Source organism: Pseudomonas sp. JDS08PS003 (assembly GCF_045013505.1).
Taxonomy (GTDB): domain Bacteria; phylum Pseudomonadota; class Gammaproteobacteria; order Pseudomonadales; family Pseudomonadaceae; genus Aquipseudomonas; species Aquipseudomonas protegens_B.
In genome coordinates, this window is record NZ_CP120724.1 from 5,090,001 (window position 1) to 5,147,671 (window position 57,671).

Below are 57,671 nucleotides of genomic sequence, written 5' to 3' on the forward strand. Positions count from 1 at the left end.
CAAACGGCAGATCCAGTCTTGCGCCTCCTGCCGTACTTCGACACTGCCCCGAGCAATCTCCGCGCCCAACGCTGGCAACGCACATCCCGCCCCCGGCTGCTGCAGATGCGCCACACTCAGGTACTGCTTCAAGCAACGCCGCAGCTTTGCCTGATTCTGCTGCCCCTCCCCACCCAGACGCTCCAGGCTCTGGCTCAACTCGCGCTCGACGATGGAGCCGAACAGCTCGTCCTTGGACGTGAAGTGAGTATAAAAAGCCCCGCCACTGAGGCCGATGGCCTTCATTAACGCATCCACACCGACGGTAGAAAAACCATCGTTCTTGGCCTGGGTTGCACTGCTCTGCAACAGGCGTTCTCGGGTTTCCTGCTTATGACCGACTGAATAACGCATTCCTGATGGACTCCCCTACTTGCTTGACGACAGAAAAATCATAGCATAACGTTCGTTTAGTTAACGATCGTTTACTAAACAGCGAGCCTCCCATGACTACAGCCTTGAACAAGAACAAAGTCGTACTGGTGGTCGGTGCCGGTGATGCCACCGGTGGCGCCATTGCCAAGCGTTTCGCCGCAGAAGGCTTTACTGCCTGCGTGACCCGACGCAGCGCAGACAAACTGCAGCCGCTGGTAGACGCCATCCAGCAAACCGGTGGCCAAGCCCATGGCTTTGCCTGCGATGCCCGGAAAGAGGAGGACGTGGTGGCACTGATCGAACAGATCGAAACCCAGATTGGCCCGATCGAAGCCTTCGTCTTCAACATCGGTGCCAACGTCCCTTGCAGCATCCTTGAGGAAACCGCACGTAAATACTTCAAGATCTGGGAGATGGCCTGTTTTTCAGGCTTCCTCAATGCCCGCGAGGTGGCCAAGCGCATGGTCACCCGCAAGCGCGGCACCATCCTGTTCACCGGCGCCACCGCCGGGGTCCGCGGCGCCGCGGGCTTTGCCGCCTTTGCCGGCGCCAAGCACGGCATCCGCGCACTGGCCCAGAGCATGGCCCGGGAACTGGGGCCCTTGAACATCCACGTCGGCCATATCATCGTCGACGGTGCCATCGACACCGACTTCATCCGCACCAGCTTTCCCGAGAAATATGCCCTCAAGGATCAGGATGGCATCCTCAACCCCGAGCATATCGCCGAGAACTACTGGTACCTGCACAGCCAGCCCCGGGATGCCTGGACCTTCGAACTGGACCTGCGCCCCTGGAGCGAACGCTGGTAACCCCCTCTCCATAACAACAATCAGGGAATCTGGATCATGAATAAAAAGGTGGAGTTCTACTTCGACCTGGGCAGCCCTACTTCATACCTGGCTTACACCCAACTGCCGAAGATCTGTGCCCAGACCGGCAGTCAACTGGTCTACCAACCCATGCTGCTGGGCGGCGTCTTCAAGACCACCGGCAACGCGTCCCCCATCAGCGTCCCTGCCAAAGGCCGCTACATGTTGCAGGACCTGGCGCGCTTCGCCCAACGCTATCAGGTGCAGCTCAATTTCAACCCGCACTTTCCCATCAATACCCTGCTGCTGATGCGCGCCACTACCGGAGTGCAGATGCATTTGCCGGAACGCTTCATCGATTTCGTCGACTGCCTGTTCCGTGCACTCTGGGTCGACAAACGCAACCTCAACGACGCCGCCAGCGTCGCCCAGGTCCTGGAACAAGGCGGTTTCGACCCACAACAGATCCTCGACCTGAGCAATGCCGAGGACGTCAAGACCGCTCTCAAGAACAAGACCGAACAGGCGTTGCAACGGGGAGTATTCGGTGCTCCCAGCATGTTCGTGGGTGAGGAACTGTTTTTCGGTCAGGATCGGCTCGACTTCGTCCGAGAAGCCTTGAGCAAGTAACCACTGGCATCTGCGGCGACGCTTGAGTCGCCGCAGCCACCTCACCCGCGTTGCGCGGGTGAGGCCTTACTTCAGATCGCCGCAGTCCGAGCCTGCAACCACTCCAGCGCCGCCCCTTCCAACAGTGGACTGAGACGCCGACGAACATCACCGTGATAAGCGTTGAACCACTCACGCTCCTCCTGAGTCAGCAACGACGGCTCCAGGCAACGGCTGTCGATCGGGCACAGCGTCAGGGTTTCAAACCTCAGGAACTCACCAAACTCAGTAGTACCTGCCTCGCGGTTCAACACCAGATTCTCGATCCGCACTCCCCAACGCCCGGGACGATAAGTCCCCGGCTCGATGGAGGTGATCATCCCCGGCTGCATCGCGGTTTGCGGCGCTGGTGCGGCCTGATAGGCAATCACCTGCGGACCTTCATGAACGTTCAGGAAGTAACCGACACCATGCCCGGTGCCATGTCCGTAATCCACGCCTTCGGCCCAGATCGGCGCACGAGCGATGGCATCCAGCAACGGCGAAAGAATGCCCCGTGGGAACTGCGCCCGGGACAACGCGATAACCCCCTTGAGCACTCGGGTGCAATCGCGCTTCTGCTCGGCACTCGGAGTACCGATAGGCACCATGCGGGTGATATCGGTGGTGCCGCCCAGGTACTGGCCACCGGAGTCGATCAGCAACAGACCATCGCCCTCGATCACCGCGTGCTCTTCAGGCGTGGCGTGGTAATGAGGCATCGCCCCATTGGCATTGAATGCGGCAATGGTATTGAAACTCAGGGATACGTACCCCGGACGCCGCTCACGAGCCGCCGTCAGGTGTTCATCAATGGTCAGCTCGGTGACTCGTTCACGACCCAGGGCGCTCTCCAACCAGGCGAAGAATTCACAGAGGGCCGCGCCATCCTGCTCCATGGCCTGGCGAATGTGCTCGGCGTCCGCCAGGCTCTTGCGCGACTTGGCCAAGGTCGTGGGGTTGAGCCCTTCCAGCAGTTTCACCCCGGGAAGCAGATTGTCCAGCAGGCCACTGGTGACCCGTGCCGGATCAATCTGCAAGGTCGCATCTTCAGGCACTGCGCGCAGCGCCGCCGCCACTTCCGAATAGTCCCGCAGGCTCACGCCATCCGCCTCCAGCACCCCACGCAGGTGGTCATCGACCTTGCTCAAGGCCACGAACAAAGTGGCCTGCTGCTGGCTGATCAGGGCGAAGGACACAAACACCGGGTTGAATGAAACATCCGCCCCCCGCAGGTTGAACAGCCAGGCGATATCGTCGAGGGTGGCAATGAAATGCCAGTCCGCGCCCCGCTCCTTCAGGGTTTCCCGCAGCTTGCCGAGCTTCTCCACCCGGCTCTGCGTCGCCTGTGGCGGCAAGTGTTGATAGACCGGCTGATCCGGCAACGCGGGACGATCACTCCACACCTCCTGAAGCAGATCGATATCGGTCCGTAGATGGGCTCCGCGTTCCTGCAACTTGGCGCCCAAAGTGCGGGCCGAAGCCACAGCCATCACCGCGCCATCCACCGCCACCACCGCACCTTGCGGAGTCTGCTCCGCCAGCCAGTCCAGGGGGCCGGGCTGGCCCGGCTGCAACTTCACCAGTTCGATACCGCTGCCCTTGAGCTCCTTGCTGGCCTGTTCCCAATAACGACTGTCGGCCCAGACCCCGGCGAAATCCGCGGTCACGATCAGCGTGCCCACCGAGCCATGAAAGCCCGACAGCCACTGGCGCCCCTGCCAGTAACCCGGCAGGTATTCCGACAGATGCGGGTCGGCCGACGGCACCAGCAAGGCATGAATGCCCTCGCGGCTCATCAACTGACGGACGTGCGCCAAGCGCTGGGTGACCACTCCCTGGGTCGAAGGCTGGGTACTCATTGTGTCTCCTTAACCGGCTTATTCATTGTTATGGAAGGTCGAGATCACTCGCCCCTCAAGACTGGGCTCCGGCCCAGAACGCCGGAGCGGTGGCGCATGACGCCTTGATCAACTGTGCGGCGCGATCCACATCCTCCTCGGTGGTGAAACGCCCAAGGCTCAAGCGGATGGTGCGAGCGGCCTGTGATGCATCGTGCCCCAGGGCCAGCAGCACATGGGAAGGCGCATGGCTCGCCGAGTTGCAGGCCGAGGTCGCGGAAAACGCCAGGGACGCACTCAGTGCCGCCGAATCGAAGCCCCCCTCGCTGAAAGTCAGGCTCAAGGTATGGGGAATGCGCTGGCCGACACTGCCATTCAAGCGCAGGCCGGCAATGCCCGCCAGTTGCTCCAGCAATCGCTGGCGCAGACGGACGATGGTCGCGGTTTCTTCCTCGAACAGCTCACCCGCCAGGGCAAAGGCCGCGCCCATGGCGGCGATCTGGTGGGTGGCCAGGGTCCCGGAACGCAATCCGCCTTCGTGACCGCCACCATGAATCTGCGCCAGCAGCCGCTGCTGAGCCCGCGGCCCGACATACAGCGCGCCGATGCCCTTGGGGCCATACAACTTGTGCGCGGAGAACGACATCAGGTCCACCGGCCAGTGCTCAAGATCGATAGCCACCTTGCCGGCACCCTGGGCCGCGTCCACATGCAGCAACGCACCTCGCGCACGCACCACCTGGCCAATCGCCGGGATGTCGTTGAGGGTGCCCAGTTCGTTGTTGACCAGCATCAACGACACCAGAAAAGTGTCGTCGCGCAAGGCTTCACTGACCGCCTGGGCCGTGATCAACCCGCCGGCATCCGGCACCAGATAGGTCACCGCCACACCGGCTTCCTGCAACTGGCGGGCGGTGTCGAGCACCGCCTTATGCTCGATCTGGCTGGTGATGATGTGCCCACCGCTCAGGCCCCGGGCCTGCATCACGCCCTTGAGCGCCAGGTTGTTGGATTCGGTGGCACCGGAGGTCCAGACAATCTGCTCCGGCTGCGCGCCCACCAACTGTGCGACCTGCTGCCGGGCGCGCTCGACACTGCGCCGCGCCTCCTGGCCAAAAGCATGGGAACTGGACGCCGGGTTGCCGAAATTGGCGTTGAAACCCAGACACTCCAGCATCACCTGGATGACCCGCTCATCCACCGGCGTGGTGGCGGCGTAGTCGAAATAAAGAGGACGTTTGTTCATGACTGAAGACCCGCAGAGCTTGTTCCAGGATCGGCATTGGCTCAGAGAAGATGACGCACAAACGCGCCGTACAAGAACGGCGCGTCAAAGCAGGCACTCAGCAATACGCGATCGGATGCAGTTAAAGAAGAACAACTTCGTTTAAAAGTGCGTAGGAACGCTCCTGGGACGCAGCTTAACAGGCTCGGGGCAACGCGTTGAAGCGCCGCTTAACTGATGTTTTCCAGCAGCAGCGGCGCCAGGGAAATCACCAACAATCCGGCCATTCCCAGATTGAACAGGCGCAGCCAGCGAGGATTGCGCAGCACGTTGCGCAGCAGGCTGCCGCACGCGGCCCAAAGGCTGACCGTAGGCGCATTGATCAAGGCGAACACCGCCGCGATCACCAGCACATTGGTGAAGTAGCCCTGCAACGGGGTGTAAGTGCTGATAGCCCCCACCGCCATCACCCAAGCCTTGGGATTGACCCACTGAAACGCCGCAGCCCCCCAATACCCCAACGGTTGCCCCTGGCCCTGTTGCTCCTCGGACATGGGCCCGGAACGGGCGATCTTCCACGCCAGGTACAGCAGGTACGCCGCTCCGACATATCGCAGCACGCTGTACAGCAACGGATAGGCCTCGAACACCGCCCCCAGGCCCAGGCCAACCGCCAGCACCAGAACGAAAAAACCGCAACTGATGCCGAGGATATGAGGAATGGAACGGTTGAAGCCGAAGTTCACCCCCGAGGCCAGCAACATGGTGTTGTTAGGGCCGGGCGTGATGGAAGTGACCAAGGCAAACAGGGCGAACGCCAACAGCAGGTCAAGGGAAAGGGTCATGAATGCAAGGTCCTGGGCAAGGTCGATCAGGCCTCGACCCTAACTCAGGGCCTGCCTGAAACCCACGGACAGTTGCGCAAAACTTCGACCAGTACAGTTTTAATCAACTGGCCGGATGGTGCCGACTGATATTGCGTTGGGCGCTCATCTCGCCCTGCCCATCGAACGCCCCAGGACGGCCAAGCAGCTCGGCCTTTTTCTGCTGGTACTCATCGAACGACAGGCCGCGACGATTCAAGGCTTCCAACGCCAGTTCGCGAGTTTCCCGGGCCGTGTAGGGACGCAGCTCAGGAGTGCCCGGGCTGGCACAGCCGGCCAGCACACTAAAAACCAACATCAACAGAACAATGGAGGAAGCCTTCATGGCGAGCACCTGGAGCGGGTTGCGAACAATGCACAAAGGCTACTCCCGCACCGGCAACGGCAAAAATCATCCAGCTCGATAGTCGCTATCGACTGTTCCAAGGTCTTGGCAGTCGCGCCTCATATTCCATAACGACCTATAAATATGGAAACAAGCTCTTTTGAGGAATAACAACAAGCCTTTATAACAGCTGCATTGCGTTGCCCAACTGTTGCCCTGGCAACTGTTTGCCCAGCAACAGTCGATCAACAAAACAGTGCCTGCGCAACAGCAGCCAATCCGCTCCGGATCGCCCACAACCCCTGCAATACAAGGCTTTTACGGGTTGGTACAGCTCTTGCTCCCGATCCAGGACACCTGCCATTGCTCGCAGAGCCACTGTTTAAAAAGGAACCGATCATGTCCCGTCCCTTGAACGTTGTTGCCCTCTCCGGTGGAACCTGGCGCCCGTCCCGCACCCTGGTGCTGACCCAGGCCCTGCTGGACGAACTGTCCGGGCACCTGCCGATCAACAGCCACCTCATCGAATTGGGCGATATTGCCCGTCCGGTAGGCGCAGCCCTGTCGCGCCAGGAACTGCCGGCCGAAGTCGAGGCCGAGCTCCAGGCCATCGAAAACGCCGACCTGTTGATCGTCGCCGCCCCGGTCTATCGCGGCTCCTACCCCGGCCTGCTCAAGCATCTGTTCGACCTCATCGACCTGAACGCCCTGATCGATACCCCGGTGCTGCTGGCCGCAACCGGAGGCAGCGAACGCCACGCCCTGGTGCTGGATCACCAGTTGCGTCCGCTGTTCAGTTTCTTCCAGGCCCTGACCCTGCCGATTGGCGTCTACGCCACCGAAGCCGACTTCAGCAATTACCAGATCACCAGCGAACTGTTGAAAGCCCGCATCCAGCTGGCCGCCGAACGGGCTGCGCCGCTGTTTGGCGCTCACCCGAAAAATCTGCTGAAAATCGCTTAAGGACCTGTCATGGATGTGTTCTGGTTTCTTCCGACCCACGGCGACGGCCACTTCCTGGGCACTGCCCAGGGCGCCCGCCCGGTCACCCTCAACTACCTCAAGCAAGTGGCCCAGGCTGCGGACAGCCTGGGCTACCACGGCGTGCTGATTCCCACCGGACGCTCCTGCGAAGACTCCTGGGTCATCGCCTCGGCCCTGGTGCCGCTGACCGAACGCCTGCGCTATCTGGTGGCAATTCGCCCGGGAATCATCTCCCCCACCGTTTCCGCGCGCATGGCCGCAACCCTGGACCGGCTGTCCAACGGTCGCCTGCTGATCAACGTAGTCACCGGTGGCGATCCGGACGAAAACCGTGGCGATGGTAGCTTCCTCAGCCACAGCGAACGCTACGAAGTGACTGACGAATTCCTGCAGATCTGGCGCCGGGTGCTGGAAGGCGAAGCCGTGGACTTCGAGGGCAAGCACCTGCATGTACAGAACGCCAAAGCCCTGTATCCACCGGTGCAGAAGCCCTATCCACCGCTGTACTTCGGCGGTTCCTCCGAGGCCGCTCACGAATTGGCCGCCGATCAGGTGGATGTCTACCTGACCTGGGGCGAGCCTCCTGCAGCGGTCGCCCAAAAGCTGGCCGACGTGCGCGAACGCGCTGCGCGCAAGGGCCGCACCGTGAAGTTCGGCATCCGCCTGCACGTGATCGTCCGCGAAACCGAGGACGAAGCCTGGAAAGCCGCGGACAGGTTGATCGAACACATCAGCGACGAAACCATCGCCGCCGCCCAGCAATCCTTCTCGCGCTTCGACTCCGAAGGTCAGCGGCGCATGGCCGCCCTGCACGGCGGTCGCCGTGATCAGTTGCAGATCGCTCCCAACCTCTGGGCCGGAGTCGGCCTGGTGCGTGGCGGTGCCGGCACCGCCCTGGTGGGCAACCCGCAGCAAGTGGCCGAACGCATCAAGGAGTACGCCGACCTGGGCATCGAGAGCTTTATCTTCTCCGGCTACCCGCATCTGGAAGAGGCCTATCGCTTCGCCGAACTGGTGTTCCCACTGCTGCCGGAACCCTATGCCAGCCTGGCCGGCCGTGGCGTCACCAACCTGACCGGGCCGTTCGGCGAAATGATCGCCAACGACGTGTTGCCCAACAGCCGCTGAAATCCCCAAAGCTGTTGTAGGAGCCGGCTTGCCGGCGAAGGCGATCTTTCGGCCCTCTTCGCTGGCAAGTCAGCTCCTACAGCTCGCAGCACCTTTTCCCGGCCGCCACAACGGCCACGAACGAGGAACACCGCGTGACTGCCAAACCGCAAAGCGCCCTGTTGTCCCCCTTGCAGACCGCTCGCCAACTGGCCGCCGAGTTTGCCCTCACCGCCGTCGAACGCGATGAACGTGGCGGCACCCCCAAGGCCGAGCGCGATGCCCTGCGCCACAGCGGCCTGCTGGCCCTGAGCATCCCCACCCAGTTCGGCGGGCTCGGCGCGCCCTGGAGCGAAACCCTGAACATCGTCCGCGAGTTCGCCAGGGTCGACAGCTCCATCGCCCACGTCTTTGGCTTCCATCACTTGATGCTGGCCACCGTGCGCTTGTTCGCCAAGCCAGAGCAATGGCAACCCTGGTTCGAACAGACCGCGCGCAAGAACTGGTTCTGGGGCAACGCCCTCAATCCGTTGGACACCCGCACCCTGGTCCGGAACCTCGGCGGTTGGCGCGAGTTCTCCGGCAAAAAGAGCTTCTGCTCCGGGGCCAGCGATTCGGAAATGCTCATCGCCTCGGCGGTGGATGAAAGCAACGGCGGCAAATTGCTGATCGCCGCCATCCCCAGCGGCCGCAGCGGCATCACCCTGCACAACGACTGGAACAACATGGGTCAGCGCCAGACCGACAGCGGCAGCGCCACCTTTGAACGGGTCAGGGTGGAAGAGTCGGAACTGCTGCTGGACCCGGGCCCGCTGAGCACGCCGTTCGCCTGCCTGCGCCCGCTGATCGCCCAACTGACCTTCACCCACATGTTCCTCGGCATCGCCGAAGGCGCCTTCGAGGAAGCCCGGCAATACACCCTCACCGAGACCCGGGTCTGGCATAGATCCAGCGCCCAGGATGTGCGCCAGGACCCTTATGTACTGCGCCACTACGGCGAATTCTGGGTGGCCCTGGAAGGCATCCGCCTGCTGGTGGAGCGGGCCGCCGGGCTGCTGGACCAGGCGTGGGCCAAAGGTCCCGGCCTCAGCGCCGAGGAGCGCGGGCACCTGGCCACCGCCATCGCCACCGCCAAAGTCGCCGCCAGCCGCCAGGGCCTGGACCTGTGCAGTCGCCTGTTCGAAGTCACCGGCGCACGCTCGACCCACGCTTCCCTGCGCCTGGACCGCCATTGGCGCAACCTGCGCACCCAGACCCTGCACGACCCGCTGGATTACAAGCTCCACGAACTGGGCGACTGGGCACTGAACCAGTCCCTGCCGACCCCGACCTTCTACTCCTAGCCTTATTGTTCACGGAGAGTGCCGATGCAGCTTCTGACCCTACCGCCCTCGCCCGCCCTGGCGACCTCGATCCGCGCCACCGCCCAGGTGTTCGAGGACCCGAAATCCCAGGCCCTGCTGGCGCACCTGCAACAGGTGGCACCCAGTGAAGCCAGCGTGCTGATCATCGGTGAAACCGGGACCGGCAAGGAACTGGTGGCACGCCACATCCATAACCTCAGCGCCCGGCGCAACCGGCCGTTCGTGGCGGTGAACTGCGGCGCCTTCTCCGAATCCCTGGTAGAGGCCGAACTGTTCGGCCATGAAAAAGGCGCCTTCACCGGCGCCCTCAGCGCCAAGGCCGGCTGGTTCGAAGAGGCCGACGGCGGCACCCTGTTCCTCGACGAGATCGGCGATTTGCCCATGGCCATCCAGGTCAAACTGCTGCGGGTGCTGCAGGAGCGTGAAGTGGTGCGCCTGGGCTCGCGCAAAAGCATTCCCATCGACGTGCGGGTCCTGGCCGCCACCAACGTGCAACTGGAGAAGGCCATCAATGCCGGGCACTTTCGCGAGGACCTGTACTACCGCCTGGACGTGGTCAGCCTGGAACTGAGCCCGCTGCGCGAACGCCCCGGCGACATCCTGCCCCTGACCCGGCACTTCATCGAGGCCTACAGCCAGCGTCTGGGTTACGGCAGCATCAGCATCAGCAAGGAGGCCGAACACAAACTCAAGAGCTACAGCTGGCCGGGCAACATCCGCGAACTGGAAAACGTCATCCACCACACCCTGTTGATCTGCCGCAATGGCGTGATCGAGCGCGATGACCTGCGCCTGTCGAACATGCGCATCGAGCGCGCCGACGACAGCCATCCCAGCCACGACGACTCCGCCGAAGCGCTGCTGGACCGCGCCTTCCAGAAACTATTCGCCGAGCAGGCCGGCGCCTTGCATGAAAAGGTCGAGGACGCCCTGCTGCGCGCGGCCTATCGCTTCAGCCACTACAACCAGGTGCACACCGCCAACCTGCTGGGCTTGAGCCGCAACGTCACCCGCACCCGGCTGATCAAGATCGGCGAACTGGCGGTCAACAAGCGCCGCCCGGTGGACGCCCACAGCGAACGCACCCTGCAGCTGTCGATCTAGAGCAGGTTGCAGTGCAGGGCATTGTCCTGGCTGCGGGCAATGCTGCTCAGCACCTGGAACGAACCGAAGGTCACGGTCTTGGCCTGATGGGTCAGGATCAACTGCCAGAAATCCTGTTCGCCGCTCTCGAAACGCTCGAAGGCCGCCTCGCCGGCTTCCCGGGATTGCCATTGCAGGTAATTGAGCACCCGCCGACCATCGTCGCTGGCCTGCACGCTGGCACTGAGAAAGCCGCCATAGCCCTGGGCCAGACGCTCGGTCTGCGCGGACAAGGCCGACACCAGGGCCTCCTGCTGATGAGGTTCGATCTCGAACTCGATCAATTGGGTAAAGCTGCGATTTCTCTCAAATGCGGCCATGAACTGCTCCCTACGGCGGTCGGACAGTATCTTGCGATTGAATGCGCTGCAGGGTAAAACCTCTAGTTAAGTCAAGGTCAAGCCTGTTTTTCATCCTGGTGCCCTTTAATGATCGAACCCGACGCCCTCCACAAAGAACTGACGGTTGGCCAACTGTCGGCCCGCAGCGGCGTGGCCGTGACCGCCTTGCATTTCTACGAAACCAAGGGGCTGATCAAGAGCAATCGCAACGCGGGCAACCAACGGCGCTACCCGCGTTCAGTGCTGCGTCGCGTGTCCCTGATCAAGGTGGCCCAGCGCCTGGGCATTCCCCTGGCGGAGATTGGCCAGGCCCTGGCGACTCTGCCCGCCGACCGCGCGCCCAGTGCCGCGGACTGGCAGCGCCTGTCGGAACAATGGAGCCGCGAACTGGACGAACGCATCCGCCAACTGAGCCTGCTGCGCGAGCGGCTGAACCAGTGCATCGGCTGTGGCTGCCTGTCCATGGAAGGGTGTCCGCTGCGCAATTATGGAGATGCCCTGGGAGACGCCGGCCCGGGCGCCCGCCTGCTGGAGCCCGACGCCGCCACCGACACTCCATAGCCGGCTTCCCTCGTAAGAACCGGCTTGCCGGCCAAGGCTGACTCTCGGGCCTCTTCGCTGGCAAGCCAGCTCCTACAGCGACGGCGCCCTCTTACCCGGAGGAGCCGGCTTGCCGGCGAAGGCGATCTCACGGGCCTCTTCCCTCGCAAGCCAGCTCCGACAGCGACATCGCCTTCATACCCGTAGGAGCCGGCTTGCCGGCGAAGGCGATCTCACAGGCCTCTTCCCTCGCAAGGCAGATGCCCACTCAGCGCTGGCAGGTAAGAAAACCTGTGGAGCATCGTAAGTAAAAACTTCCCTATGCTAATGTCGCGTCCTGCTTCCTACGACGAGCTCCGCTTCCATGCCAAGGACTGCCTCCTTCGAAAAGCCACGCTGGCTGCGCGATCTGCTGCGCTTTCTACCCCTGAAAAGCCAATTCGTACTGTCCGGCAATGTCCGCGACCTGCAAGCCAGTGAGGTGGCCCCCGGGGTCATTACCCCCCAGCCCTTCAACCTCAATCTGCGCGACGAACTGCTGGCGGCGGGCTACGCCCAGGTGCTGAGCTGGGACCCCCTTGGCGGTCTGCGCGTGCTGCTGCCTCCGGGCAGCGAACCGGCCCAGGCCGACAGCCTGCTGCGCGAGTTGGGCCTGACCCCGGTGGAAGGAGCGGCGCCGGCCGGCCTCGACCTGTTGTCAGCCACCTTGCCGCGCCTGGTGGAGCGCCAAGGCGCGCCGCTGGCCCTGATTGTCGACTTTGCATCACGCCTGGTGATCCGCAATGACGCCCTGAGCGCCGCCGAGCACCAACTGTTCACCCAGGCCCTGGTGTTGTCCCACCAGGCCCGTAGTCGACCTGCCGGGGAACAGCGCACGCCGTTCTTCAACAGCATCCTCTGGGTGGTGGAAAAGGAAGGCGACCTGCCCGACTGGATGCTGATCGACAACCCGCGCCTGCGCCCCATTCCCGTGTCCAAACCCGACCAGCAGGCCCGCCAGGCGTTAGCGCCGGCGCTGTTGCGAGGCCTGCCCGGCGCCCAGGAGGCCAGCGAAGAAAGCCGCGACAACGCAGTGCGAGCCTTCGTTGAGAATACCGAAGGCCTGCTGCTGCTCGACCTCAATGCGATCGTCCAACTGGCCCGGGTCGAAGGCCTGGCCATGGAGCGCATTGGCGACGCGGTGCGCCGCTATAAAGTCGGCGTCACCGAAGACCCCTGGCTGAAGATCGACCGCCAGCGCATCCGCCAGGCCGACGACTTCATCCGCCAGCGGGTCAAGGGCCAGGCCCACGCGGTGACCCACATGCTGGATATCGTCAAGCGCGCCATGACCGGGGTCGGCGCCAGCCGCAAGGGCAACCGCCCCCGGGGCGTGGCGTTTCTTGCCGGGCCCACCGGGGTCGGCAAGACCGAACTGGCCAAGACCATCACCAGCCTGCTGTTTGGCGATGAAAGCGCATACATCCGCTTCGATATGTCGGAATTCAGCGCCGAACACGCCGACCAGCGCCTGGTAGGCGCGCCACCCGGCTATGTGGGCTACGACGTGGGCGGCGAACTGACCAACGCGATACGCGAAAAACCCTTCAGCGTGGTGCTGTTCGACGAGATCGAAAAGGCCCACCCGCGAATCCTCGACAAGTTCCTGCAGATCCTCGACGACGGTGTACTCACCTCGGGCCGCGGCGATCGCGTGTACTTCTCCGAGGCGCTGATCGTCTTCACCTCCAACCTGGGCATCTACCGCCAGGGCGACAACGGCGAACGGGTGGCCAACGTGCAGCCCGGCGAGGCCTTCGAAGCGGTGCAGGGCAAGGTCCAGGGCGAGATCGAGCGCTATTTCAAGCTGGTGCTCAACCGGCCGGAAATCCTCAACCGGATCGGCGAGAACATCATCGTCTTCGACTTCATCCGCCCGGACATCGCCGAGCAGATCTTCCAGCAGATGGTCGGCAACATCCTCGCCGACCTGGCCGCCCAGGCCCTGCATGTACAACTCGATGACGACTCCCAGCACAGCCTGCGCCAGCTGTGCCTGCAGGATTTGTCCAACGGCGGCCGGGGCATTCGCAACCAGCTGGAAGCGCACCTGCTCAACCCCCTGGCCCGGGCCCTGTTCGACCAGGATGCGCAGCCCGGCCAATCCTTCGAAGTTCGCCAACTGCAGGCCGGCAGCCTGCAACTGCTAGCCCGCGCCTCGTGAACATCAGCCTGTCGCGGGTGCACTTCCCGGTCACCACCTTGGGGCCCGGGCAGCGCCTGGGTCTGTGGTTCCAGGGCTGCAGCATCCGTTGTGCAGGCTGCATTTCCGCGGACACCTGGGGACCGGGCAAGCAGCCATTGCCGTTGACCCAGGTGCTGCACGACCTGCAACCCTGGCTGGCCCAGGCCGAAGGCATCACCCTGTCCGGTGGCGAGCCCTTCGACCAGCCCGAGGCGCTACTGGCCCTGCTTAGAGCCCTGCGCGAACGCACCCAGGTCGACATCCTGGTCTACAGCGGCCACGCCCTGGAAACCCTGCAACCGCTGCTGAAACAAGCCGAAGGCCTGCTGGACGCACTGATCTGCGACCCCTTCGAGCAACAACAGGCGCAAACGCTGGTCCTACGGGGCAGCGACAACCAGCGCCTGATCCTCTTGACCGAGCTGGGCCGCCAGCGTCTGTCCGCCTACCAGCGCCCGCTGCACCGCGAGGACCGCGCGCTGGATGTGATGTTCGACGACGACGGCAGTGTCTGGATGGCTGGAATCCCTCGGCGTGACGACCTGCTGCGTCTGCGCGACCTGCTGCACGACCAGGGCCACCAACTCCAGATCAGCGCCCACACCTCACGCCGCCGTTAACCGGAACCGCTACCGATGATACGTTTTTGCCCCAATTGCCAGACTGAACGCTCACTGACCGAAATCTTCTGCGAAGGGCGGGTCGACAACCGAGCCTGCGGCTGGGAACTGTCTGCCGAAGCGATTCATCCCGAAGGCTGGCGCCCACAGCCGGTAGTCACCCTCGAAGCGCTTGAGCCGCAGCCCCCGGTCGCAGCGGACAGCGGCTCCCCCCTGGTCTGCGGCAACGGCCATGCCATGGCGGACGGCGACCTGATGTGCCTGGTCTGCGGCGCCGACCCGCTCGCCCCGGAGCAACAGCCACCCACCGCGCCCCCAGCCGCCGACAGTGAAACCGTGATCGAAGGCTGGCGCCTGTTGCGTCAGATCAGCAGCGGCGGCGTGCGCGAGCGCTTTATCGCCGAGCACCGTGAAACCGCACACCAGGCGGTACTGACCCTCTACCAGGCCGGCGCCGAACCCGATCCCTCGGTGTACGAAGCCCTCAAGCGCCTGCCCCGGGAACACGTGCCGGAGATCATCCACACCGGCCGCTGGGACGAGCGCGCCTTCGAAGTAGCCGAAGAACTCACCGGCGGCACCCTGGCCGACCTGGGGATCGTGGTCAGCGATCGGGCGGCGGTGCAGCACATCGTCAGTGAGCTGGGCCAGGCCCTGCATGCCTTCAGCGAAGCCGGCTTGCGCCACCGCGACCTGCGTCCCGCGACCTTGCTGGTGCGCAGCCGTGAGCCCCTGGACCTGGTGGTCAGCGGCTTCGGCTCGGCGCGTCTGTCCGAGTTCGACCTGGACATCGTCTCGCCTCTGGAAACCAGCCGCTACATGGCCCCCGAAGCCATCGCTGGGGGCGTGGCCGCCGCCTCCGACTGGTGGAGCCTGGGGATGATCCTGCTGGAACAGTTGACCCAGGGTGAGTGCTTCGCCGGCATCAATGCCAACGCCTACCTGATTCACATTCTGGCCAATGGCGTACTGCTGCCGGACGACCTCGACCCACGCCTGGAGCTGCTGCTGCGCGGCCTGCTGGCCCGGGATCGTCACCAGCGCTGGCAATGGCCCCAGGTGCAGGCCTGGCTGCAGGGCGAAAGCCCCAGCGTACCGGACTCGATCGCCAGCGAAGAGGACGCCGAGGAAGGCGCCAGCATCGCCCTGGGCAGCCGGCGCTTTCGCCGACCGGGGCCGTTTGCCCTGGCGGCCGCCGAGGTCGAGCACTGGCCCCAGGCCCTGGATCACCTGTTGCGTGGGGTGATCGTCACCTGGGCCGAACAGGCTGGATTATCTGCCCGGCACTTGGCCGGCCTGCGCCAGGTGGCCCAGCACCAGGAGCTGGAAGACGACACCCGGCTGATGCTGGCGCTGAAACTGCTGAACCCGGAAATGCCGCTGATCCTGCGCGGCGCGATCGTCACCCCGGGCTGGCTGCTGGAGCATCCCTTGGACGGTTACCGGTTGATCAGCGGCCCGGCCCCGGACCTGCTGGAACGCCTGGAAACCGAGCACTGGCTGTCGCGGCTCAAACTACGGGCCGAACAGGTGCGCCAACGCGCCCTGCACCAGGCCATCGAACTGGACGAGGACCAGCTGCGCATCTACCTGCTCTCCAGTTCCCGCGCTCGTCTGGCCGCCCAGTGGGAAGAGCGCCAACGCCTGCTGCCGGACAGCGAGCACAACGGCATCTTGTCCCTGGCCGACCGACGCACCATCAGCGAAGAAGACCTGATCGTGCTGCTCAGTGCCGCCATCGGCCAGTTTCGCTCGATGGACGCCATCCTCGAAGAAGCCACCACCCTGGCCCGCGAGGCCGTGGTCCTGAGCTTCGATGCCGATAGCGCCCGTACCCTGCTGGGGCTGCCGCGCCCGGCCTTGTACCGTGAAATTGACGAACGCATCAGCGGCTTCGCCCGCTGTGGCGTGCCGAGCATCGATGAGTGGGCCGAGCAATTTCGCCTGGAACGGCGCATGCCCCTGGCCAAGGCCCTGGTGCTGCTAGCCATCGGCGCCGAACAGTGGCTGGAGCCGCAAAAGCAGCATTACGTTTCGCAGATCCTCGACTTTTTCGAGAAGAAGGTCGCCAGCGTGGTGCTGCGCGGCCCGCTGGTGCGCATGAGCATCGGCAAGACCACCGCCCGGGTCGACCTCAACGAATTGCACAGTGAACGCAGCCCGGCCCCGGCGCTGCTGGATCATCTGGTCGCGCGCAACGCCCAGCCCATCACCCTCGACCCGGCGTGCTTCGCCGAGAACCCGCAGCTGGATGCGCGACTCAACAGCCTGTACCGCCAAAGCTCGCTGTACAAACGCGACACCGGGATCGATGGCCTGTACCTGGGCTTCCCCTTCCTCCTGACCCGGGACCCGCGTGGTACCACCCGCACCCGCATCGCCCCCTTGCTGCTGTGGCCGGTCAAGCTGCTGCTGGAAGTCGGCAGCCGCGGCAAGGTGGCCCTGGTCTTCGACAGCGAGCGTGAAGAGGTGCGCCTCAATCCGGGGCTCGACACCTTGCTGGGCATCGATGCCGCCAAGCTCTGGCGCAAGGCCGCCGACGAACTGCTGGGGCGCTCGGCGCTCAAGGCCGGCGACGTCATGGACGCCTTCGGCATGCTGGCCACTGCCAGCTCCCGAGTGCTCGGCAGCCTGCCGCCGGCGACCACCGAAGTGCAGCCCTACCAGGATCAACTGGCCTGTGCCGCCGTGCTGTTCCATGTGGCCTTCATGGGCCAGGCCATCGGCGAGGATCTGCGCCAGCTCAAGGCCCTGCCTCCCGGCGGCACCGGCCTGGAAACCGCCCTGCGCCTGAACCCGACGCAACCAGACAGCAGCGACAGCCAGGCCACCGCGCTCGCGCCTGAACTGCAGCGCTTCTTTACCGTGGCCAGCGACCCCTCCCAGGAAGCCGCCGTACTCCAGGCCCGCCAGGCCCCCGGGTTGCTGGTGGAAGGCCCACCCGGCACCGGCAAGAGCCAGACCATCGTCAACATGGTGGCCGATGCCATCGGTCGCCAGCGCAGCCTGCTGATCGTCTGCCAGAAGCACGCCGCCCTGGAAGTGGTGCACAAGCGCCTGGTGGCCGAGGGTCTGGGCAACCGGGTGGTGATGCTCAACGACATCAACCGCGACCGTGAACCGGTGATCCGCAGTGTCCGCGAACAGCTCGAAGCCCTGTTCAAGGGCGATGCCGCCCAGCAACCCTGGCTGCACCAGCGCGAACGCCTGGCGGCGCGCATCGAAGCCCTGGAAGGTGAACTGGATCGTTTCCACCTGAGCCTGCACCGCATCGATGAACACTGTGGCTTGAGCTACCGCCAGTTGATCGGCGAACTGATCGGCCTGGAACAGGGGCCTGCGCCACTGGATGTTCCGGTCTTGCGCCAGCACCTGGCCGCCCTGGACATCGCCGACCTGACGCGTCTGGAAGAAGCCTGTGCACCGCTGATCCGCCTGTGGCTGCCGGCCCGCTATGAACAGAGCGCCCTGGCCCAACTGCAACCTTTCCCCACTGATGCAGCCACCCTGCAAGCGTTCAACCAGGGCTTCGAGCGCCTGTTGAGCTGCGAAGAGCAGCGCCTGGACACCCTGCAGGCGCACCCGGCCGACTTCGAAGTCGATGACCCGGCGCCCTACCGCGCCTGGCTTGAACAGCACGTGCACAGCCTGCTGGGCCTGGACGATGAACGCCGCCAACGGCTGGCGCGCTGGCTCCCCCTGTTCCGTGGCAGCAACAGCCAAGCAACGCAAGGCGACGAGCTGATCCAAGCCCTGCAGGCCCTGCGCCAACAACTGGAGCAATGCGACGCGGCGGCCCATCAGGCCGATCTGGCGCCGGGCCTCAGCGCCCTGCCCGCGGCCCAGCTGCGCACCCTGCAGCACCGCGCCCGCGCGGTTATCCAGGGTCGTTCCTGGCTGGCACGCCTCAACCCGCTGCGCCTGATCCGCCAGCGCCAGTTGCTGGCCTTCCTCGCTGAACAGGGCGCCCCGGCCGAGCCGCAGCGCCTGCCGGAACTGCTGGCGGCGGCCCAGCTGGAAAGCCAGTGGCGGCCATTGCGCAACCAGTTGCAGCAACTGCATCAGCAACTGAGCCTTGCAGAGATCGCCAGCGACTGTGGCCCGGGCCTGCTGCCGCAGGTACGCCAGGACCTCGGGCACCTGGAAGAGATCCGCACCCTGGCGCAGGCCATGGCGCAAGCTCCCCGGGTGGAGCAACTGGACGCAGTGGTCCTGACCGGCCAACGGCAATCTTTGGACAGCCTGCTGGCCGGTTATGACGCGGCCTTTATCCGCCACAGCGTGCGCCAGGACAGCCTGACTGCCCTGCAGCGCCTGAATCAGTGGCTGCAACCCGAGCTGCTGGGCCAATTGCGCCAGCGCGTGGAGCTCAACCAGAGCAATCAGTTGCCCCTCAATCGCCTGCGCGAAGCCTTGCCGACCCTGAGTGCCTACCAGGCGTTCCGCGCCCGGGCCGGCCAACTGGCGCCGGCAGACCTGGAGTTGCTGGGGGTACTGCGGGACTACCAAGCGACGCTCGATGGGATTCCCGCCGAGCAACTGGAAACCGTGGTCCGACGCATGCTCAACCGTGAAGCGCGACTGGGCTGGAAACGCCAGATGGAACAACGCCAACCCGAGCTGATGCTGGAGCACAGCGAAACCGCGGCGAAGATCACCAGCCTCGGGGAAGCCGACACCCAGATGCGCAGCCTCAACCGCCAACTGCTCAGTGAAGGCATCGAGCTGTCGCGCCTGGGTACCCGCAAACAATGGGAAGACGTCACCCGCCTCACTGGACGGCGTTCGCGCAGGCTGCGCGAGTTCATGGAGATGGGCGCGGGGCTGGGGCTGATGAGCCTGCGACCGGTGTGGCTGATGAACCCGGACGTGGCCAGCCGGGTGCTGCCGCTCAAGCCCGGACTGTTCGATATCGTGATCTACGACGAAGCCTCGCAGATGCCCGTGGAGTTCGCCCTGCCGACCCTGTACCGGGGCCGAGTCACGGTGGTCAGTGGCGACGAGAAGCAGATGCCGCCCACGGCCTTCTTCTCCAGCCGGGTGGAAAGCGACGAAGCCGAACTGTTCGAGGGCGACCAGCCGGACGCCGACGCTGACGAAGAACAACGCGAAGCCTTCGAAGACACCTGGAACCGTCGCGAAATCAAGGACTGCCCGGACCTGCTGCAACTGGCCCGCAGCGCGTTGCCCGCCACCACCCTGCAGATCCACTACCGCTCGGCCTACCGTGAGCTGATCGGTTTCTCCAACGCCTCGTTCTATGGCAACCGGTTAAGCATTCCGGTGCGTCACCCAGAGGCCAATATCCTCGCCATCAAGCCGTTGGAGCTGATCCGCGTGGACGGCATCTACCAGCAGCAGGTCAACCCTGACGAGGCCGAACGGGTGGTCGACTACCTGGCCGAGCTGTGGCAAACGCCCTACGCCGAACGACCCTCGGTGGGCGTGGTGACCTTCAACCGCAAGCAGGCCGACCTGATCGAGGAGCGCCTGGAGCTGCGCGCCGAGCAGGACCCGGTGTTTCGTGCGGCCTACAGCCAGGAGCGCGAACGCAGCGAGGACGGCGAGGACATGTCGGTGTTCGTCAAGAACGTCGAGAACGTCCAGGGCGATGAGCGCGACATCATCGTGTTCTCCTCGACCTTCGGGCGTAACAGCCAGGGCAGTTTCCGGCGCAACTTCGGGGTCCTGGGGCAAACCGGCGGCGAACGTCGGCTCAATGTGGCGGTAACCCGGGCCCGGCGCAAAGTGGTGATGATCACCTCGATGCCGATTGCCGATATCTCCGACATGCTCACCACCCAGCGCCCACCCGCCAGCCCGCGGGACTACCTGCAAGGCTACCTGGAGTACGCCCGCGCCCTGTCGGCCGGGGAGTTCGCCAGCGGCCACAACCTGCTGGGGCGTTTGGTCACCGAGCGCCAGGATGCAAAGGTCCAGCACAACGCCCACAGCGACGGTTTCACCCAGGCGGTAGCGGCATTCATCCGTACCCTGGGCTGGAACCCGGTCAGTGCCAACGAAGGGGATGCCTTCGGCCTGGACTTTGCCATCGAGCACCCCGATACCGGGCTCTACGCCCTGGGCATCGAATGCGATACCCCGCGCCATGGGCTGCTGAGCCGCGCCCGCTCCCGGGAGATCTGGCGGCCATCGGTCCTGCGCCGGGCCATTCCCCATCTGCATCGGGTCTCGTCGCAGGCCTGGTACCACGACCCGCAAAGCGAACGTGCGCGTCTGCAGGCCGCCATCGAGCAGGCCCTGCAACCGCTGGCCGGCAGTGCGGCACAAACGCAATCCCAAGCCCTGGCTGACACGGAGCAAACCCCATGAGCGGCCCGAAAGTGGTGCGTATCGTCACCCGCGAAGAGATCCTGGGAATCTGCGCCGGCCACCTGCGGCGCCTGGAGCAGGCGATTGCCCGCTGGGAAGCACAGGCGCAACGCCTGGGGCAACTGAGCGAACAGGAACGGGCCGCCACCCACGGGCGTTTCCAACAGTTGCGCCAATTGATCGAGGCCGATCGCCTGCTGGATCTGCAAAAGCAGGTGCCAATCGAAATCCAGTTCCTCAAGGACGATCTGCAACAGCGGGAAAACCGCGCGGTGCAGCAGGCCACGCAACAGCGCCAACTGGCCCGCCGCCAGCGGGAAAACGCCGCCACTCTGCTGGGCGCGCTGCAAGGCAAAGCGCTGCCAACCGAACTGCTGCAACAGTTGCAGGCGATTGCCGACGGACAGCCCGTGGCGGCTGTCGAGTCGACTCTCGCCCAGGGTTTCGCCAGCCTCGGTGCCGCAGCCGAAGAACAGGGCCTGAGCGAGGCACAGCAGCAACTGGCCCGACGCCTGCAAGGCGAGAATGCTACCCAGACCCTGGCGCAATGGCGCGCCGCCCATGAGCAAAAGGAACCCAGGCTGGAACGCATCGAGCAACACATTGCCCAGTTGCTGACCCTCGATGATCAGGCCAGTGCCGAACCCTACCTGGCCAAGTTGCGCCAGATAGACGCCGAAACCCGCGTGCAGCAGCGCAACCTGCTGCTGGACAGCCTGGTGCTGGAACTGGCCCAGGCCACCCGCGACAGCCATGAACGCCGCGCGCGCCTGGTTCTTCTCCAGGAGCTGGCCAATGAAGTCGCGATCCTGTGTCCCGCGGCTGTCGAGCAAGAGCTGGCCCAGGCCGGACAATGCAGCCTGGCCAATATGGCGCCAGTGGATGAGCTGATTGCCCGGTTCAACACGCTGATCGAAGCCGAGCTGCAACAACGCGCCGCCCTGGCCCGCCGCCAGGCAGTACTCGAAGGCCTGGCTGGCCTGGGCTACGAAGTCCGCGAGGGCATGGCCACTGCCTGGGCCAAGGAAGGTCGGGTAGTGCTGCGCAAGAGCGCCACTCCGGGGTATGGCGTGGAGGTCGGAGGCACGGCCGACAACGGCCGGCTGCAAGTACGTGCGGTGGCCCTCAGCGCCCAGCGCGATACCCTGCGCGACAAAGACATCGAGACCCTCTGGTGCGGCGAATTCCAGCGTCTGCAAGCCCTGCTGGCCGCCCAGGGCGACGCCCTGAGCATCGAGAAAGCACTGGCCGTAGGGGCCGTACCGCTCAAGGAAGTGCAACTGGACGACACCCGGCAGGAATACCGGGAGCAGGCGCAACAGCGCACCTGACCCCCCTCGCCCTGTGGGGACCGGCTTGCCGACGAAGGCAATCTCACGGGCCTCTTCGCTGGCAAGCCAGCTCCTACCTATCCGCCTCGCCTGTAGGAGCCGGCTTGCCGGCGAAGGCGATCTCACGGGCCCCTTCGCTGGCAAGCCAGCTCCTACAATTCGCCTCCCCGTGGGAGCCGGGGATCGGGCGGCGGTCAGAAGCCGGGGGCGATCTGGCCTTTGTAGCGGGTCAGGATGAATTGGCGCACTGCGTCGGAGTTCAGTGCCTTGGCCAGTTTCTGAATCCGCGGGTCGTTGAGGTTGTCCGGGCGGGCCACCAGAAATTCGATGTACAGGTCTTTGCCCTTCTCCACGATCAAGGCGCTGTTGGTGTCGATCCCGGCTTCCAGGGCGTAGTTGGCGAACACGAACGCCAGGTCCACCTGGCTCACCGAGCGGGCCAGCAAGGCGCCTTCCAGTTCACGGATCTTCAGGTGCTTGGGGTTGTCGACGATGTCACGCGGGGTGGCCAGGGTGTTGCTCGGGTCCTTGAGCTTGATCAGCCCCGCCTCATGCAGCAGCACCAGGGCACGACCGGTGTTCACCGGATCGTTGGGAATCGACACCGTGGCACCGTCCTTGAGTTCGGCGATGCTCTTGATCCGGGTGGAATAGGCACCGAAAGGCTCGATGTGCACCCCCACCACCGGCACCAGGTCGGTGTGCCGGGTCTTGTTGAAGTCATCAAGGAACGGCCGGTACTGGTAGTAGTTGGCGTCGAGGTTCTTCAACGCCAATTGCTGGTTGGGCTGGATGAAGTCGGTGAAGACCTTGATGTCCAGGTCCACGCCCTCCCTGGCCAACTCAGGCTTGATGAATTCGAGGATCTCGGCGTGAGGCACCGGGGTGGCGCCCACCAGCAGTTTCTCGTTGGCATGAACGCTCAAGGACAGCACAGCGGCCAATACGGCCAGGGTCTTTTTCATGGAGTTGCTCCTAAGGCAGATGACTGACAGCCGTCGTGAGGCGCACGTGGGCCGGGTGTTGTGGGTGTTTTTCAAGGGTTTGATTCAGCGTCGGCTGTAACGCGCCACCAGGCGGTCGCCGGTCATTTGCAGGGCCTGCACCAGCACTAGCAACAGGACCACGGTGACCAGCATCACGTCGGTCTGGAAACGCTGGTAGCCGTAGCGAATCGCCAGGTCCCCCAGCCCGCCACCGCCGATCACTCCGGCCATGGCGGTGTAGTCCACCAGCACGATGGCGGTCACCGTGACCGCTGCCAGCAGGCCGCCTCGGGCTTCCGGCAACAACGTGTGGCGGATGATCTGCCAGGTGCTGCCGCCCATGGCCTGGGTCGCCTCCACCACCCCGCGGTCCACTTCCCGCAGGGCGGTTTCCACCAGCCGGGCAAAGAACGGCGTGCAGCCCACCACCAGCGGCGGGATGGTGCCGGGCACCCCGAGGGAAGTGCCCACCAGCAAGGTGGTCAGGGGAATCAGCACGATCAGGAGGATGATGAAGGGCAACGAGCGCAGCACGTTGACCAGCACCGACAGCACTCGATAAACGCCCTGGGCTTCATGCAACTGGCGCTTGCCGGTGAGAAACAACAGCACCCCCAACGGCAGCCCCAGCAGCACGGTAAAGCCCAGGGCCGCACCGAGCATGCTCAGGGTGTCGAGACAGGCCTGGGCGATATCGGCCCAGTAGATGTTCTTGAACCACTCGGCCATGGCGTCAGGACCAGTCGTGGCGCGGTGGCTTGATGTCGTTGAGCAGCCAGTTGCCCACCACGTGGTACTTCCAGCGCACCGGGTCGTGCAGGGTGTGTACCCGGGCATTGCGCCAGTGGCGGTCGAAGTTGTGGCGTTTGAGGGTCGAGCGGGTGCCGCCCAACTCGAACAGCTTGTTGCTGGCCTCGATGGCGATCTCGGTGGTCAGCACCTTGGCCTTGGCCACCGCCAGGGAAGCCCGGGCAACACTGTCTTCATCGGGTGCCGGACGCGCCGCGTCCAGGGCCAGGCCGGCCCGTTCCAGCAGGGCTTCGGCGGCCTCCAGGCGGATATCCAGGGCCCCCACCTGGATGATGGTCAATGGATCTTCACTGGCCTTTTCCACCCCGGCGTCGATCCACGGCCGGGCGTGCTGACGAACAAAGGCGATGGTGTCCCGCAGCGCCGCCCGGGCGATGCCGGCGTCGATGGCCGCCGTGGTCAGCTGGGCGAAGGGCCCGGCCAGGGTCGGGCTTTCATAGGAGCGATAGGTGGGGAACAGGTTGAAGGCCGGCACCTGCAGGTTTTGCGCCAGCACCGTGCCGCTGGACGTGGTGCGCTGGCCGATGCTGTCCCAGTCATCGATCACCGCCAGTCCCTCGCTGCCCCGGGGCACGAAGGCCAGTTGCCCGCGGCCCTGCTCGTCCAGAGCCAGCACCGCCAGCCAGTGAGCGTACAGCGAACCGGTGCAATAACCCTTGCGGCCGTTGATCACATAACCGTCACCTGAACGACGGATGCTGGCCTGAATGTCCTGAACGTTCTTGCCGCCGGTTTCCGACAGCGCATTGGCAAAACGGTGGCCTTGCAGGGCCAGGGCGAAAAAATGCGTCTGCTGCTCCGGAGTGCCTTGCAGGCGGATGTCTTCCAGCAGGCAGTAGTGGTTCTGCGGGATCTGCCCCAGGGACGGATCGGCGGCGGAGATGATGGCGATCACTTCTGCCAGCACCGCGTAGGACACCTGGGCCCCGCCATATTCCCGGGGCACGCTGATGCCCCACAGGCCACTGTTGGAATAGAGGTCGACCAGCTGCGAGGGCACCTCACGAGTGCGGTCGCGCTCGGCGTCCCGCTCCAGCAGGACCGCCGCCACGCGCCGGGCCACGACCAACGCTTCGGCGCCATCGCGGATCACATGGGCAGCCGGGGTATGCAGGGGATAAAAGGCAGATTCAGGCAATGAAGACATACAGCGCTCTCGGGGCGAATGAAGGTTCCACCCCGTCATTGCAGCTTCTGTGCCGAAAGATCAGGCCTGTGAATTCAAGGATTTACAGGCCGTTCCTGGCGGTTGCCCAGTGGGCCGCCAGACAAATTGCTGGAGGGCTGTTGGTGGGCCAACAGTGAATCGCTGTTGCCTGGACGACACCTCGTCGGCCCACACCGGTACCGAAGGTTCCCGGGTATAGAGTGAAAGCTGCTCGATCCGGCGACGGACCCGTTTCCAAAAACAACATCAAGGAGAAACCCAGATGAGCGTCAAACCCATTCCCGAAGGCTTCAGCGGCGTCACTCCCTACTTGGGCATCAAGCGCGCCGCCGAGGCCATCGAGTTCTACAAGCAGGCTTTCGGCGCGGTGGAAACCATGCGCCTGGACATGCCCGACGGCAGCGTCGGCCATGCCGAACTGCGCATCGGCGGCTCGGCCATCATGCTCGGCAGCCCCTGCGAAGAAACCCCGATGGACAGCCCGGACACCCACAAGACCTCGGTTGGGTTGCATCTGTACGTGGAAGATGTCGATAGCAGCTTCGCCCGGGCATTGGCCGCCGGCGGCAGCGAAGTGTCGGCGCTCAAGGACCAGTTCTATGGCGATCGCAGCGCCAGCCTGCGAGACCCGTTCGGGCATGTCTGGTTTCTGGCCAGCCGCAAGGAAGACCTGAGTACCGAGGAAATCAGCCGACGGGCGCAGGAAATGTTCCAGCAACAGCCCCATTGACCCGCCCTGAGGCCCAACACACCGTAGGAACCGGCTTGCCGGCAAAGCCCCTCTCACGGCCCCCCTCTTGTAGGAGCCGGCTTGCCGGCGAAGGCGATCTCACGGTCCCCTTCGCTGGCAAGCCAGTTCCTACTCCGGCCAGCCGCCCCTGATGCACAAACCGAAAGCCCAGGAAAAATCCCATTTTCATGGGGTTTCCCGGGCTTCGTAACATTTACTTTCATATCGCCTTTCAGGATTTACGATTCTCATTCGTCTTAATTAGATGCAGCAGGCCGCGTTGGCCAAGGCTATGCCCGGCACCTTTGTGCCAGGCCCGGCCCAGGGTTCCAGTGCCGCTCCATTCCTCGAATCAAGACGCCCACTCCATGTCGAAGAAGTCCCGTTCAAAAATCTGGTTTCTGGTGCACAGCTGGCTGGCCCTGCCCATCTGGTTCTTTGTGCTGATCGTCTGTGTCACCGGCACCCTGGCGGTGGTCAGCCAGGAGATCGTGTGGCTGGCCAATCCGGATATCCGAGCCAGCAAACCCAGCGATGATGCGCAGCCGCTCAATTACGACCAGATCGTGGCGGCCATCAAGCAGGCCGAACCCAGCACCCGCATCGATACCATCGTGACCCCGGACGAAAGCCATTTCGCCCTGAGTGTCAGCGTCAGCTACCCGGACGGCCGCTCCCCGACGCTGTACGTCAACCCCTACACCGGGGTGATCCAGGGCACCAGCCCAGAGTTCGACTTCCAGGGCTTCACCCGGGCCCTGCATGGCTGGTGGCTGGTGCCCTTCACCAACGGCTATAGCTGGGGCTGGTATCTGGTATCGTTCCTGGGCCTGCCGATGCTGATTTCGTTGATCACCGGACTGGTGGTCTACAAGAAGTTCTGGAAGGGCTTTCTCAAGCCGACCTTGCGCCTGCGCCATGGGGCACGGATCTTCTGGGGCGACTTCCACCGCTTGAGCGGTATCTGGTCCATCTGGTTTATCACGGTGATCTCGATCACCGGCACCTGGTTCCTGATCGAGGCCGTTCTCGCCGACAACCACGTCAGCATTTCCAGCCAACCCATTGTCCCGGTCATCGCCCGCGAGCAGGTGCCGGCCACCACTGACGGCAGCCCGGCACCGATGATCGGCCTGGACCAGGCCATCGGCATCGCCACCCAGAAGATCCCCGGCTTCGACATCAGCTTCGTCAGCCTGCCAAGCAATGCCTACAGCCACCTGTACGTGGGCGGTCGTGGCTGGTACCCGCTGATGTACCAGACCGCCAACATCAACCCCTACACCGGCTCCCTGGACACCTCGCACCTGCTGAGCGACCGCAACACCCTGGAGTTCGTCACCGAGTCCATGCGCCCGCTGCACACCGGTGATTTTGGCGGGATTTGGGTCAAGCTGATCTGGTTCTTCTTCGGCCTGGTGCTGAGCATGATGGTCCTCAGCGGCCTATTGATCTGGACCAAGCGTACCGCCCTGGCCACCGCCAACGCCCTCAAGCGTGAGGAGAAGGCCGCTCGTGCGCGTCCCGCCAGCAAACCCGTGCCGACGCCCACCCCGGCCATGAGCATCGAAACTTCGGAGAGCCACTCGTGAGCCAGACCCACAGCGCAACCGCGCCTTCGTTGCTGAGCCGGCTTTGGCACAAATGGCGCTTTCACCTGAACATCCTGCTGTTGCTGATCCCCCTGGGCTTCATGCCCAAGTACTTCGCCGACGTCGCATTGTTTCGGGGTGAAAGCGGCCTGGGGGAACGAGAAATCGGCGAAGTCCAGGTTGGCCCCTGGAGCCTGCGCCTGGCCGAGATGCGCAACGAAGCTCCCCGCAGCGATGGCCCCGCCGGCTACCTGAAAAGCTTCAACGCCGCCCTGTGCCAGGCCTGCATCGAGCCGGTCAAGGCTACCTACCTGCGCATCGGCAAACCCCGCAGCCTGCGGGCCGCCGGAGTGATCTTCTTCGGCAGCCCGTATCGCATGGGGGCCAGCCTGCCGATTCCGGAAAAGACCAAAGCCGACGCTGAGCTGTGGATCACCATGGAAGGCTGGGACGGCAGCATGCACCAGGCATCCATTCCCCTGAGCCAGGCTTCACCCGCCACCGTGGCCTGGCTCGAAAAACAAGGAGGCAAATGATGATTCGCGCAGTATCCACCCGGCGCCTCGGCGGCGCTGCCCTGTTGCTGCTGGGCGCCGCCTTCAGCCATAGCGCCCTGGCCCACAACCCGATGTGCGAGTGCAAGGCTATCGACGCCGAGCAGATCCGCTGCACCGGCGGCTTTTCCGATGGCAGCGGCGCACCGGGGGTGACCCTGGACGTGATCGGCTACGACGAAAGCATTCTGGTGCCGGGCAAGCTGGGGGCCGATTCGACCCTGACCTTCAAGAAGCCCGCCAGCGAGTTTTACGTGCTCTTCGATGCGGGCCCCGGCCACGTGGTCGAGATCGACCAAGCGGATATCGAGGCCCCATGAACCCAGCCACCACCCAGGTCGTGCGCCCCGCCGGCGCCGGCCACGAAACCCTCTATGTGCTGTTGTTGTGCGCGCTGATCCTGAGTGTGGCCGCCACGGTGGTGCTGTGGCGCGGCGAAAAAGTCGAAACCGCCAGCGTCGCCAGCCACCAACTGGACGCCCGCCGCGACCTGAGCGCTGGTGAACAAGGCATCTACGCCGACCTGCGGGTGACCCTCGATGAAATCCACCTGCTGCTGGCCGAAAGCCAGATGCTGCCGAGCCCGGAGCAACTGGCCGAGGAAGGCTTCGCCCCCTTCGCCCAGGACGCCAGCTCGGTGAGCCGTGGTGGCCATGCCTGGCAATTGCAGGATCGGGCCTACCTGGGCCTGAGCCAGAACCCGCAAGTGGCCGGTTCCTTTCTGATGCGCCTGGATACCGAGGATCAGGCCAAGGTGGATATCTGGCTCAATCGTGCCCCGTCCGTCACCGTGCCTGTCGATCTCAGCGACTCGCAGCTGGCCGCCGCCGGCTGGCAACAGGTGGTCGCGCAATTCGATGCCGGGGTGACTCGCCAGCATCGCCACTGAATCCACGTACTCCCCGAGAGAAGACTGCAAGCCCATGCCTATTTCATCGCAACGCCGCCCCTTCCTGCGGGTGCTGCTGGTCAGCCTGCTGGCCCTGGTGCTCAGCCCCCTGGTCAGCGCCGACCCGGCCAAGCGCCTGCGCATTGGCATCACCCTGCACCCCTACTACAGCTACGTGGCCAATATCGTCGGCGACAAGGCCGAAGTGGTACCGCTGATTCCCGCCGGCTTCAACCCCCACGCCTACGAACCCCGGGCCGAGGACATCAAGCGCATCGGCACCCTGGACGTGATCGTGCTCAACGGCGTGGGCCACGATGACTTCGCCGACCGCATGATCGCCGCCAGCGAGCGCCCGGACATCCCGGTGATCGAAGCCAACGAAAACGTGCCGCTGCTGGCCGCCACCGGCGTCGCCGCCCGGGGCGCCGGCAAAGTGGTCAACCCGCACACCTTCCTGTCCATCAGCGCCTCCATCGCCCAGGTCAACAACATCGCCCGGGAGCTGGGCAAGATGGACCCGGCCAACGCCAAGACCTACACCCAGAACGCCCGTGCCTATGGCAAGCGCCTGCGGCAGATGCGCGCCGATGCCCTGGCCAAGCTGACCCAGGCACCCAATGCCGACCTGCGGGTGGCCACGGTGCACGCAGCCTACGACTACCTGCTGCGCGAGTTCGGCCTGCAAGTCACCGCGGTGGTGGAACCGGCCCACGGCATCGAGCCCAGCCCCAGTCAGCTGAAAAAGACCATCGACCAACTGCGGGAACTCGACGTCAAGGTGATCTTCTCGGAGATGGACTTCCCCTCCACCTACGTCGAGACCATCCAGCGCGAATCCGGGGTCAAGCTCTACCCGCTGTCGCACATTTCCTACGGCGACTACAGCGCCGAGAAATACGAGAAGGAAATGAAAGGCAACCTCGACACCGTGGTCCGGGCCATCCAGGAGGCCGGGGCATGACCGCCATCGAGACCCTGCTGCGGGGCCCGGCCATCGAGTTCGATCAGGTCAGCCTGACCCTGGGCAACACCACCATCCTCGACCGCGTGACCTTCCAGGTGCAGCCCGGCAGCGTGCACGCACTGGTGGGCCCCAACGGCGGCGGCAAGAGTTCGCTGATCAAGACCCTGCTGGGGCAGATGCCGCACCAGGGCCAATTGCGCCTGCAATGGCCGGATGCGCCCGGCACCATCGGCTACGTGCCCCAGGCCCTGGAGTTCGACCGTGGCCTGCCGATGACCGTGGACGATTTCATGGCTGCCATGTGCCAGCGCCGCCCGGCCTTTCTCGGCCTCAGCCGACATTACGCCCAGGCCATAGGCGAGGCCCTGGAACGGGTCGGCATGCAAGACAAGCGCAAACGGCGCATGGGTGCTCTGTCCGGCGGTGAACGCCAGCGCGTGCTGCTGGCCCAGGGTCTGATCCCGGCCCCGCAACTGCTGGTACTGGACGAACCGATGTCGGCCCTGGACGAGGCCGGGATCCAGGTCTTCGAACGCCTGCTCCACGATTGGCGCCAGAGCGGCATCACCCTGCTGTGGATCGAGCACGACCTGGAAGCCGTGGGCCGTCTGGCAGACCGGGTCACCGGCCTCAATCGCCGGGTGCTGTTCGACGGCCCGGCGCAGCAGACCCTGACCCCGGAGCGCCTGCTCGGCCTGTTCTCCACTCATCCACGAACCGCCGGGAGTGCTGCCTGATGACCTATGAAGCTTTTCGCCTGATGGTCCAGGGCTGGGCTTCGGCCGGCTACCTGCCCGAAGCCCTGGCCTACGGGTTCGTGGTCAATGCACTGCTGGCCGGCCTGCTGATCGGGCCGGTGCTCGGTGGCCTGGGCACCCTGGTGGTGGTCAAGCGCTTCGCCTTCTTCTCCGAAGCGGTAGGCCACGCTGCCCTCACCGGGGTGGCCATCGGCATTCTCCTGGGCGAGCCCTACACCGGTCCCTACGGCAGCCTGTTCGGCTACTGCCTGCTGTTCGGCATCCTCCTCAACTACCTGCGCAACCGCACCGGGCTGGCCCCGGACACCCTGATTGGGGTCTTCCTCTCGGTGTCCCTGGCCCTGGGCGCCAGCCTGCTGCTGATCCTGGCCGGCAAGATCAACGTGCACATTCTGGAAAACGTGCTGTTCGGCTCGGTGCTCACGGTCAACGGCAACGACCTCTTGGTGCTGTTGATCGTCGGCGCCCTGGTGCTGGGCCTGAGCCTGCCGCTGTACAACCGCATCATGCTGGCCAGCTTCAACCCGCAGCTGGCGGCCGTGCGCGGCGTCGCCGTCAAGACCCTGGACTACCTGTTCGTGATCCTGGTGACCCTGATCACCGTGGCCGCGGTCAAGGTCATCGGCGCCATCCTGGTGGGCGCGCTGCTGGTGATTCCGGCCGCTGCCGCCCGCTTGCTCAGCCAGTCCCTCAAGGGCTTCTTCTGGATCTCGGTGAGCATCGCCACCGTCAGCACCTTGTGCGGCATCCTGCTGCCGATCGTCTTCGACCTGCCGGTGCCCTCCGGCGCGGCAATCATCCTGGTGGCCGGTGTCGCCTTCGCCCTGGCCGCCATCGCCCGTGGCACTGTCCCCAGCCTGAAAGGGAATATCGGATAAATGCACAGTTCATTGCGTCACTTGTCATTGCGTCAGCTGAGCCTGGCCCTGGTCCTCGGCGGCCTGATCAGCACCCCGGCCCTGGCCGAGCGCGACCACTTCGAGCCGATGCGCGTGGTCGCCAGCCACGGCATGGGCAATACCGCGCTGCACAGCGCCACCTCGGAAAAACCGCTGACGGTGCTGGCCTCCCTGCCGGTGACCTTCGGCCTGGGGCAGATCCTGCTGCAAGGCACCCGCGTCCAGCTGGAACGGGCGGCCCCGGCCAACCTGCCGGGCTCGCGGCAGACCGCCTACTTCACCGGACGCGGCGCCCCGGCCCTGACCCAACTGGCGCTGAACGCCGACGCGGTGATCGGCCTGCGTTCGATCTGGCCGGACGACCCGCTGTACCCCAACGCCCGGCGCAGCAACATCCGTATCGTCGAGATCGATGCCGCCCGCCCAGTGGACGGCGCCCTGCCCGGGGTGGCCCTGCAACCGGGCAAGAGCGACGGGCTCAACGCTCAGCCCTGGCTGTCCAGCAACAACCTGGGACGCATGGCGGATGTGCTCGCCGCCGACCTGGCACGCCTGGCCCCCGAAGCCAAGCCACAGATCGAGAACAACCTGGCGGGGCTGAAACAACGCCTGCTCAAACTCAGCGCCGACAGCGAAGCGCGCCTGGCCGAGGCCGACAACCTCAGCGTGCTGAGCCTCTCCGAGCACTTTGGCTATCTGGTCAGCGGCCTGAACCTGGAGCTGGTGGAAGTCGACGCCCGCGCCGACAACGAATGGACGCCCGAAGCGCTGCAGAAGCTGCAAGCCCGGCTCAAGGACAATGATGTGGCCATTGTCCTGCACCATCGCCAGCCGTCCGATGCCCTGAAAGCCGCGGTCAGCGCCGGCGGCAGCCAGTTGCTGGTGCTGGAAACCGACAGCGCCGACCCACTCGGCGAACTGGAAGGCAACCTGCAGAAAGTCACCCAGGCCCTGGCCCCGAAAAGCTGAGCCTACCCCTGTCGCCGCTGCCGCCGGTTCGGCGGCGGCGCTTACATATTCCCTCAAGATTGTCGTCCTTTCCCGGTGCTAGTCTGCGCTTCGCAAAAATGCCCAGACAGGAAATCCACGCCATGAGCGAATACCTGAAACTCAACAAGACCAATTGGGACGAACGCGCGCCCTTGCACGCCGCCTCGGCGGATTACGCGGTGCAGCGCTTTGTCGACGACCCGCAGTTTCTCTCCGATGTCGTGCAGTTCGACCGCCCCCTGCTGGGCAACATCCAGGGCCTGCGCGGCGTGCACCTGCAATGCCATATCGGCACCGATACCCTGTCCCTGGCGCGCCTCGGCGCGCGGATGAGCGGGTTGGATTTTTCCTCGGCCTCCCTGGCTGAAGCCCGGACCCTGGCCCAGCGCTGCAACACCGCCATCGACTACCACGAGTCGGACGTGTTCGCGGCCGCCGAAGTCCTGCCCCGCGGCGAGTTCGATCTGGTCTACACCGGCATCGGCGCCCTGTGCTGGCTGCCCAGCATCGAGCGCTGGGCGCACACCGTCGGCGCCCTGCTCAAGCCCGGTGGCCGGCTGTTTATCCGCGAGGGGCATCCAATGCTCTGGGCCCTGGACGAGGGTCACAGCGACTCGCTGCAAGTGGCGTTTCCCTACTTCGAACGTAGCGAGCCGCTGGTCTGGGACGATGACGCCACCTACGTGGAAACCGACAGCAGCCTCAAGGCCACGGTGACCCACGAGTGGAATCACGGCATGGGCGAAATCATCAGCGCCCTGTTGGGCCAGGGCTTGCAGATCACCGGTCTGGTGGAGCACCAGAGCATCCCCTGGGAAGCCCTCCCCGGGCAGATGATCGTTGATGAACGCGGCGAATGGCGGCTCAAGGACGCGCCATGGCGCCTGCCCTTGAGCTACACCTTGCAGGCCATCAAGCCCGCGACCTGATCGCCGGGCATGAAAAAGCCCGCTGACCTCAAGGGTTCAGCGGGCTTTTTTGCGTTTGGAGCAGCGGCTACAGAGCCCGTGCCGAAGATCAGCCGGCCACAGCCTGCTGGTCCATCTTCTGGCGCAGGCTCAGCGGACGCATGTCGGTCCAGACTTCCTCGATGTAGGCCAGGCAGTCCTTCTTGAAACCGCTCTTGCCCACAGTGCGCCAGCCTTGGGGCACGGCCTTGTAGTCGGGCCAGATCGAGTATTGCTCTTCGTGGTTGACCACCACCTGGAACAGGATGTCCTCACGGTCGAATACTGAAGTCATTGCTTGTCTCCATCGCTAATAAGGTGTGCCGCGCCGCGGGCGTGACAGTTGTGTAGAAGGAACGAATCAGGGCTGCGAAAAATTAGAGGCTGGCCACTGCCGCCGCCACCGCCTTGCTGAAGATCCCCGCCACCTGATCGATCTGCGCCGCGCTGATGATCAGCGGCGGCAGGAAGCGCACCACGCTGCCATGGCGCCCGCCCAGTTCAAGGATCAGGCCGCGCTTGAGGCATTCACGCTGTACCAGGGGAGCCAGGCGCGAATGCTGTGGCGGATGGCCCTGGGCGTCCGGCGCGCCGGCCGGGTCCACCAGTTCCACGCCGAGCATCAGACCACGGCCACGGATATCCCCCAACTGCGGGTAGTCGCGTTGCAGGATCAGCAAGTGCTCGCGCAAGCGCTCGCCCATGGCCGCCGCGTGCTCGGGCAGTCGGTGCTCCTTGAGGTAGCGCATCACCGCGGAACCGGTGGCCATGGCCATCTGATTGCCGCGGAAGGTGCCGGCGTGAGCCCCCGGCTGCCAGGTGTCGAGCCAGTCGCGATAGACCATCACCGCCAGCGGCAGGCTGCCGCCGATGGCCTTGGACATCACCACCACATCGGGAATGATCCCGGCGTGCTCGAAGGCGAACATCTTGCCGGTGCGACCGAAGCCGCTCTGGATTTCATCGACGATCAGCGCCACCCCCGCCTTCTCGGTGATGCGACGCACACCCCGCAGCCATTCCAGGTCCGCCGGGATCACCCCGCCCTCGCCCTGCACGGCCTCGACGATGACCGCCGCCGGCAGGGCCACTCCCGCTTCCGGGTCGCTCAGCAGGTTTTCCAGGTAATGCAGGTTGACCTTGACCCCCTCGGCGCCGCCCAGACCGAACGGACAGCGGTAGTCATAGGGAAAGGGCAAAAACTGCACGCCGTTGTTCAAGAGTCCCGCCAGCGGACGCTTGGGCCCCAGGCTGCCCATCAGGCTCAGCGCGCCCTGGCTCATGCCGTGGTAACCGCCCTGGAACGACAGCACGGTGCTGCGTCCGGTGGCGGTGCGCACCAGTTTCAGCGCGGCTTCCACGGCATCGGTGCCGGTGGGGCCGCAGAACTGGATCTTGGCCTCGGCGGCCAGGGCCTCGGGCAACAGGCCGAACAGGTCCTGGACGAACTGATCCTTGACCGGGGTGGTCAGGTCCAGGGTCAACAGCGGCAACTCATCGGCCAGCACCTGCTGGATCGCGGCGATCACCACCGGGTGATTGTGGCCCAGGGCCAGGGTCCCGGCACCGGCCAGGCAATCGATGAAACGCCGGCCCTCGACGTCCTCGACGTGGATGCCGCTGGCCCGCTTGAGGGCCAGGGGGATGCGTCGCGGATAGCTGCGGGCATTGGATTCCTGGCGACTTTGACGGGCCAGCAGGGGCGATTCGTCGAACTGGTAAAGCGTCTCTGCCGGGGTGGCGCCAAGGCCCACCGGCGAATCTTCCATAAGGCTGGTAACGGCTGACATGTCTCGAACCCTCACGCTGCAATTTGAGCAAAACGGCCACCGGCCGGATGCGCAGCCGAAGCAGGGTGCGCACTGACAGGTTTTCCTGTTCTAAAAACGCATCAGCGCGGTCGGGATTTACACCCCGGGCCGGGGAAATTGCACATAGCGCCCCGTAGGCGCCAGCTTGCTGGCGAAGGCGATCTTTCGGGCCCCTTCGCTGGCAAGCCAGCTCCTACAGTGGACGGTGATGGGTCAGGCGCGGTGGGCAGGCAGGGTCAGTTCGACGCGCAGGCCGTCGGGGCGGCTGTCAAAGTGCAGCTCGCAACCGCAACGCTGGACAATGGCCTGGACAATCGCCAGGCCCAGGCCGCAACCGCTGCTCTGGCTGTCACGCCAGAAGCGCTGCGTCAGGTGCTGCAGGTTTTCTGCGGGGATACCCGAGCCATGGTCACGTACCTGGAAGCGCAGGCGACCGGCGACAATCTCCAGATTCAACTCCACCGGGCACTCTTGCGGCGTATGCCGCAGGGCGTTGTCCAGCAGGTTGCGCAAAGCGGCAATGGCCAGGGTCGAGGGCATTTCCACCGGGGCCTCGGCAGCGTTGTCCCCCAGGTGCACCTTGACCCGGGCGCGGGCGCCCACGGCGGCATCCTGGATCGCCAGGCGCGCCACCTGCTCGGCGTTGCAGTGCACACCGTCATCGAACGACAGGCTGCCCTCGACCCGGGCCAGCAACAGCAGTTGCTCCAGGGTCCGGTGCATGCGGTCGGCCCCTTCTTCGGCTCGGGCCAGGGACTGGTCACGGGCCGCACCTTCGGTCATGCGCGCTACTTGCAGGTGAGTCTTGATTGCGGTCAACGGGCTGCGCAGCTCGTGGGCTGCGTCACCGGTCAGCCGGCGCTCGCGTTCGATGGTCTTGGCGATGCGCTGGAACAGCTGGTTCTGGGTTTCCAGCAACGGCCGCAGCTCACTGGGCATGGGCTGGATCTGCAGCGGCTCCAGGGAATCGGCGCTGCGGCGCATCAGGGCGTCGCGGATCCGGTTCAGTGGTGCCAGGCTCTGGCCGATGCCCAGCCACAGCAGCCACAGGCAGCCGAGCAAGGCCACGCCCACCGGCACCGAAGCGGCGAGCAGCACCGACATGTTCAGGGCCTCGCGTTCCACCTGACGGTCGGCGGTGGTGATGCGCAAGTCACCGCGCACCAGGGTGAAGGTGCGCCAGGGCGCACCGTCGATCATCTGGTCATGAAAGCCCAGCTTCTCGGCTTCCAGGGTGTGTTCCGGAGTGCTGTGGCTGCGGGCCAGGATCTGCCCACGCAAGGAACTGACCTGGCAGGCCATGCCCCCGGGAATGGTCAGGGCCGCACTATTGATCTGATTGCCCGGGGCGTGGGACGGCAGCGTCGGCATCTGTTCCAGCAGGCCGGCCACCATGCGCGCCGAGGCCACCAGGCGCTGGTCCAGGGAGAACATCATCTGATTGCGCAGATCACTGAGCATCCAGGCCGCAGCCAGGGCCCAGATCAGAATGAAGGCAGCGCCGAGGGTCATGCTCAGGCGCAGGCGCAGGCTCCTCACTTACGGATTCTCCTCGCCATCCGCCGGGCCCAGGCGATAGCCCAGGCCACGCACGGTTTCGACGATACCGTTGCCGAGTTTGCGTCGCAGGTGGTGGATGTGCACATTCAGCGCGTTGCTCTCCAGCTCATCGTTGAAGCCATAGACGCTGTCCTTGAGCTGCTCGCTGGAGAGCACCCGGCCACGGTTGTGCAGCAGCGCCTGGAGCAGGGATTGCTCACGCCGGGACAAGTCCACCGGCTGGCCACCCAGCAGGGTTTCCCGGGTGCTGGGGTCATAGGTCAGGCGTCCGTGTTCAATGAGGTTGACACTGCGCCCCGCCACCCGGCGCAACAGGGTGTGCAGGCGCGCCGCCAGTTCCCGCAGGTCGAACGGCTTGAGCAGGTAGTCGTCGGCCCCGGCCTGCAGGCCGTCGACCCGGTCGGTCACCGAGTCCCGGGCGGTGAGAATCAGCACCGGAATCTCCAGGCCCTGCTGGCGCTGTTGCTTGAGCAACTTCAAACCATCTTCATCCGGCAGGCCCAAGTCCAGTACCATCACGTCGAAATCGGCCACGCCGAGCATGGCCCGCGCCGCAGAAGCGGTAGCCACATGCTCGACCGTCAGGCCCTGGGCCGTGAGGCCGGCGACTATCCCGCTGGCAATCAGCTCATCATCTTCACAGACAAGTACGTGCATGGTCGGTCCTGTAACAAAGGCGTTGATTAAGCAGGCTGCGGATTAAGCGGACATTATGCCTGCCGCCCACTGGCCACAAGCCAGGCAGGGTTAATCATCGGTTAATCAGGACCCGCCATTGTGCTCGCTACTTGCACCGGTTTAAGGCTTGGCCATGCGTCGATTGTTCATTTTGCTGTTCATGCTGTTCACCACCCTGGCGCAAGCCGGCAACAACCCGTTCGAGGTCAAGCCCGACTTCCTGCCGGTGGGCAAGGCCTTCGTGTTCACCTCCGAACGCCTGCCTTCCGGGGAAACCCAATTGTTCTGGCAGATCGCCGACGGCTACTACCTGTACCAGAAGCGCCTGAAGTTCGACGGCCTGCCGCCCGAGCAGCAACCGACCTTGCCGGCGGGTGAAGACCACAGCGACGAATTCTTCGGCGAACAGACGGTGTATCGCCAAGGCCTGGAAGTAAAATTGCCCGCCGCCGCCAGCGGCAAGATCAAGCTGGGCTGGCAGGGCTGTGCCGACGCCGGCCTGTGCTACCCGCCGCAAACCCTGGAAGTGGACCTGGGCGGTGCGCCCACAGTCGCTGCCGCCAACTCTGCGACAACCAGCGGCGGCTCGGCCCAGGACCAGTTGCTGGCCAATGAGCTGCAACAGAAATCCTGGGGCCTGGGCCTGCTGGCCTTCTTCGGCTTCGGCCTGCTGCTGGCCTTCGCCCCCTGTTCGCTGCCGATGTTGCCGATTCTCGCCGGCATGGTCGTCGGCAGCGGCGCCAGCCCGCGCCGCGGCTTGGCCCTGGCCTCAAGCTACGTGCTGTGCATGGCCCTGGTGTATGCCGGCATGGGGGTGATCGCCGCCCTGCTGGGCAGCAACCTGCAGGCCTGGCTGCAACAACCCTGGGTGCTGGGCAGTTTCGCCGCCCTGTTCGTCCTGCTGTCGCTGCCGATGTTCGGCTTCTTTGAATTGCAGTTGCCCGTGGCCCTGCGCGACCGCCTGGAAGGTGCCAGTCGCCAGCGCCAGGGCGGCAGCCTGATCGGCTGTGGCGCTCTCGGCGCGCTGTCTGCGCTGCTGGTGGGCCCGTGCATGACCGCGCCCCTGGCCGGTGGCCTGCTGTACATCGCCCAGACCGGCAATGCCCTGTTTGGCGGCCTGGCGCTGTTCGCCCTGGGCCTGGGCATCGGCCTGCCCCTGCTGTTGCTGGTGACCGTGGGCAACCGCTTCCTGCCCAAGCCGGGGCCGTGGATGAACCTGCTCAAGGGCGTGTTCGGCTTCCTGTTCCTGGGCACCGCCATCTACATGCTGCGCCCGGTACTGGGCGCCAGCCTGTGGATAGGTTTGTGGGGCGCCCTGGCCCTGGTACTTGCCTACTGCGCCTGGCAACAGCGGGCCATCGCCGGGCGGCTGGTGCACGCCTTCGGTGCCAGCTCGGTACTGTTCGGGGTCTGGGGCAGCATGCTGCTGGTGGGCGCCGCCGGTGGCAGCGACGAGCTGTGGCGGCCACTGAAGGTCTACAGCGGTGGCGGTGTGGCCAGCAGCGTCACTGCCCATGATGCCTTTACCACCGTGAAGTCCCCGGCCGAGCTGCAAAGCGCCCTGGACAATGCTCAGGCCCAGGGCCAGTGGGTGCTGTTGGACTACTACGCCGACTGGTGCGTGTCCTGCAAGATCATGGAGAAAACCGTGTTCGGCCAGCCCCAGGTCCTGGATGCCCTGAAGGACGTGCGCCTGCTGCGCCTGGACGTCACCCTGGACAACGCCGACGGCCGCGATCTCCTGAGCCGCTACAAAGTGCCGGGGCCACCGAGCATGCTGTGGATCGGCCCGGACGGCAGCGAGCGCCGCAGCCAGCGCATCACCGGCGAAGTGGATGCCAGCACCTTCCTGCAACGCTGGACCCAGACTCGGGAAGCCCGTTGATGCTGACCTTTACCATCGGCACCTTTGCCATTGCCCTCAACCACCTGCTGCTGATCAGTGCCCTGGCCCTGGCCACCCTGGTGGGCTGGCGGGTGGCCAAGCGCGGCGGTGACAACCCTGAGTCGGTGCTGTTTTCGCTGTTCCTGCTGGGCATGCTGGCGGCGCGGATCAGCTTCGTCATCGCCTACTGGAAGCACTACCGCCACGACCTGTGGATGATCATCGACCTGCGCGACGGCGGCTTCCTGGCGTGGCCCGGGGTCATCCTCATGCTCTTGGCGGCCCTGGCCTGGGGCTGGAAACGCCCGGCACTGCGTCGCCCCCTGGGCGCCGGAGTCGGCAGCGGCCTGGCCTTCTGGCTGCTGGCGACCCTGTCCCTGACCCTCTACGACCAGGGCACGCGCCTGCCCGAAGTGGCCCTGCACAATGCCACCGGCGACCACGTGCAACTCACCGACTACCAGGGCGGGCCCTTGGTGATCAATCTCTGGGCCACCTGGTGCCCGCCGTGCCGGCGAGAGATGCCAGTGCTGGAAAAAGCCCAGCAGCAACGCCCGGACCTGACCTTCCTGTTCGTCAACCAGGGCGAAAGCATGCAAAGCGTGGCCACCTTCCTCGCCACCCAGGAACTGAACCTGGACAACGTCCTGTTCGACGGCGGTGGCCGCCTGGGCCAGGCCGTGGGTTCCATGGCCTTGCCGACTACGCTGTTCTACAGCGCCGACGGCCGCCTGCTGGGCAGCCACCTGGGAGAGTTGTCCGAGGCCAGCCTGGCCCGGGCCCTGGAAAATTTCGACGGCATACACCCGACTCCGGTCGCCCCATCAAGGAAACCGCCATGCCCTTCATCCGCCACCTGCTGAGCCTGTCTTTGGGCGCAGCGTTGCTCAACGTGCCGCTGCTGCAGGCCGAAGAACTGCCTGCACCGATCCGCAAGATCGAGGAAAAAGGCGCCAAGATCATCGGCAGCTTCGATGCGCCGGACGGCCTCAAGGGCTACGCCGCGCAGTACCAGAACCGCGGCATGACCCTGTACCTCACCCCTGACGGCAAGCACGTGCTGCTGGGCAACCTGTACGACGCCGACGGCAAGGACCTGAGCGCCGAACCCTTGCAGAAACTGGTCTACGCGCCGATGGCCAAGGAGGTCTGGGGCAACCTGGACAAGAGCAACTGGATCGCCGACGGCAAGGCCGATGCACCGCGCATCGTCTACCTGTTCAGCGACCCCAACTGCCCCTACTGCAATATGTTCTGGGAACAGGCACGGCCCTGGGTCAAGGCCGGCAAAGTGCAGCTGCGGCATATCATGGTGGGCATCATCCGCGAAGACAGCCCGGGCAAATCCGCCGCCCTGCTGGCCGCCAAAGACCCGCAACAGGCCCTGCAGGATCATGAAAAGGCCGGCAAGGGCAGCGCCCTGAAACCCCTGGCCAGTATTCCTGCAGCGGTCCAGGCCAAACTCGACGCCAACATGAAACTGATGGAAGAGCTAGAGCTGTCGGCGACCCCGGCGATCTTCTACCTCGACGACAAGGGTGAGCTGCAACAGCAGCAGGGCGCCCCGGCCCCGGGCAAGCTGACCCAGATCCTCGGCCCGAAATAAATCCCCGCCCCTGTAGGAGCCGGCTTGCCGGCGAAGGCGTCCTTGCGACGTGCGCCTGGCTTGCGGGCCCCTTCGCCGGCAAGCCAGCTCCTACGACGGAAAAATCGCGCTTCAACCATTGCGCTGTAAAAACCCCAACAAGGCCCGGGTCACGAATTCCGGGTTCTCCAAGCTGGAAATATGCCCGGCCTCGGGAACCAGCTGGTAAGGGCAGCCGATGCGTTCGGCCATCTCGATGGTTTCCGCCGGCGGCCGCGGCTGGTCCTGGTCGCCGCACAGCAGCAAGGTGTTGCGCGCATCCAAATGCGCCAACTGATCCAGCACATCCGCCCGGCTGAAGGTAATGCGCCCCATGGGAATCACGCTCTGGCGCAGGCCCTCGGCGGGCAGCGCCGCGAGGCTGGCGCGAAAATCCTGGAACAGCGCCGACTGCCGATCGATACCCGGACGGAAGAAGATCGGCACCACGATATCCAGCAGCGCTTCGGCGATCAGGCCGCTGTCCTCGATCTGCTGGAACAGGGAAAAGTAATACTGCCGGGTCGGCTCCGGCTCGGCGCCCAGGTAAGTGTCCATCAGCACCAACCCGTCGATGCGCTGCGGCGCCGCCAGGGCCAGACGCGCGCCCCACATGCCGCCCACCGACAAGCCCACCAGGGTCACCCGTTCGATCTGCAAATGATCGAGCAAGGCCAACATCTGCCGTGCCACATCGTCCAGCGACACGGTGCCTGCCGGCAACGGCCCGGACTGGCCATGGCCCCACAGGTCCACGGCAATCACCCGGTACTGTGCCGACAACGCCTCGATCTGCGGCGCCCACATGCTCGTGTCCCACAAATAACTGCCGGCCAGGAACACCACCGGCCCCTGGCCCTGGTCAAGGTAGTGCAACGGTTGTCCATCGAGGGTGGCGAAAGGCATCGGCTAGCTCCTATAGGGAATGACGAAAAAGGTCCGACAGACTGTGCCGTGAACCAGGCTCAGTCAATCGGACCGGGGCGACAAAAACGTATCAGGAGATGCCCGGATTCAGGCCCCGCGCTGGCCGTCGAGCAAGGCCTCCACCACCGCGCGGGCCATCTCCACCGAATGCACCATGGACCAGATTAGCCCGCGCTCCAGGCCGCTGCCCTGCTGGGTGATTTCATCGCAGACCTCTTCGGCGCATTTGAGCAACAACGCCACGTGCACCAAGGCCTCTTCGGCGCTAACGCCTTCGCGCACGCTGAACAGCGAGTCGGGGGAAACGGGTTTGGCTTGGGTCGTGAGCTGGAACAGCGCGGAGTCCAGCGGTTGCCGGGCCAGGGCCACACGCAGGGTGGCGTTGGCGGCCTTGAGGGCGGGATCGCGATAGGACGTGGGGGGATCGGGGACGAGCTTTTTCATGGTCAAACTCCTGGTAATGACAAGGAGCTGACACCGTTCGCTTGCACACGAATAAGGTGGCAGCCGTACGCGGGTGTGCAAGACCGAGTTACCAGAACCCCGGCAGATCCGAAGATCTCCCGCGCACGGCCGCCATAACACGGCGAACATGAAATCGCTCAGACATGACTGAGCGCTTATGCGTCTGGTAACGGTCGGACTTGCACATCCGAGCCATCGATTTGGCGATGGCCCAAGCACCCTAGCCCGCCCACCCGACGCATTCAAGCGGCCCGCAGTTTCTCGGAAATGCCTTACAAAAGAAAGCGACTAAACACCATTCCAGCGACCTTCCAGCCGGCTTGCCGGCGAAGGCGTCCTTCAGGCTGGCGCATGGCTTTCGGGCCTCTTCGCTGGCAAGCCAGCTCCTACAACACGTATCCCCGCCCGTAGGAGCCGGCTTGCCGGCGAAGGCGTCCTTCAGGCTGGCGCATGGCTTGCGGGCCTCTTCGCTGGCAAGCCAGCTCCTACAGAGGGCGTGTACGCCTTAGGGCTGGGCCTCAGCGGTACTCTTCCGGCGCCTCGCGTTCGAGGATTTCCTCCAGGTCGCTCAGGTCACCGCGCTCCTTGAGAATGCCGCTGACCTGCTCGATCCACGCCTGCTCCGAGGCAATCCCCGCCCACGACTGGCTGCCGAAGCCGTGATACGGCCGATCATCGAAGGTGCTGATCAGCAACTGGTTGAAGCGCCTGGTGTCCAGGTTGTTGCGCTGGACCTGCACTTGCAGCGCCCCCAGCACTTTCTGCTGCTCTTGCGGGTTGGGGCGATAGTGGTAGAGCCGCGGCGTGCTGAGCACCAGGAACTCCGGTGGCAGGTTTTCATCGATGGCCGCCTGCAGGCGGTAATGACCATCGAGAATCAGGTGGCAGTTCAGGCCGCTGACATACCACAGCAGGATCGGCGGCAAGCTGCCTTCGCGGGCTTTTTTGCGCCACCATTTCAAGCGCCCGGAATGGGGGTCCACGGCATGCAGGCCGACCACCGCCCCGCCGCCCTCGTACAACTCGACCCAGCGCGCCGAGCCGGGCTGCTGATTGTCGAGGATGTTGCGGCCGTAGATCGCCCACTGCGGCATATGGCTCTGGGCATCTTCACCGCCCTTGAAGTACCAGGCTTCGGTGCCGCTGAGCAGCGGCCGCAGGGGTTTCTGGGACTGCGGGCGCAGGGCCCGCACCAGCCAGTAGCCGGGGTAGAGGAAGTCCGGCTGGTGCTGCATCAGTTGCTCGACGAAAAAGCGGCTCCAGGCCTTGAGGCGCTGCGCCGGGTCGAGGCGCGCCTGTTGTTCAACCTGAGGCGAGTCGATGGGTCCCACCAGGGTTTGCGGCAGTTGCTCCTGCAGGTGATTGCGCACCAGCCACACGCCGTAGAGGCAGCGGGACATGGTGCCCCAGAGCAGGGTCTGGTCCCCCAGCACCAACTGCATGCGGCGGTTGTTGCCGCTGAGCAGGCACAGGTTGGGCTTGCTGTTGGCCGAGCATTTGACGTCCACGCCGAGGCCGTTCCAGTGGCCGGCCAAATCCTCGATGTCACGCCAGAAAATCTGTTCCACGATTGTCCATAATCCTTAATCAATGACCGGCCCTGCGGCGGGCGGGCGCGAATATAGCAGAGTGTTTGGGGACCTGTTCGCCGGCAAGCCGGCTCCTACAAGCAGCCCCCCTGTAGGAGCTGGCTTGCCAGCGAACACGGCCAGCGCCCTACCCACGCCGGGCAATCACCGCCTCCATCTGGTCCTCCAGCCCCTGCCCGTTCAAGCACTGGCGCACCTCGTCGCACCACTGCGATTGCGGCTCGTTGCCGGCCCAGGCCGGGGTAGCGCTGCGGTATTGCGGCCGGTCATCGAACGCCTGGATCAGCACCCGGTTGAGGTGCTCGGTGCTCAGGGCCGGGTTGCGCGGCACCGCGTCGCCGCGCTTGCGCAGTGAATCCATGACCCGCTGCTGATGCTCCAGGCTCGGCGTGAAGTCGCGCTCGCGGGTGGCGCTGAGGACGATGAATGATGGCGCGAGGTTTTCCGCAATGGCCGCCTGCAAGCGGTAATGCCCATCGATGACCACATAGGAGGCCAGCCCGCCGACGTACCACAGCAGAATCGGCGGCAGGCTGCCTTCCCGGGCCTTCTTGCGCCACCATTTCAAGCGCCCGGCTTGGGGATCGACCCGGTGCAGGCCAATGAGCTTGCCGCCGCCGTGCCACCAGTCGATCCACTCCAGGGTCTGGGGTTGCAGGTTGTCGAGAAAATCCTCGCCGTACAGGTGCCAGTTGGGCACGTGGGTCAAAGGATCGATCACCGAGGTGAAGCGCCAGTGGTCCAGGCCGTTCGCGGTGCTGGAGGGCTCCGGCAGCAGGCTCTGGGCCAGCCAGAAACCGGGGGTGAGGAAGTGCCGGGCGCTTTCGCTGAGGCGGCTGACGAAATAGCGGCTCCAGGCCTTGATCCGTAGCTCAGGCGCCAGGGCTGCGTACTGTTGGACTGTGGGTGAGTCGATGGGGGCCAGCATTCGGCATTCGGCGCCTTCCGCCAGCGGGTTGCGCACCAGCCAGACGCCGCCGTGATCCCAGGCGAAGGTGGCCCAGAACAGTGGCGTGTCGTGGTGCATCAGCTTGATCCGGGCATTGTTGCCGGTGCGCAGGTGCAGCGGCGGCCTGTCCGTGGCGCCCGCTTCGACTTCAACACCGAGGCCACTCCAGTTGCCCAGGGAGTCTTCGATGTCGTGCCAGTAAAGCTGTTCTGCCATGGTTCCGCTCCTTGAACTGTCTGAAACGACAAAGCCCGACAGGGCTGCTGTCGGGCAATGCGCGGCGGACTATTTCAAACTGAAGGTTATTTAGCCATTGGCCCCATTCATGGTTGCAGCAATGGCAGCAGCCCATGCGTCACGGCCAAATAGTACAAATCGAGACTCTATACCCTGCTTTGTAAAAACAGATAAAGAGTTGGGGAAAACGGGGATAAAACCTAAAAATCTAGTCCATGCCGGCTGCAATGACTGGATGTTTGAGATTTCAATCTCGTCAGGAGCGCTTTGAAAGTTAAATTTATGCGCGACAAATAGCACACGCTGGTTCGTCAAAAAAAGCCTTCCGCCCACCGTCTCAATATTTCTTTGAAGGTTTGCTGGCCCTTCTTTGATGATTTTTTCGCCGCCTCGCAACTCTGCTTTCATTCGGTGCATCCTTGTCATTTTTTCTTCATGCTCAGTCCAATCGATAAGGGCAAACAAAACCCTTAGCTTAATACTGCCTTTGTATTTCCCCCCCTGTATAGGCTTCCTGTAGAGACCGCTCGGTTATGCAGCGGCCGTAAAGCCTGAATCCGCGACCTTCCTGAAGGAGTGAGGCGCAGCCTTTGGGGTGGCTGCGCCCGCCGTAAAAGCTTACAAGCCCTCCAGCTCGGCCATCAGGTCACTCAGGCGGTCGACCTTCTCCTCGCTGATTTCATTGGCACCCAAACCGTCGATGTACGCGGCCAACTCCTGCACCGTGCTGCATTCGAACATGGCCCGCAGCGGTACGTTGCGTTGCAGGGTTTTCTGTACCCGCGAGGCGATCTGCGTGGCCAGCAAGGAATGCCCGCCCAACTCGAAGAAGTTGTCGCGCACGCCCACTCGTTCGACCTTGAGCACCTCGGCCCAGATATCGGCCAGGGTTTGCTCCAGTTCATTGCCCGGTGCTTGATAGTCCTGGCTCTGCAACTGACCGATCTCCAGGGCCGGCAGGGCCTTGCGATCAAGCTTGCCGTTGGCGTTGAGGGGCAGGCGCGCAAGCCATAGCCAGTGCAACGGCACCATGTATTCCGGCAGCTCGGCGCGCAAGCGCGGTTTGATCCGCTCCAGGCATTCGCTCGGGTTCAGGCTTGAGTCACTGGCGACCAGATAGCCCACCAGATGCTTGCCGTTGACCCCTTCCTGCACACCCACGGCGGCATCGCGCAGTTCCGGCTGTTCGTGCAGGCGCGCTTCGATTTCCCCCAGTTCGATGCGATAGCCACGGATCTTCACTTGGTGGTCGATACGGCCAACGTATTCCAATACGCCGTCGCTGCGCCGGCGTGCCAGGTCGCCGGTGCGGTACAGGCGTTCGCCCGCAGCACCGAACGGATGGGGCACGAAGGCCAGCGCTGTACGCAACGGGTCGCTGACGTAACCGCGGCCGATACCGGTGCCGGCCACGCACAACTCGCCGACCGCGCCCAGGGGCACCAGTTCCAGGGCTTCGTCCATCAGGTACAGGCGGTTGTTGTCGGTGGGCGTACCGATGGGCAGGTAGGCGCCCCGGGTCGAGGCCAGGTCGACGCGGAAGAAGGCCACGTCATCGGAGCATTCCGCCGGGCCGTAAGCGTTCACCAGGCCGATCTGTGGATAACGCAGCAGCCACTGGTGCGCCAGCTCGGGCGGCATGGCCTCGCCGGTGGGCAGCATCCAGCGCAGGCCATCGAGGACGATGACGTCCTGGGCGAGCATGCCCTGGATCAGCGACGGCACGCTCTCCAGCACCGTGATGCCCTGCTCCTCGACGTGGGCCAGGAGGCCCTGGGGATCGTGAGCGATGGTGTTGGGCACGATGTCGACCCGGGCGCCGAACAGCGGTGCGGCAAGGAACTGCCAGACCGATATGTCGAAGCTCTGGGACGCCGTCTGGGCGATCACGTCGGCCTCGCTCAGTTGCAGGTACGGCACCTTGCTCAGCTGGTTGTTGAGCATGCCGCGCTGCTCCACCATCACGCCCTTGGGCAGGCCGGTGGAACCGGAGGTGTAGATCACGTAGGCCAGGTTGTCCGGCGCGCTGTAGCGGCCCGGGTTGCTCTCGGCATGCCCGGCGGCTTGCAGCTCCTCCCAGACCAGCAGCCGCGGACGCCCGGCACAGGCGAACTCGTCCAGCAGGGCCTGGGCCTGTTCGCGGCAGGCCGCGCTGCAGACCAGGATCGGCGTGCGACTGAGTTCGATGATGCGGCCCAGGCGCTGACTTGGCAGGCCCGGGTCCAGGGGCAGGTAGCCGGCCCCGGCCTTGAAGCTGCCGATGATCATGCCCAGCAGTTCCAGGCCGCGCTCGGCCAGCAAGGCCACCGGCTGATCAAAACCCACGCCGTTGGCGATCAGGGCGTGGCCCAGACGGTTGCTGCGCTGGTTCAACTCGGCATAGCTATAGCGCTGATCCAGGCAACTGGCGGCAACGCGTTGCGGATGGGCCGCCACCTGGGCCTCGAACAGCTCCACGTAGCTGCGCTCCAGCGGGTACTCATGCTCGCTCTGGTTGCAGCCGGCGAGCAGGAAGTCCTGCTCCTCTTCACCCAGCAGCGGCAGTTCGGCCATGTCGCCGTGGAAACCCTGCATCAGGGCCAGCAGCAGGCGCTTGAACTCGCCGAGCATGCGCTCGATGGTCGCCTGCTCGAAGTAGCGCTGGTCGTAGGACAGGTGCAGGCCCAGGTCATCCCCCGGGTAGCACACGGCAGTGATCGGGAAGTTGGTATGGGTACGGCCGGAATCCGAACTGGCGTTCAGGCTCTGGGCACGGTCCAGCACCGAGACTTCCACCGGGGCGTTCTCGAACACGAACAGGCTGTCGAACAGCGGCTGGCCCTTGGGCAGTTCGCTGGTTTCCTGGATAGCCACCAGCGGCAGGTACTCGTATTCGCGCAGCTGCATGTTGCTGTCGAGCAAGCCGCTGAGCCACTGGCGCACGCTGCAGCGCTGCCCCTCCTCGGGCAGCTTGACCCGCAGGGCGATGCTGTTGATGAACAGGCCGACGGTGCGTTGCATCTGCGGCATGTCCACCGGGCGCCCGGCCACGGTGACGCCGAACAGCACGTCGCGATCGCCGCTCATGCGCCGCAGCACCAGGGCCCAGGCCGCCTGAGCGAAGGTGTTGATGGTCAGCTGATGCTGTTGCGCCAGCTCGCGCAGTTGCGCACCGTCCCGGGCATCGAGGCGGGTGTAGCAGTCGCCGACTGTCATGCCGCCGCTGTCGCCGGCGTGTTCGCGCAGGAACGGCCGGTCGCTGGGGATCGGCGTGGTGCGTTCAAAACCTTCAAGGTTCTGCCGCCACCACTGCCGCGCCTGCGACAGGCTCTGGTGCTGCAGCCAGCCGATGTAGTCGCGGTAACGCGGTGGCACCGCCAGCTGCGCCTCGCGACCTTCGCCCAGGGCGGTGTAGATCTCGAAGAAGTCGTTCATCAGCAACGAGCGGCACCAGGCATCGATGAGGATGTGGTGGTTGCTCATCATGAACCAGTAGCGCGCAGCGCCGACGCGGATCAGCCGCAGGTGGAACGGCGCCTGATTGAGCAGATCGAAGCCGGCCTCACGCTCCTGTTTATGCAGGGCCTGCAGCTTGGCCTCTTGCTCGGCCTCGGGCACCGCGCTCCAGTCGAGGAACTCGATCGGGGTGCGGCCCGGCTTGTGGATAACTTGCAGCATGTCTTCGCCGACGTTCCAGCAGAAGGACGCGCGCAGAGCCTCATGGCGGGCCACCACCGCCTGCCAGGCCTGGGCGAAACGCTCCGGGTCCAGTTCGCTGTTGATGCGGTAGCGGTCCTGCATGTAATACAGGCCGGTGCCCGGCTCCAGCAGGGTGTGCAGCAGCATGCCTTCCTGCATCGGGGTCAGCGGGTAGACGTCTTCGATCTGCGCCGCCGGCACCGGCAGGCCATCGAGCTGGGCCTGGGTCAAGCGCGCCAGGGGGAAGTCCGACGGCGTCAGGCCACCGGCATCGTCCTTCAGGCAATGGGCGATCAGGCTCTGCAGCTCGCCCAGGTAGGCGCTCGCCAGCTCGCCGATCAACTCGGCATCGAAACGTTCGCCACTGTAGGTCCAGCGCAGCACCAGTTCGCCGCCATAGACCTGGCTGTCGATGCTCAGCTCGTTGGGCAACGGGGCTTCAGGTGCGTGGGCCGGGCCCACGGATTCATCCAGCGGGCGCAGCAAGGCATCGGCGCCAAAGCTCTGGTCGAACTGCCCCAGGTAGTTGAAGGTCACCGGCGCCAGCGGCAGCGCCGCCAGGGCCTCGCGGCAGCTTGCATCTGCCAGGTAGCGCAGCACGCCATAACCCAGGCCCTTGTGCGGCACGGCCCGCAGTTGTTCCTTGATGGCCTTGATCGAAGCGCCCTGCCCGGCCGCTTCCTCCACCTGCAACGGGGTCAGGCGCAGCGGATAGGCGCTGGTGAACCAGCCCACGGTGCGGGTCAGGTCGATCTCGTCGAACAGCGCCTCGCGGCCGTGGCCTTCCAGTTGCACCAGGGCCGAAGGCTGCCCGCTCCAGCGGCACAGCACCCGAGCCAGGGCGGTCAGCAGCAGGTCATTGACCTGGGTGCGGTAGGCCGCCGGAGCCTGTTGCAGCAACTGGCGGGTGCGTTCGGCATCCAGGGTCACGCTGTGGCTGCGGGCCTGTTGATGCTGCTGGCTGCCAGCGGCATTCAAGCCCGGCAGTTGCGCGGCCGGGCCAGCCAGTTGTTGCTGCCACCAGCTCAGTTCTTCACGCAGGGATTCGCTGCCGGCATAGGCTTGCAGGCGGCTCGACCAGTCCCGCAGGGCGCTGGTCTTGGCCGGTAAGTTCAGGGCCTGTCCGGCTTGCAACTGACGATAGGCGTTTTGCAAATCTTCCAGCAGCACGCGCCAGGACACACCGTCCACCACCAGGTGGTGGATGGCCAGCAACACCCGTTGCTCGCCTTCAGGGCCGTCCACCAGCACCGCCCGCAGCAGCGGCCCGTGTTCCAGGTCGAGGCTGCGCTGGGCATCGGCGAACAGCGCCTCGCAGGTGTCCATGGACGGCACCCGCACCTGCCACAACAAGGGAGCATCGGACAGCGGCAGGTACTCGGCACGCCACTGTCCGCCCGCCCGATTGAAGCGCAGGCGCAGGGCGTCGTGTTGCTCCAGCACCGCCAGCAGGGCTTGCTCCAGCAACGACGCATCCAGGGTGCCCAGCGGTTCCAGCAACAAGGCCTGGTTCCAGTGCTGCGGCTGGGGAATACGGCTGTCGAAGAACCAGTGCTGGATCGGCGTCAGCGGCGCTTCGCCACTGAGCTGGCCCTGCTCGGCGCTGACGCGCTGAGTGTGGCTGGCAACCCGCGTCAGGGTCTGCACGGTCTGGTGCTGGAACAGGTCCCGCGGGGTGAAATGAATCCCCAGCTGGCGGGCGCGGCTGACCACCTGGATCGACAGGATCGAGTCGCCCCCCAGTTCGAAGAAGTTGTCGTTGAGGCCCACTTGCTGCACGTTCAGCACTTCGCCCCAGACCCCGGCCAGGGTCTGTTCCAGCTCGTTGCTCGGCGCCACATACTGCTGGCGATTGAGCTCCGGATCGGGCATCGGCAGGGCTCGGCGATCGAGCTTGCCGTTGGCGGTCAGCGGCATGCTGCCGAGCAGGATCAGGTGGGTCGGCACCATGTAGTCCGGCAGCTGGGTTTTCAGCTGCTGCTTGAGGGCTTCGCGCAGGTTGGCCTGCTGCACCTCGTTGTGCTCGGCCACTTCGCTGACCAAATAGCCGGCCAGCTGTTTGCCGGCCGGGGTGTCGATAGCCAGCACCACCGCTTCACGCACAGCCGGATGATCCAGCAGACGGGTTTCGATTTCCCCCAGCTCGATGCGGAAGCCGCGAATTTTCACTTGATGATCGACTCGGCCGATGTACTCCAGCTGGCCGTCGGCGCACTGGCGCACCAGATCCCCGGTGCGGTACAGGCGCCCGCCATCGGTGGCGAATGGGTCGGCGACAAAGCGCTCGGCACTCATCCCCGGACGACGGTGATAACCCTGGGCCAGACCGGCACCGCCGACATACAGCTCACCCGTCGCGCCCTGAGGCACCAGCGCCAGATCGGCATCGAGAATGTAAGCCACCCGCGCCCCGACAATGCGGCCGATCGGCACGCTGGCCACGCCGTCCGCCAAGTGCTCAGGCGCCAGGCTGGCCAAGGGCATGACCACGGTTTCGGTGGGGCCGTAGGCGTTGAAGAACAGGCTCGGCTGGAACGCCGCGCGGATGCGCTGCAGGTGTTCGCCGGTCAGGGCCTCGCCGCCAGTGATGCACATGCGCACCGGCAGGGTCTGCTGCTGGGTCGCCAGATGCTGGGCCAACTGGCTGCCGTAGCTCGGGGTGAAGCCGAGGATGCTGATGCGATGCTGACGAATCAGCTGGCAGATTTCCTCGGCGTCCCACTGGCCCTGAGCCCGCAGCACCACCTGGGCACCGCTGAGCAGCGGCACCAGCAAGCGCTCGGTGGCGGCGTCGAAGTTGATGGAATAGAAGTGCAGCTCGCAATCGTCCGCGCGCATGCCGAAACGACGGATCACCGCCTGGCAGTGCATGGCAATTTCCCCGTGGGACACCACCACGCCCTTGGGCTGGCCGGTGGAGCCGGAGGTGTAGATCAGGTACGCCTGATGCTGGGGCAGGCTGATGAAGGGCAATTCGCCGGCCGGGTAGTCGGCCAGCAGCGCGCCGTCTTCCTCCAGGCACCAACGACCGACACCCGTCGGCAACTCACCCAGGGCGGCGAACATCCGCGCATCACTGAGGAGCAGGCCGATGCCGCTGTCCTCGATCATGTAGTGCAGGCGATCCAGGGGGTATTCCGGGTCCAGGGGCACGTAGGCGCCACCGGCCTTGAGGATCGCCAGCAAGCCCACGACCATTTCCAGGGAACGCTCCAGGGCCAGGCCGACCCGCACTTGCGGGCCCACGCCACGCTCACGAAGCATCCAGGCCAGGCGGTTGGCGCGGCTGTCCAGTTCGCTGTAGCTCAGGGTCTGTCCGGCGAAGGTCAGGGCCGGGGCGTCCTTGCGGGCCAGGGCCTGTTCGCTGAACAGGTGGTGGATGCACTGGTCCAGACGTTGCTCGCCGGGCTCGACACTCAAACTGTCCAGCAGCTGTTGCTGCTCCTCGGCGTGCAGCAGCGGCAACTCGCACAGACGCTGTTGCGGATTGCTGAGCAAGGCCTCCAGCAGATTGCGCCAATGGGCCGCCATGCGCGCAATGCGCGGCTCGTCGAACAGGTCGGTGCTGTAGGTCAGGCAGCAGCCCAGACGCTGATCCAGGTCGGTGACTTCCAGGTTGAGGTCGAACTTGGTGGCCCGGGCATCGTTGACCAGGTATTCCACGGTCATGCCCGCCAACTGCCGGCTTTGCTGGAACTCCCAGCGCTGGACGTTACACATCACCTGGAACAGCGGGTTGTAGGCGGTACTGCGCGGTGGTTGCAAGGCTTCCACCAGATGGTCGAACGGCAGGTCCTGGTGCGACTGGCCCTCGATCACGGTGTGGCGTACCTGCTCCAGCAACTGGCCGACGCTCATCTGCCCGTCGAGCTGGCAACGCAGCACCTGGGTGTTGAGGAAGGCGCCGATCAGCCCTTCGCTTTCTGGACGGATGCGGTTGGCCACCGGCGCGCCGATGCGTAGGTCGCTCTGGCCGCTGTAGCGGTACAGCAGCAGCGACAACGCGGCGGTCATGGTCATGAACAGGGTCAGGCCGTGCTCGGCATTGAAGGCGCGCACCCGGGCCGCCAGTTCGTCGCTCAAATCGAAGCGGTACAGCTCGCCCTGGTGGCTTTGCACCGCTGGGCGTGGCCGGTCGCTGGGCAGTTCCAGCAGCGGGTGTTCGCGGCCCAGTTGCCCGGTCCAGTAGTCCAACTGACGCTGGCGCTCGCCGGATTCCAGCCACTGGCGCTGCCAGACGCTGTAATCCAGGTACTGCACCGGCAAGGGTTCCAGGGGCGATTCGCGGTCGTCGAGGAAGGCTTCGTACAGCGCGCCCAGCTCGCGAGCGAAGATGTCCATGGCCCAGCCTTCGGTGACGATGTGGTGCAGGGTCAGGACGAAGTAGTGCTCCTGCTCGCCGGCCTTGACCAGACAGGCGCGCAGCAAGGGGCCGGTCTCCAGGTCGAAGGGCTGGTGGGCTTCGCTGTCCGCCAGTTGTTGCAGGCGTTGTTGCCGGGCATCCGGAGCCAGGGCCGAGAAATCCTTCCAGGCCATGCGCAGGCCGGTATCGGCATGCACCTGCTGATGGGCCACGCCATTGACGCTGGGGAAGGTGGTGCGCAGGGTTTCATGGCGCAGGATCAGTGCCTGCAACGCCGCCTCGAAACGGCCCACGTCGAGCACGCCAGACAGCCGCGCCATACCGCCAACGTTGTAGGCCGGGCTATCGGGTTCCATCTGCCAGAGGAACCACATGCGCTGCTGGGAATAGGACAGCGGCACCGGCAGGCTGCGGTCGACCCGGGCAATCGGCGGCTGCTGATTGCGCGCACCGGATTGCTGGATCAGCAGCACCTGTTCGGCAAAGGCCCCCAGTTCGCTGGCTTCAAACAGTGCCCGTAACGGCAGTTCGACATCGCAGGCCTGGCGGGTACGGGAAATGATCTGGGTGGCCAGCAGCGAATGCCCGCCCAGGGCGAAAAAGTCGTCCTTGAGGCCGATCCGTGGCTGCCCCAGCACTTCGCGCCAGATCTGGGCGATCTGCCGCTCCAGATCGGTGCCTGGCTCGACGTGCTCGCGCACCTGCCATTGCGGCTCCGGCAAGGCCCGGCGATCCAGCTTGCCGCTGGGGCTCAGGGGCATGGCGTCCAGGCGCAGCAGTTGCGCCGGCACCATGTACTCCGGCAGTTCAGCGGCCAGGGCATTTTTCAGCCGGGCGCTGTGTTCGGTTTCATCTTCGTCGGTGGCATTGGCGGTGTAGTAGCCGATCAACTGCGCACCGGCGACGGTGTCCCGCACCAGCACTGCGGCCTGGGCCACGCCGTCCTGGGCCAGCAGCCGCGCTTCGATTTCCTGCGGCTCGACCCGAAAGCCCCGCAGCTTGACCTGCTGGTCGAGGCGACCGAGGTATTCCAGCACGCCGTCGGCGCACCAGCGTACGCGGTCACCGGTGCGGTACAGGCGCGCACCCTCCTCACTCAGGGGGTCGACAACAAAGCGTTCGGCGGTCAGCGCCGGGCGCCCCAGGTAACCCCGGGCCAGGCCCTGGCCGCTGATGCACAGCTCGCCGGGCACCCCGACGGGCATCAGGTTGAGCTCGGCATCCAGCACCCGGCACAGCACATTGCCCAGCGGGCGGCCGATGGGCGAGCGCTCGCCGTCATCCACCGAACACTGCCAGTGGGTGACGTTGATCGCGGTTTCGGTGGGGCCGTAGCGGTTGTGCAGTTGCGCGTTCGGCAACAGTTGCAGCAGGCGGTTGCGCAGTTCGGCGGGCAAGGCTTCGCCACCGGAGAACACCCGGCGCAGGCTGTGGCATTGGGCGCTCAACGGCTCCTCGACAAACAGCTGCAACAGCGGCGGCACGAAGTGCAGCGTGGTGACGCCGTACTCCTGCACCAGCTGAGCGATGCGATGGGGATCGCGGTGCTCGCCGGGGGCGGCGAGCAGCAGGCGGCAGCCGCTGATCAGCGGCCAGAAGCACTCCCACACCGACACGTCGAAGCTGATGGGAGCCTTCTGCATCAGCACATCGTCGGCGTGCAGCTGGTAGTTGTCCTGCATCCATTGCAGGCGCTCCATCAGCACGCGGTGGGTGTTGCCGACGCCCTTGGGCTGACCGGTGGAGCCGGAGGTGTAGATCACGTAGGCCAGGTGGTCGCCGTGCAGGTGCAGGCCCGGGGCCTGGCTCGGCCAGCTGTCGAGCTTGAGGCTGTCCATGGCGAGGGTGCTGACGCCTTGGGCCTCGGGCATCTGGCCCAGCAAATGGGTCTGGGTCAGCAGCAGCTCCACGCCACTGTCTTCGAGCATGTAGGCCAGGCGCTCGGCGGGGTAGTCCGGGTCCAGGGGTACGTAGGCGCCACCGGCCTTGATGATCGCCAGCAGGCCGATCAGCAGTTGCGGCGAACGTTCGGCGGCGATGGCCACGCACACGTCCGGGCCGACGCCCTTGTCCCGCAGGTAGTGGGCCAGGCGGTTGGCCTGGGCGTGGAGTTCGGCAAAGCTCAGTTGGCCGCCGTCCCAGACCAGCGCGGTGCGCTCCGGGGTCTGCTGCAGTTGTTCCTGCAGGCGCTCCGGCAACCAACGCTCGGCGGGCGCACAGGGGGCCACGCTCCATTGCTGCAGCTGCGCTGCTTCGGCCTTGCCGAGCAACGGCAAGTCGCCCAGGGCGCTGTCCGGTTGCTGGCAGGCATGCTCCAGCAGGCTGATGAAGTGCCCAGCCAGACGCTGGATGCTGGTCGCCTCGAACAGCTCGTCGGCGTAGTCGAACGCCAGGCTCAAGCGGCCGTTGCGGTCTTCCTCGGTATGCAGTTGCAGGTCGAACTTGGCCTCGCGGCTGTGCCACGGCAGCTCTTCGGCCAGCAGCCCGGGCAGACGGCGCAAGGCGCTGAGGTCGCGCTGCTGGTGGTTGAACATGACCTGGAACAGGCCTTGCTCGCGGGCTTCGGGGAAGGCTTCGAGCAACTGTTCGAAGGGCAGGTCCTGATGAGCCTGGGCTTCAAGGGCGGTGCGGCGGGTCTGTTGCAGCAGCTCGGCGAAGGTCTGGCGCGAATCCAGCTGGCCGCGCAATACCTGGGTGTTGATGAAAAAGCCCAGCAGGCCCTGGGTTTCCAGGCGCGGACGGTTGGCGTTGGGCACACCGATGCGGATATCGGTCTGTCCGCTGTAGCGGTGCAGCAGGGTCTGAAAGGTGGCCAGCAACAGCATGAACGGCGTCACTTGCTGGGCCTGGGCAGTCTGGCGGATCGCCTCGCTGAGGGTCGCGCTCAAGCGCTGGCTGTGGCGCGCCGCGCTGTGGCGGACCTGGGCCGAGCGCGGGTGGTCGGTGGCCAGGCTGAGTACCGGGGCCTCATCGGCCAGCTGGCGCTTCCAGTAGTCCAGCTGACGCTGGCCTTCGCCCTGGGCCAGCCATTGACGCTGCCAACTGCCGTAATCGGCGTACTGCAAGCTCAGGGGAGCCAGCTCCAGGCTCTGCCCCTGGGCCGCCGCGGCGTAGAGCCGGGAGAACTCGTCGATCAGCACATTCAGCGACCAGCCGTCGGCGATGATGTGGTGCAAGGTCAGCAGCAGTTGGTGCTCTTCGTCATCCAGGCGCACCAGGGTCGCCCAGTACAGCGGGCCTTGCTCCAGGTCGAACTGGGTGCGGGCTTCATCCTCGCGGATCTGCAGGGCGCGGGCTTCACGCTCGGCCACAGGCAAATCGCTGATATCGATCACTTGCAGATTGAATTCGCCGACGGCGTCCACCTGCTGCAGGGCCTGGCCGTCACGCTCGAAGAAGCGCGTGCGCAGGGCTTCGTGGCGCTGGAGCAACTGCTGGAAGCTGGTACGCAGGGCGTCTTCGTCCAGTTCGCCACGTAGACGCAGGCCGCCGGGAATGTTGTAGGCGCTGCTGTGCGGGTCCAGTTGCCAGGTGATCCACAGACGGTTCTGTGCCAGGGATTGGGGCAGCGGCTGCTGGCGCGACAGGGCGTTGATGCTGCCCTGGGCCACGCCGCCGTCCTGTTGCAGGCGCGCCACGGCGGCGCTGAAGGCGCCCAGGGTCGGCGCCTCGAACAACAGGCGCAGGCTCAACTCCAGGCCCAGTTCCTGACCCAGGCGGGCCATGACCTGGGTGGCCGCGATGGAGTTGCCTCCCAGGAGGAAGAAGTGATCGTCGGCGGCCACTGCCGTGCATTGCAGTTGTTCCTGCCAGATCCGCCCGATCAGGCTTTGCAGCGCGTCGTCGGAACCTTCGCCGACCCGCGCGGGTTCGCTGCCGGCTTGCGGGAACAGCGCGTAGTAATCCAGGCTGCCATCGGCCAGACGGGTGCGGCAGGCGGAGCGCTGCAACTTGCCGCTGGAGGTTTTCGGCAGGGCCCCGGGGTTGAGCAACACCACCACGCTGGGCGCTTCCTGGCAGGCTTCGGCCACGGCCTGGCGGATGGCCTTGATCAGCGCTTCGGGGGGCAGGATCTTCTGCACGCTGCGGCTGATTTCCGCAGCGATGCCGATGCCTTCCTGCCCCTGGTCGCTGACCGCGAACGCTGCCACCCGGCCCTTGCGCACCACTTCCACTTCGCGCTCGATGGTCTTTTCGATGTCCTGGGGATACAGGTTGTGCCCGCGCACGATCAGCAGGTCCTTCAGGCGCCCGGTGATGAACAGCTCACCGTCGCGCATGAAACCCAGGTCACCGGTGCGCAGCCAGGTACGGCCGGCATGCTGGACGAAGGTCTTGGCGCTGGCTTCGGGATTGCGCCAGTAACCGTGGGCAATGCTCGGCCCGGCGGCCCAGACTTCGCCGATGCGGTTGTCAGGCAATTCGCTGAGTTGCTGAGGATCCATTACCAGCACGGCGTGTTCCGGCTGGCTGAAGCCG

General features: G+C 64.9%; 43 protein-coding genes (2 of these 43 cut by a window edge). 24 read left to right on the forward strand and 19 right to left on the reverse strand.

Annotated elements, in window-relative coordinates; genetic code table 11:
• On the reverse strand, nt 1–393 hold the 5' portion of the coding sequence (locus P7C00_RS22405; protein ID WP_346632084.1) for a TetR/AcrR family transcriptional regulator. Its footprint begins 177 nt before the window's first position; the window shows 393 of its 570 coding nt (coding positions 1–393); it begins with the start codon at nt 391–393; the stop codon falls past the left edge of the window.
• Nucleotides 394–485: 92 nt separating this feature from the next.
• On the opposite strand from P7C00_RS22405, the gene P7C00_RS22410 reads away from it, so the two are divergent.
• Nucleotides 486–1,226, forward strand: a complete 741-nt coding sequence (locus tag P7C00_RS22410; RefSeq protein ID WP_123727151.1) for an SDR family oxidoreductase — start codon at nt 486–488, stop codon at nt 1,224–1,226.
• A 36-nt stretch (nt 1,227–1,262) separates the two neighbouring features.
• Nucleotides 1,263–1,856, forward strand: coding sequence for a 2-hydroxychromene-2-carboxylate isomerase (locus P7C00_RS22415; protein WP_346632085.1), 594 nt, complete (start codon nt 1,263–1,265; stop codon nt 1,854–1,856).
• Nucleotides 1,857–1,927: 71 nt separating this feature from the next.
• Here the strand turns inward: P7C00_RS22415 and P7C00_RS22420 are convergent, their stop codons facing one another.
• The 4 genes from P7C00_RS22420 to P7C00_RS22435 all read right to left on the reverse strand — a co-directional run bounded on the left by P7C00_RS22420 (nt 1,928) and on the right by P7C00_RS22435 (nt 6,149).
• Nucleotides 1,928–3,736: an aminopeptidase P family protein gene (locus P7C00_RS22420; RefSeq protein ID WP_346632086.1), complete on the reverse strand. Its 1,809-nt coding sequence runs from the start codon at nt 3,734–3,736 to the stop codon at nt 1,928–1,930.
• 55 nt (nt 3,737–3,791) lie between these two features.
• Entirely contained in the window at nt 3,792–4,961 is a 1,170-nt protein-coding gene (locus tag P7C00_RS22425; protein WP_404937402.1) for a cysteine desulfurase family protein, read from the reverse strand.
• A gap of 209 nt (nt 4,962–5,170) precedes the next feature.
• Nucleotides 5,171–5,785, reverse strand: a complete 615-nt coding sequence (locus P7C00_RS22430) for a LysE family translocator (protein WP_346632088.1) — start codon at nt 5,783–5,785, stop codon at nt 5,171–5,173.
• 103 nt (nt 5,786–5,888) lie between these two features.
• The gene (locus P7C00_RS22435) at nt 5,889–6,149 is read right to left on the reverse strand and encodes a hypothetical protein (RefSeq protein WP_346632089.1); all 261 of its coding nucleotides are present in this window, start codon (nt 6,147–6,149) and stop codon (nt 5,889–5,891) included.
• Nucleotides 6,150–6,548: 399 nt separating this feature from the next.
• Here P7C00_RS22435 and msuE point away from each other — a divergent pair, with 399 nt between their 5' ends.
• The 4 genes from msuE to P7C00_RS22455 all read left to right on the forward strand — a co-directional run bounded on the left by msuE (nt 6,549) and on the right by P7C00_RS22455 (nt 10,708).
• The gene (msuE, locus tag P7C00_RS22440) at nt 6,549–7,112 is read left to right on the forward strand and encodes an FMN reductase (RefSeq protein WP_346632090.1); all 564 of its coding nucleotides are present in this window, start codon (nt 6,549–6,551) and stop codon (nt 7,110–7,112) included.
• Nucleotides 7,113–7,121: 9 nt separating this feature from the next.
• Nucleotides 7,122–8,261 carry an FMNH2-dependent alkanesulfonate monooxygenase gene (gene ssuD / locus P7C00_RS22445; RefSeq protein ID WP_404937403.1) on the forward strand — a complete coding sequence of 380 codons (1,140 nt, stop codon included), beginning with the start codon at nt 7,122–7,124 and terminating at the stop codon, nt 8,259–8,261.
• 134 nt (nt 8,262–8,395) lie between these two features.
• A complete protein-coding gene (locus tag P7C00_RS22450) occupies nt 8,396–9,583 on the forward strand; it encodes an acyl-CoA dehydrogenase family protein (protein ID WP_404937404.1) in 1,188 nt (395 codons plus the stop codon).
• 24 nt (nt 9,584–9,607) lie between these two features.
• The gene (locus P7C00_RS22455) at nt 9,608–10,708 is read left to right on the forward strand and encodes a sigma-54-dependent Fis family transcriptional regulator (protein ID WP_102880375.1); all 1,101 of its coding nucleotides are present in this window, start codon (nt 9,608–9,610) and stop codon (nt 10,706–10,708) included.
• Here P7C00_RS22455 and P7C00_RS22460 read toward each other — a convergent pair.
• A complete protein-coding gene (locus P7C00_RS22460) occupies nt 10,705–11,067 on the reverse strand; it encodes an antibiotic biosynthesis monooxygenase (protein WP_346632093.1) in 363 nt (120 codons plus the stop codon). The genes P7C00_RS22455 and P7C00_RS22460 overlap by 4 nt on opposite strands.
• Nucleotides 11,068–11,175: 108 nt before the next feature.
• Here P7C00_RS22460 and soxR point away from each other — a divergent pair, with 108 nt between their 5' ends.
• The 5 genes from soxR to P7C00_RS22485 all read left to right on the forward strand — a co-directional run bounded on the left by soxR (nt 11,176) and on the right by P7C00_RS22485 (nt 22,136).
• Nucleotides 11,176–11,649 (forward strand): redox-sensitive transcriptional activator SoxR, encoded by a 474-nt coding sequence (gene soxR, locus P7C00_RS22465; protein ID WP_346632094.1) that lies wholly within the window; start codon nt 11,176–11,178, stop codon nt 11,647–11,649.
• Between the two features lie 343 nt (nt 11,650–11,992).
• Nucleotides 11,993–13,831: an AAA family ATPase gene (locus tag P7C00_RS22470; RefSeq protein WP_404937405.1), complete on the forward strand. Its 1,839-nt coding sequence runs from the start codon at nt 11,993–11,995 to the stop codon at nt 13,829–13,831.
• Entirely contained in the window at nt 13,828–14,472 is a 645-nt protein-coding gene (locus P7C00_RS22475; RefSeq protein WP_346632096.1) for a 4Fe-4S cluster-binding domain-containing protein, read from the forward strand. The genes P7C00_RS22470 and P7C00_RS22475 overlap by 4 nt, the downstream gene beginning before the upstream one ends.
• 15 nt (nt 14,473–14,487) lie before the next feature.
• Nucleotides 14,488–20,805, forward strand: a complete 6,318-nt coding sequence (locus P7C00_RS22480; RefSeq protein WP_404937406.1) for an AAA domain-containing protein — start codon at nt 14,488–14,490, stop codon at nt 20,803–20,805.
• On the forward strand, nt 20,802–22,136 hold the full coding sequence (locus tag P7C00_RS22485) for a hypothetical protein (protein ID WP_404937407.1): 1,335 nt from the start codon (nt 20,802–20,804) through the stop codon (nt 22,134–22,136). Before P7C00_RS22480 ends, P7C00_RS22485 begins: the two co-directional genes overlap by 4 nt.
• A 194-nt stretch (nt 22,137–22,330) precedes the next feature.
• On the opposite strand, the gene P7C00_RS22490 is transcribed toward P7C00_RS22485, so the two are convergent.
• From P7C00_RS22490 to P7C00_RS22500, 3 genes are all read right to left on the reverse strand, one after another.
• Nucleotides 22,331–23,101, reverse strand: coding sequence for a MetQ/NlpA family ABC transporter substrate-binding protein (locus P7C00_RS22490; protein WP_346632099.1), 771 nt, complete (start codon nt 23,099–23,101; stop codon nt 22,331–22,333).
• A gap of 84 nt (nt 23,102–23,185) precedes the next feature.
• Nucleotides 23,186–23,851, reverse strand: coding sequence for a methionine ABC transporter permease (locus tag P7C00_RS22495; RefSeq protein ID WP_346632100.1), 666 nt, complete (start codon nt 23,849–23,851; stop codon nt 23,186–23,188).
• A 4-nt stretch (nt 23,852–23,855) separates the two neighbouring features.
• Nucleotides 23,856–25,079, reverse strand: a complete 1,224-nt coding sequence (locus P7C00_RS22500; protein ID WP_346632101.1) for an SfnB family sulfur acquisition oxidoreductase — start codon at nt 25,077–25,079, stop codon at nt 23,856–23,858.
• Nucleotides 25,080–25,362: 283 nt separating this feature from the next.
• On the opposite strand from P7C00_RS22500, the gene P7C00_RS22505 reads away from it, so the two are divergent.
• From P7C00_RS22505 to P7C00_RS22550, 10 genes are all read left to right on the forward strand, one after another.
• Entirely contained in the window at nt 25,363–25,830 is a 468-nt protein-coding gene (locus P7C00_RS22505) for a VOC family protein (RefSeq protein ID WP_404937408.1), read from the forward strand.
• A 368-nt stretch (nt 25,831–26,198) separates the two neighbouring features.
• Nucleotides 26,199–27,422 carry a PepSY domain-containing protein gene (locus tag P7C00_RS22510; protein ID WP_346632103.1) on the forward strand — a complete coding sequence of 408 codons (1,224 nt, stop codon included), beginning with the start codon at nt 26,199–26,201 and terminating at the stop codon, nt 27,420–27,422.
• Nucleotides 27,419–27,958 carry a thiamine pyrophosphate-binding protein gene (locus tag P7C00_RS22515; RefSeq protein ID WP_404937409.1) on the forward strand — a complete coding sequence of 180 codons (540 nt, stop codon included), beginning with the start codon at nt 27,419–27,421 and terminating at the stop codon, nt 27,956–27,958. Before P7C00_RS22510 ends, P7C00_RS22515 begins: the two co-directional genes overlap by 4 nt.
• The gene (locus P7C00_RS22520; protein WP_346632105.1) at nt 27,958–28,296 is read left to right on the forward strand and encodes a hypothetical protein; all 339 of its coding nucleotides are present in this window, start codon (nt 27,958–27,960) and stop codon (nt 28,294–28,296) included. The genes P7C00_RS22515 and P7C00_RS22520 overlap by 1 nt, the downstream gene beginning before the upstream one ends.
• Nucleotides 28,293–28,865, forward strand: a complete 573-nt coding sequence (locus P7C00_RS22525; protein WP_404937410.1) for a DUF6162 family protein — start codon at nt 28,293–28,295, stop codon at nt 28,863–28,865. Before P7C00_RS22520 ends, P7C00_RS22525 begins: the two co-directional genes overlap by 4 nt.
• Nucleotides 28,866–28,899: 34 nt before the next feature.
• A complete protein-coding gene (locus P7C00_RS22530) occupies nt 28,900–29,829 on the forward strand; it encodes a metal ABC transporter substrate-binding protein (RefSeq protein WP_346632107.1) in 930 nt (309 codons plus the stop codon).
• Entirely contained in the window at nt 29,826–30,569 is a 744-nt protein-coding gene (locus P7C00_RS22535; protein WP_404937411.1) for a metal ABC transporter ATP-binding protein, read from the forward strand. Before P7C00_RS22530 ends, P7C00_RS22535 begins: the two co-directional genes overlap by 4 nt.
• A complete protein-coding gene (locus tag P7C00_RS22540; RefSeq protein WP_011062450.1) occupies nt 30,569–31,468 on the forward strand; it encodes a metal ABC transporter permease in 900 nt (299 codons plus the stop codon). The genes P7C00_RS22535 and P7C00_RS22540 overlap by 1 nt, the downstream gene beginning before the upstream one ends.
• Nucleotides 31,469–32,458 (forward strand): metal ABC transporter solute-binding protein, Zn/Mn family, encoded by a 990-nt coding sequence (locus P7C00_RS22545; protein ID WP_346632109.1) that lies wholly within the window; start codon nt 31,469–31,471, stop codon nt 32,456–32,458.
• Between the two features lie 122 nt (nt 32,459–32,580).
• Entirely contained in the window at nt 32,581–33,408 is an 828-nt protein-coding gene (locus P7C00_RS22550; protein WP_404937412.1) for a class I SAM-dependent methyltransferase, read from the forward strand.
• 88 nt (nt 33,409–33,496) lie between these two features.
• Here P7C00_RS22550 and P7C00_RS22555 read toward each other — a convergent pair whose 3' ends face one another.
• From P7C00_RS22555 to P7C00_RS22570, 4 genes are all read right to left on the reverse strand, one after another.
• Nucleotides 33,497–33,721 (reverse strand): MbtH family protein, encoded by a 225-nt coding sequence (locus tag P7C00_RS22555; RefSeq protein WP_011062453.1) that lies wholly within the window; start codon nt 33,719–33,721, stop codon nt 33,497–33,499.
• 82 nt (nt 33,722–33,803) lie between these two features.
• Nucleotides 33,804–35,216: an aspartate aminotransferase family protein gene (locus P7C00_RS22560; RefSeq protein WP_404937413.1), complete on the reverse strand. Its 1,413-nt coding sequence runs from the start codon at nt 35,214–35,216 to the stop codon at nt 33,804–33,806.
• Nucleotides 35,217–35,450: 234 nt separating this feature from the next.
• Complete coding sequence (locus P7C00_RS22565; RefSeq protein ID WP_346632112.1) at nt 35,451–36,776, reverse strand: ATP-binding protein; 1,326 nt, start codon at nt 36,774–36,776, stop codon at nt 35,451–35,453.
• Nucleotides 36,777–37,454: a response regulator gene (locus P7C00_RS22570; RefSeq protein WP_041119327.1), complete on the reverse strand. Its 678-nt coding sequence runs from the start codon at nt 37,452–37,454 to the stop codon at nt 36,777–36,779. It lies immediately after the preceding gene.
• Between the two features lie 154 nt (nt 37,455–37,608).
• Here P7C00_RS22570 and dsbD point away from each other — a divergent pair, with 154 nt between their 5' ends.
• The 3 genes from dsbD to dsbG are packed head-to-tail and all read left to right on the forward strand — an operon-like array spanning nt 37,609 to nt 40,966.
• Entirely contained in the window at nt 37,609–39,360 is a 1,752-nt protein-coding gene (gene dsbD / locus P7C00_RS22575; protein WP_346632113.1) for a protein-disulfide reductase DsbD, read from the forward strand.
• Entirely contained in the window at nt 39,360–40,223 is an 864-nt protein-coding gene (locus P7C00_RS22580; protein WP_123727123.1) for a TlpA disulfide reductase family protein, read from the forward strand. The genes dsbD and P7C00_RS22580 overlap by 1 nt, the downstream gene beginning before the upstream one ends.
• Entirely contained in the window at nt 40,199–40,966 is a 768-nt protein-coding gene (gene dsbG, locus P7C00_RS22585; RefSeq protein ID WP_210694041.1) for a thiol:disulfide interchange protein DsbG, read from the forward strand. Before P7C00_RS22580 ends, dsbG begins: the two co-directional genes overlap by 25 nt.
• Before the next feature lie 111 nt (nt 40,967–41,077).
• Here dsbG and P7C00_RS22590 read toward each other — a convergent pair whose 3' ends face one another.
• The 6 genes from P7C00_RS22590 to P7C00_RS22615 form a co-directional block, all read right to left on the reverse strand.
• A complete protein-coding gene (locus tag P7C00_RS22590; RefSeq protein WP_210694042.1) occupies nt 41,078–41,890 on the reverse strand; it encodes an alpha/beta fold hydrolase in 813 nt (270 codons plus the stop codon).
• Between the two features lie 108 nt (nt 41,891–41,998).
• Nucleotides 41,999–42,355 carry a DUF6124 family protein gene (locus P7C00_RS22595; RefSeq protein ID WP_337154004.1) on the reverse strand — a complete coding sequence of 119 codons (357 nt, stop codon included), beginning with the start codon at nt 42,353–42,355 and terminating at the stop codon, nt 41,999–42,001.
• A 539-nt stretch (nt 42,356–42,894) separates the two neighbouring features.
• The gene (locus P7C00_RS22600; protein ID WP_404937414.1) at nt 42,895–43,944 is read right to left on the reverse strand and encodes a hypothetical protein; all 1,050 of its coding nucleotides are present in this window, start codon (nt 43,942–43,944) and stop codon (nt 42,895–42,897) included.
• A gap of 148 nt (nt 43,945–44,092) precedes the next feature.
• A complete protein-coding gene (locus P7C00_RS22605) occupies nt 44,093–45,130 on the reverse strand; it encodes a ParB/Srx family N-terminal domain-containing protein (protein ID WP_404937415.1) in 1,038 nt (345 codons plus the stop codon).
• Between the two features lie 90 nt (nt 45,131–45,220).
• On the reverse strand, nt 45,221–45,559 hold the full coding sequence (locus P7C00_RS22610) for a hypothetical protein (protein ID WP_404937416.1): 339 nt from the start codon (nt 45,557–45,559) through the stop codon (nt 45,221–45,223).
• 210 nt (nt 45,560–45,769) lie between these two features.
• On the reverse strand, nt 45,770–57,671 hold the 3' portion of the coding sequence (locus P7C00_RS22615) for a non-ribosomal peptide synthetase (protein WP_404937417.1). Its footprint extends 1,115 nt past the window's final position; the window shows 11,902 of its 13,017 coding nt (coding positions 1,116–13,017); the start codon falls outside the window, past its right edge; it ends in the stop codon at nt 45,770–45,772.

Coding starts and splice junctions, on each gene's coding strand:
- P7C00_RS22410 (WP_123727151.1), top strand. CDS start 486: ATGACTACAGCCTTGAACAAGAACAAAGTCGTACTGGTGGTCGGTGCC.
- P7C00_RS22415 (WP_346632085.1), top strand. CDS start 1,263: ATGAATAAAAAGGTGGAGTTCTACTTCGACCTGGGCAGCCCTACTTCA.
- P7C00_RS22420 (WP_346632086.1), bottom strand. CDS start 3,736: ATGAGTACCCAGCCTTCGACCCAGGGAGTGGTCACCCAGCGCTTGGCG.
- P7C00_RS22425 (WP_404937402.1), bottom strand. CDS start 4,961: ATGAACAAACGTCCTCTTTATTTCGACTACGCCGCCACCACGCCGGTG.
- P7C00_RS22430 (WP_346632088.1), bottom strand. CDS start 5,785: ATGACCCTTTCCCTTGACCTGCTGTTGGCGTTCGCCCTGTTTGCCTTG.
- P7C00_RS22435 (WP_346632089.1), bottom strand. CDS start 6,149: ATGAAGGCTTCCTCCATTGTTCTGTTGATGTTGGTTTTTAGTGTGCTG.
- msuE (WP_346632090.1), top strand. CDS start 6,549: ATGTCCCGTCCCTTGAACGTTGTTGCCCTCTCCGGTGGAACCTGGCGC.
- ssuD (WP_404937403.1), top strand. CDS start 7,122: ATGGATGTGTTCTGGTTTCTTCCGACCCACGGCGACGGCCACTTCCTG.
- P7C00_RS22455 (WP_102880375.1), top strand. CDS start 9,608: ATGCAGCTTCTGACCCTACCGCCCTCGCCCGCCCTGGCGACCTCGATC.
- P7C00_RS22460 (WP_346632093.1), bottom strand. CDS start 11,067: ATGGCCGCATTTGAGAGAAATCGCAGCTTTACCCAATTGATCGAGTTC.
- soxR (WP_346632094.1), top strand. CDS start 11,176: ATGATCGAACCCGACGCCCTCCACAAAGAACTGACGGTTGGCCAACTG.
- P7C00_RS22470 (WP_404937405.1), top strand. CDS start 11,993: ATGCCAAGGACTGCCTCCTTCGAAAAGCCACGCTGGCTGCGCGATCTG.
- P7C00_RS22480 (WP_404937406.1), top strand. CDS start 14,488: ATGATACGTTTTTGCCCCAATTGCCAGACTGAACGCTCACTGACCGAA.
- P7C00_RS22485 (WP_404937407.1), top strand. CDS start 20,802: ATGAGCGGCCCGAAAGTGGTGCGTATCGTCACCCGCGAAGAGATCCTG.
- P7C00_RS22490 (WP_346632099.1), bottom strand. CDS start 23,101: ATGAAAAAGACCCTGGCCGTATTGGCCGCTGTGCTGTCCTTGAGCGTT.
- P7C00_RS22495 (WP_346632100.1), bottom strand. CDS start 23,851: ATGGCCGAGTGGTTCAAGAACATCTACTGGGCCGATATCGCCCAGGCC.
- P7C00_RS22500 (WP_346632101.1), bottom strand. CDS start 25,079: ATGTCTTCATTGCCTGAATCTGCCTTTTATCCCCTGCATACCCCGGCT.
- P7C00_RS22505 (WP_404937408.1), top strand. CDS start 25,363: ATGAGCGTCAAACCCATTCCCGAAGGCTTCAGCGGCGTCACTCCCTAC.
- P7C00_RS22510 (WP_346632103.1), top strand. CDS start 26,199: ATGTCGAAGAAGTCCCGTTCAAAAATCTGGTTTCTGGTGCACAGCTGG.
- P7C00_RS22520 (WP_346632105.1), top strand. CDS start 27,958: ATGATTCGCGCAGTATCCACCCGGCGCCTCGGCGGCGCTGCCCTGTTG.
- P7C00_RS22525 (WP_404937410.1), top strand. CDS start 28,293: ATGAACCCAGCCACCACCCAGGTCGTGCGCCCCGCCGGCGCCGGCCAC.
- P7C00_RS22530 (WP_346632107.1), top strand. CDS start 28,900: ATGCCTATTTCATCGCAACGCCGCCCCTTCCTGCGGGTGCTGCTGGTC.
- P7C00_RS22535 (WP_404937411.1), top strand. CDS start 29,826: ATGACCGCCATCGAGACCCTGCTGCGGGGCCCGGCCATCGAGTTCGAT.
- P7C00_RS22540 (WP_011062450.1), top strand. CDS start 30,569: ATGACCTATGAAGCTTTTCGCCTGATGGTCCAGGGCTGGGCTTCGGCC.
- P7C00_RS22545 (WP_346632109.1), top strand. CDS start 31,469: ATGCACAGTTCATTGCGTCACTTGTCATTGCGTCAGCTGAGCCTGGCC.
- P7C00_RS22550 (WP_404937412.1), top strand. CDS start 32,581: ATGAGCGAATACCTGAAACTCAACAAGACCAATTGGGACGAACGCGCG.
- P7C00_RS22555 (WP_011062453.1), bottom strand. CDS start 33,721: ATGACTTCAGTATTCGACCGTGAGGACATCCTGTTCCAGGTGGTGGTC.
- P7C00_RS22560 (WP_404937413.1), bottom strand. CDS start 35,216: ATGTCAGCCGTTACCAGCCTTATGGAAGATTCGCCGGTGGGCCTTGGC.
- P7C00_RS22570 (WP_041119327.1), bottom strand. CDS start 37,454: ATGCACGTACTTGTCTGTGAAGATGATGAGCTGATTGCCAGCGGGATA.
- dsbD (WP_346632113.1), top strand. CDS start 37,609: ATGCGTCGATTGTTCATTTTGCTGTTCATGCTGTTCACCACCCTGGCG.
- P7C00_RS22580 (WP_123727123.1), top strand. CDS start 39,360: ATGCTGACCTTTACCATCGGCACCTTTGCCATTGCCCTCAACCACCTG.
- dsbG (WP_210694041.1), top strand. CDS start 40,199: ATGCCCTTCATCCGCCACCTGCTGAGCCTGTCTTTGGGCGCAGCGTTG.
- P7C00_RS22590 (WP_210694042.1), bottom strand. CDS start 41,890: ATGCCTTTCGCCACCCTCGATGGACAACCGTTGCACTACCTTGACCAG.
- P7C00_RS22595 (WP_337154004.1), bottom strand. CDS start 42,355: ATGAAAAAGCTCGTCCCCGATCCCCCCACGTCCTATCGCGATCCCGCC.
- P7C00_RS22605 (WP_404937415.1), bottom strand. CDS start 45,130: ATGGCAGAACAGCTTTACTGGCACGACATCGAAGACTCCCTGGGCAAC.
- P7C00_RS22610 (WP_404937416.1), bottom strand. CDS start 45,559: ATGAAAGCAGAGTTGCGAGGCGGCGAAAAAATCATCAAAGAAGGGCCA.